Source organism: Streptomyces africanus (assembly GCF_002150735.1).
Lineage (GTDB): Bacteria > Actinomycetota > Actinomycetes > Streptomycetales > Streptomycetaceae > Streptomyces > Streptomyces africanus.
In genome coordinates, this window is record NZ_MUKA01000050.1 from 1 (window position 1) to 57,671 (window position 57,671).

A 57,671-nucleotide genomic window follows, 5' to 3' on the forward strand; every position below is an offset into this window, starting at 1 on the left:
GTCTCGTCGTACGACGAGACCGACTTCAGGGCCCATCTGCGCGGCGCGCTGATGTGGACGACCCGGCTGGAGCAGGCCGACTGCAAGGCGACCATCAACGCCAACTACGCGGCGGAGCGGCTGACCAAGCCCAACCAGCCGGGGCAGAACGACCAGATCGGCGAGCCGCACGGGCTGGTCACCGCGCCCGACGGCCGGGTGTTCTACATCGGCCGGGGCGGCGCCGACTCCTCGCAGCCCGTGGTCACCGACTGGAACGACCCCGACATCGGCAAGGGCAAGGGCGAGATCCACGTCTACGACCCGAAGACCAAGCAGGTCACCCTGGCCGGTGCGCTGACCGTCTTCGGCAACAAGGGCGGCGGCGACGAACTGGTCAAGGTCGAGGAGGGGCTGCTCGGGATCGAGCTGGACCCGGAGTTCGAGCAGAACGGCTGGGTGTACCTGCACTACACACCGCACGCACAGATCAACCGGGACACGCGGATGGCCGAGCGGCGGGTCTCCCGCTTCACCCTCGACCAGGCCACCAACAAGCTGGACCTGGGCAGCGAGAAGGTGCTGCTGAAGTGGCCGGTGCAGATCCACAGTTGCTGCCACTCGGGCGGCGGGATGGCCTGGGACTCCAAGGGCAACCTGTACATCGCCACGGGTGACAACAACTCCAGTGGCTTCAGCGACGGTTACTCGGGCAACAACCCGCAGCCCAACTACAAGGGCGTCTCCTTCGCCGACGCGCGCCGCACGGCCGGCAACACCAACAACCTCAACGGCAAGATCCTGCGCATCCACCCGGAGCCGGACGGGACGTACACGCTTCCCCAGGGCAACCTCTTCACCGGGAAGGAGACCGACGAGGGCGGCGGCAAGACACGCGGCGAGATCTATGTGATGGGGGTCAGGAACCCCGCCCGTATCTTCGTCGACAAGTCGACCGACGTGCTGTACGCGGGCTGGGTCGGCCCGGACGCGAGCGCGCCGTCGACGACCTGGGGTCCGGCCAAGTACGACACGTTCGCCGCGATCACCAAGGCGAGCAACCGGGGCTGGCCGTACTGCATGGGCAACAAGCAGCCCTACCGGGACCGCAACCTTCCGGATCCGTCCCAGCCGCTCGGCTGGTACGACTGCGACCACCCGAAGAACGAGTCGCCGAACAACGACGGTCTGGTCAACCTGCCGCCGGTCACCGGCAACAACATCTGGTACTCGCCGCAGGGCGGCGCGCCGGACTACCCGCGGGACGCGAACGGCGTCCCGTCGTACAAGCCGGAGGAGGCGACGTACCGGCTGCCCTGGCTGAAGGGCGGCGGGCAGGCCGCGATGAACGGGCCGGTCTACCGCTACGACTCCGGCAGCACGAGCACGACCAAGTGGCCCGCGTACTGGGACGGCAAGTGGTTCGTCGGTGACTTCTACGACGCCGACCAGCCGCGCAACGCGGTGCTCATGGACCCGAAGACGCAAGGCGACGGCGGTCTGCCGGTGCACTCGGAGTCGCTGAAGAAGATCGTGCCGGTCGGCAACGACGGCATCAAGAACCTCATGGACTGGAAGTTCGGTCCGGACGGCGCGCTGTACGTCCTCGACTACGGGCGCGGCTTCTTCACCTCGGACTCCAAGTCGGCCCTGTGGCGGGTCACCTACAAGGGCGGCGGGCCGACCCCGGCCGCCGGTCAGCTGGCGAGGGGGACCGAGTGATCCGGCGACGAAGAATCTGGGCCGCCCTGCTGGCCGCCCTGCTCGTGATGCTCGGTGTGCAGGCGATGCCCGCGGCCGGGCAGACACAGGCGTCGGCCGCCGAACAGGTCCTCACCTGGACGGCCGGCAACGACATCGACAAGTACCTCTCGGCGCCCAAGACGGCGGTCGCCGGCAGCGCGACGATCGTGTTCGAGAACAGTGCGGCCACCGGAAACACCACGGGCATGCCGCACACGCTGACGTTCGTGACCAGTGACCCCGAGTTCAACAACGATGTGCAGCTCAACATCCTGGCCAATCCGAACGACGCCCAGGGCGGCAAGCACACCGCCCAGGTCACGCTCACGCCCGGCCGGTACTTCTACCACTGCACGATCCCCGGCCACGGCCAGATGCAGGGCATCCTGGTGGTCACCGAGGGCACCGGCGAGGACACCACCGCGCCCGAGGCGTCGGCGCAGGTGAGCGGGACGCAGAACGCGCAGGGTGAGTACGTCGGTTCGGCGAGCGTGGCCATCCAGGCCACCGACGAGGGCGGCTCCGGCGTCGAGAGGATCGAGTACGCGCTCGGCGACACGGGCGCCTGGCAGCCGTACACGGCGCCGGTCGTCGTCGACCAGGTGGGCGCCCACAAGGTCCGCTACCGCGCCTTCGACAAGGCGGGGAACGTCTCCGCCGAGAAGAGCACCGCGTTCACGGTGGTGGCGCCGCAGTCGGACGACACGACCGCGCCGGAGACCTCGGCGACGGTGAGCGGCGAGCGCAATCCGGACGGGGCGTACATCGACATGGCGACGGTCACCGTCTCCGCGTCCGACACGGGTTCCGGGGTGAACACGATCGAGTACGCGGTCGGCTCCGGCGCCTGGCAGCCGTACACCGGGCCCGTGATGGTGCACCAGGTGGGCTCGCACACGGTCCGCTACCGCGCCACGGACAAGGCGGGCAACGTGGCGGCCGAGAAGAGCGTGCAGTTCACGGTCGTCGCGGCGCCGCCGCAGGACACCACCCCGCCGGTGACGGGCGTGACCGTGGAGGGCACGAAGAACTCGGCCGGGGCGTACGTGAACAACGCCCGGGTGACCGTCACGGCGACCGACGAGCACGGCTCGGGCGTCGAGAAGATCGAGTACTCGCTGGACGGCGGGCCGTACCTGGCGTACACGGCGCCGGTGGTGGTCGACCGGGCGGGCGCGCACACCGTGGCGTACCGGGCGACCGACAAGGCCGGCAACACCTCGGCGGCGCGTACGGTGACCTTCACGGTCGTCTCCGGGCAGGTCCCGGCGCCTGACTGCCCGGAGTACGACGAGCGGCTGACGGTGATCGTCGGTGACGTCGACTCCGGCGTGCGCAACCGGGTCACCGACAACCGCTGCCGGATCGGCGAGCTGATCGAGGACGAGAAGGAGTGGACGTCCCACGCGCTGTTCCTCAAGCATGTGACGTCCGTCCTCGACGCGCTGCTGAAGGAGGGCGTGATCGACCAGCGCGAGTACACCGCCATCCGCAAGGCCGCCCGCCAGTCCGGCATCGGCAAGCCGGGGCAGACCGAGGGCTACCGGGCGCTCTTCGACGGCAGTGCCGAGTCGCTGGCCAAGTGGCAGCAGGTGGGCGGTGGTTCGTTCGCGCTGAACCCCGACAGGACGATCACCTCCAGCACCACCACGCCCGGCATGGGCATGCTGTGGTTCCCGCAGCGCAAGTACGGCGACTTCTCGCTGAAGCTCCAGTGGCGTGACGACGCTCCCGGCACCGGCAACGCCAACTCGGGTGTCTTCGTGCGCTTCCCGTGGGTCCACGACCATCCGGAGGAGTCCCGCCCGGAGTGGGTCGCCATCAAGTACGGGCACGAGGTGCAGGTGCTCGACCGGCCCGACGGCGACATGTACAAGACGGGCTCGGTCTACGGGTTCGACCGGGTGGGCCTCGCCGGCGCCGGGGTGACGCAGAAGGGCACCTGGAACGACTACGAGATCCGCGTGGTCGGCCAGCACTACTCGGTGTTCCGCAACGGTGTGCTGATCAACGAGTTCGACAACACCGGCGGCCAGGAGTTCACCCCGCCCCGCTCGGACGACCCGGGCACGGACGGGCGGCGGTTCGCCTCCGGCTACATCGGGCTCCAGGTGCACAGCACGACGGATGTGGTGTCGTACCGGGACATCCGGATCAAGGAGTTGTAGGGGGCTGCTTCTCCTTGCGGGCCCTGCTCGGCTGTACCCGCCTCGGTTCCCCCGGCATCTTGGGATACTCGGGCGGGTACGGCAGGTCTCCCAGACCGTGGTCGTGTTCGTCGCGGCGGGCGAGGTCGAGCAGGGCCTCCAGGGAGTAGCGGTGGTCGTCCATGTCCGCGTGCACGTCGCCGAGTTCGGCGAAGCGCGCGGGCATCGTCGCGAGGTCGAAGTCCTGGGGGTGCGCGACCCCCACCTCGTCCCAGCGCAGGGGCGCGGAGACGGGGGCGTGCGGGCGGGGGCGTACGGAGTAGGCGGAGGCGATCGTGCGGTCGCGGGCCGTCTGGTTGTAGTCCACGAAGATGCGCTTGCCCCGCTCCTCCTTCCACCACTTGATGGTGACCTGCTCGGGCATCCGCCGCTCCATCTCCCGGCCGACGGCGATGGCGGCGCGCCGGACCTGGGTGAAGGTCCAGCGGGGTTCGATGGGCACGAAGACGTGCAGCCCCCGGCCGCCGGAGGTCTTGGGGAAGCCGCGCAGTCCGCCGAACTCGTCGAGGACGGCCCGCAGTTCGTGGGCGGCGCGAACGGCGTCCTCGTAGTCGGTGCCGGGCTGCGGGTCGAGGTCGATGCGGAGTTCGTCCGGGCGGTCGACGTCGCCGCGGCGGACCGGCCAGGGGTGGAAGGTGAGCGTGCCGAACTGGGCGGCCCACACCACGGCTCCGACCTCGGTGGGGCACATCTCGTCGGCGCTGCGTCCGCTGGGGAAGGTGATGTGCGCGGTCGGGATCCAGTCGGGCATGTTCTTCGGCGCCCGCTTCTGGAAGAAGTTCTCGCCGTTCACGCCCTCGGGGTAGCGCTCCAGGGTGGTGGGGCGGTCGCGCAGGGCGCGCAGGATGCCGGGGCCGACGGCCAGGTAGTAGCGGGCGAGATCCAGCTTGGTGAAGCCCCGCTCCGGAAAGAACACCTTGTCCGGGCTGGACAGCCGTACGGTCCGGCCGCCCGCCTCCAGCTCCACCGCGTCACCCATGCGAGCCACGGTAGGCGCACCCCGCATACCTCGCACATCGAGCGTGCTCCGGTATATGGGCGCAGAATCGGACCATGGATCTGCCGGTGATGCCCCCTGTCCTGCCGATGCTCGCCAAGTCCGTGGCGACGATCCCCTCGGGCATGCAGTACGAGGCGAAGTGGGACGGGTTCCGGGCGATCGTCTTCCGCGACGGGGACGAGGTCGAGCTCGGCAGCCGTACCGGCAAGCCTCTGACCAGGTATTTCCCCGAGCTGGTGACGGCCGTGCGGGAGCGGTTGCCGGAGCGCTCGGTGGTGGACGGGGAGATCGTGATCGCGCGGGAGGGGCATCTGGACTTCGACGCGCTGACGGAGCGGATCCACCCGGCGGACTCGCGGGTACGGATGCTGGCCGAGCGGACACCGGCCTCGTTCGTCGCCTTCGATCTGCTGGCGCTGGGGGACGAGTCGCTGATGGACACCCCGCTGACCGAGCGGCGGGAGCTGCTGGACCGGGAGCTGTCGGGGGTGACGGCGCCCGTGCATCTGGCTCCGGCGACCACCGACATCGAGGTGGCGCGCAGCTGGTTCGAGCAGTACGAGGGGGCGGGCCTGGACGGGGTCATCGCCAAGCCGCTGACCGTGCGCTACCGGCCGGACGAGCGCGCCATGTTCAAGATCAAGCACGAGCGGACGGCGGACGTGGTCGTCGCCGGGTACCGCCTGCACAAGAGCGGCCCCGTGGTGGGCTCGCTGCTGCTCGGCCTGTACGACGACCGGGGCACCCTCCAGCACGTGGGCGTGTCCGCCGCGTTCCCGATGAAGCGGCGCGCCGAGCTGGTGGAGGAGCTGGAGCCGCTGCGGATGGACGATGTCCGGGGGCATCCGTGGGCGGCCTGGTCCGAGGAGGCCGCGCACGAGAAGGCCCGGCTGCCGGGGGCGCCGAGCCGCTGGTCGGGCCGCAAGGACCTGTCGTGGGTGCCGCTGCGGCCGGAGCGGGTGGCCGAGGTGGCGTACGACCACATGGAGAACGGGCAGCGCTTCCGGCACACCGCCCGGTTCCGCCGCTGGCGCCCGGACCGGACCCCGGAGAGCTGCACGTACGCGCAGCTCCAGGAGCCGGTCCGCTACGACCTGGCGGAGATCCTGGGCGCGTAGAGCGCTCGCAGGCCCGTCAGGGCTGCATCAGCACCTTGACCGCGCCGTCCTGCTTGCGCTGGAACATCTCGTACGCGTGCGGGGCCTGAGACAGCGGCACCCGGTGGGTGGCGAAGTCCTCGACGCCGAGCGGGTCCTCGTCGGTCAGGTACGGGATGATGTCGTCGCTCCAGCGGCGGACGTTGGCCTGGCCCATCCGCATCTGGATCTGCTTGTCGAACAGGGTGAGCATCGGCATCGGGTCGGCCATGCCGCCGTACACGCCGGACAGGGAGATGGTGCCGCCGCGCCGGACCAGGTCGATGGCGGTGTAGAGGGCGGCGAGGCGGTCGATGCTGAAGCGTTCGGCGAACGGGCCGCTCAGCTTGCGGGGCATGACCGCCGTGGCCTGCTGGGCGAGCTTGGCCGCCGCGCTGCCGTGGGCCTCGGTGCCGACCGCGTCGATCACGGCGTCGGGGCCGCGGCCGTCGGTCTCGTCGCGGATCGCCTCGATGAGTTCCTTCTCGTCGTCGAAGGACCTGAGGTCGTACGTCTCCACCCCGCGCGAGCGGGCCCGGCGCAGCCGCTCCGGGACCAGGTCCACGCCGAACACCCGCCCCGCGCCCTTGACCTGGGCGACGCGGCAGGCCATGTCGCCGATGGGGCCGAGGCCGAGCACGGCGATGCTGCCGCCCTGCGGGACATCGGCGTAGGCGACCGCCTGCCAGGCGGTGGGCAGGACGTCGGAGAGGTAGACGAAACGATCGTCGGGCGGGCCTTCCGGCACCTTGATCGGGCCGTACTGCGCCTGCGGGACGCGCAGGTACTCGGCCTGGGCGCCCGGCACCGAGCCGTACAGGCGGGTGTAGCCGAACAGGGCGGCGCCCATGCCCTCGCCGTGCACCTGGGTGGTCTCGCACTGGGTGGGCAGGCCGGTCAGGCACATCCAGCAGTTGCCGCAGGCGATCTGGAACGGCACCACGACCCGGTCTCCGGCCTGGAGGTCCGGGACGCCGGCGCCGACCTCCTCGACGATGCCGATGGGTTCGTGGCCGAGGATGTCCCCGGGGGTCATGAACGGCGTGAGCACTTCGTACAAGTGCAGGTCGGAACCGCACAGTCCGGTGGAGGTGACGCGGATGACCGCGTCCGTCGGTTCCTGGATCTCCGGATCGGGCACGTTCTCCACCCGGACGTCCCGCTTGCCCTGCCAGGTCACAGCCCTCATCGCCTCGCGCTCCCTCCGTCAGCGTGCGCGTCGGTCGGCCGGTCGGTCAGTCGGCGAGGCCCGGGTACCCGGGCCGATCCGCGCTGAACCTTGAGCCGAACGACGGACGAAGCGGAGCCCCTCCCTCAAAATTGATCAGGTATGGCCATCGGTAGACATATAAGTGCACAATCTAGACACATCGAGGACATGGGGGCCGGTGGCGACGGTGGGCAGAGAACGAGGGGCGCGCGGACGGCGCGCCACGACGACAGCGGCGCTGCTGGCCGCCACGGTGACGGCCGCCCTGGCGGCGGGCTGCACCGGCGGGGGCACTCCCGGCGACGACGGACGGGGCACCTCCCGGCAGCCGGAGCAAGGCACATCACCGTCGTCTGCGGCGACCGGCTCCTCCGTGCTCGCCGTCAAGCTCGACAACGCCGCCGCGGCCCGGCCGCACACCGGCGTCGACGCGGCGGACGTGGTGTACGCGGAGCAGGTCGAGGGCGGACTGAGCCGGCTGATGGCGGTGTACGCGACGCGATTGCCGGAGGCGGTCGGCCCGGTGCGCAGCGCCCGCGAGTCGGATCTGGAGCTGCTGCGCCAGTTCGACCGGCCCGTCCTCGCCTTCTCCGGCGCGCAGAAGAAGCTCCTGCCGCTGATCGACAGGGCACCGCTGGAGGCGGAGACCCCGGGCAGCGCCCCCGGCGCCTACTTCCGCGGCTCCGGCAAGCCCGCCCCGCACAACCTCTATCTGCGGCCCGAGCGGATCGTGCCCGAGGTTCCCGGCCAGGCCGCCCTGACCACCGGTTTCCGCTACGGCTCCGCCCCGGCCGGCGGCACGCCGACGGCCTCGCAGACGGTGCGCTACCCGGCGGCCCGTTTCACCTTCACCTGGTCGGACTCCCGGGACCGCTGGCTGGTCGGCATGGACGGCACGCCCGCCACGACGGCCGACGGGAAACGGATGGCGGCCGCGACGGTCGTCGTGCAGTACGTGAAGGTGCGCGAGTCCGCCTTCCGCGACTTCCGCGGCAACAACACGCCGTACACGCAGACGGTGGGCTCGGGAAACGCCAGGGTGCTGCGCGACGGGCGGGCCTACGACGTGCACTGGAAGCGCGAGGACGCCTCGGACGGCACGGCGTTCACCACCGGCGACGGCACACCGGTGAACTTCGCGAAGGGCCAGGTGTGGGTGGTGTACGCCAAGGCGTCCTGACCCGGGGGCCGCGCCCGTCAGCGGGGCGCCACCAGGGACTCCCCCGGGTTGCGCAGCCCCTCGGCCGCGTCCGCGACACGCCGGATGAGGTCGAAGAACACCGTCCGCTCCTCGGCCGACAGCGGGGCGAGGAACACCTGGTTCATCCGGGCGGTGCGCACGGTCAGCTTGCGGTGGGTGCGCTCGCCCTCGTCCGTGAGACGCAGCAGGGAACGGCGGCCGTCCTCGGGGTCGCGGACCTTGTCGAGGAGGCCGCGCCGGCTGAGCCGGCTGATCACCTCGGCGACGGTCGACCGGTCCAGGCCCACCCGCTCCCCCACCGTGCGCTGGTCCAGCCCGGGCTCGTCGACGAGGGTGTTGAGGACCGCGTACTGGGGCGAGGTGATCTCCTCGGAGACCATCGTGTTCCACAGCAGGTAATGCGCCTGCTGGAGCCGCCGGGCCAGGTGCCCGGGGTGGGTGGTGAGGTCCGCCGCCGCCATGTGCACCCCTCGCTCGTGTTCGTCGGTGCACTGAACAATACCCGGCCGCTCAGGGACTGTCTGCCGTCCGCGCAAGGGACCAGGGCTGGATACGCCGAGGTCTTGACGCCCTTCCGTCCCGGTGGCAGCGTGAGAGCAGCTTCGGAGAAATACTCAGTGCCCTGACTAAATGGGGTCGGGTCGCTCGGAAGAGATGGGGCTTCTCGGATGGACAAGGTGGTCGCCACAGCCCTGGAGGCGGTGGCCGACGTCCCGGACGGCGCGTCGCTCGCGGTGGGCGGTTTCGGGCTGAGCGGTGTGCCGAACGTGCTGATCGGGGCGCTGTACGAGCGCGGGGTGGCCGGCCTGTCGGTGGTCTCCAACAACTGCGGGGCGATGGAGACGGGCCTGGCCGTCCTGCTGGCGGCCGGCCGGATCGCCCGGGTGACGGGGTCCTACATCGGCGCCAACAAGGAGTTCGCCCGGCAGTACCTGGCCGGTGAGCTGGAGGTCGAGCTGATCCCGCAGGGCACGCTGGCCGAGCGGCTGCGGGCGGGCGGCGCCGGGATCCCCGCCTTCTACACCCCGGCCGGGGTGGGCACCCAGGTCGCCGAGGGCGGACTGCCGTGGCGCTACGACGGACAGGGCGGGGTCGCGATCGCCTCCCCGGCGAAGGAGGTCCGGGAGTTCGACGGCGCGGAGTACGTGCTGGAGCGGGGCATCCGCACCGACTTCGCCCTGGTCCGGGCCGCGAAGGGCGACCGGCACGGCAACCTCGTCTTCAGCAAGTCCGCCCGGAACTTCAACCCGCTGGCCGCGATGGCAGGACGGGTCACGATCGCCGAGGTGGAGGAGCTGGTGGAGCCCGGCGAGATCGACCCGGACGCGGTGCATCTGCCCGGCATCTTCGTGCGGCGGGTGCTCGCGCTCACTCCCGAGCAGGCGGCGGACAGGAAGATCGAGCAGCGGACGGTGAGGTCCTGATGGCCTGGAGTCGCGAGGAGATGGCCGCGCGGGCGGCACGGGAGCTGAGGGACGGCCAGTACGTCAATCTCGGCATCGGGCTGCCCACCCTCATCCCCAACTACCTCCCCGAGGGCGTCGAGGTCGTCCTCGAATCCGAGAACGGCATCCTGGGCACGGGTCCGTATCCCACGCAGGAACAGGTCGACCCGGACCTGATCAACGCGGGGAAGGAGACGGTGACGGTCCTGCCGGGCGCGTCGTTCTTCGACTCGGCGCTGTCGTTCTCGATGATCCGGGGCGGGCACATCGACGTGGCGGTACTCGGTGCCATGCAGGTGTCCGAGCGGGGCGACCTGGCCAACTGGGCGATCCCCGGCAAGCTGATCACCGGGATCGGCGGGGCGATGGACCTGGTGCACGGCGCCCGTACGGTCGTCGTCGTCATGACGCACACCGCCAAGGACGGCTCACCGAAGATCCTCACCGAGTGCGCCCTGCCGCTGACCGGCAAGGCGTGTGTGAACCGCATCATCACCGACCTCGGCGTCCTGGACGTCACCGACGACGGACTCGTCCTGGTCGAGACCGCGCCGGGCGTGACCGCCGACGAGATCGCCGGCAAGACCGACGCCGAACTGACCGTGCCGGAGGGCGTGAAGTGAAGGACGTCTACATCGTCGACGCGGTCCGCACGCCGATCGGCCGCTACAACGGCGCACTGGCCGGCGTGCGCCCGGACGACCTGGCCGCGCACGCCGTCCGCGAACTCCTGGCTCGCATGCCCCGGTTGGACCCGGCGCGGATCGAGGACGTGTACTTCGGCAACGCCAACGGCGCCGGTGAGGAGAACCGCAACGTCGGCCGGATGGCCGCCCTGCTCGCGGGCCTGCCCACCTCCGTGCCGGGCGTGACCGTCAACCGGCTGTGCGCCTCCGGCCTGGAGGCCGTGATCCAGGCGGCCCGTGCGATCGCCGTCGGCGACGCCTCGATCGCGCTGGCCGGCGGGGTCGAGTCCATGACCCGGGCGCCGTACGTCCTGCCGAAGAGCGACAGGCCCTTCCCGGCCGGGCACACCGAGCTCTACTCGACGACCCTCGGCTGGCGCATGGTCAACCCGCGGATGGAGCCGCAGTGGACGATTCCGCTGGGCGAGTCGGCCGAACTCATCGCCGACAAGCACAAGATCGGCCGGGAGCAGCAGGACGAGTTCGCGCTGGCCTCCCATGTGAAGGCCGCGGATGCCCAGCGGGCCGGGGCGTTCGATGCCGAGCTGGCGCCCGTGGCGATTCCGCAGCGCAAGGGCGACCCGGTGGTCTTCGCCGCCGACGAGTGTGTCCGGCCGGATGCGTCCCTGGCGGCGATGGCCAGGCTGAAGCCGTCGTTCCGTACGGAGGGCGGCACGGTGACGGCGGGCAACGCGTCGCCGCTCAACGACGGTGCGGCGGCGCTGCTGCTGGTCGACGAGGAGGGGTTGAGGGCGACTGGGCGTGAGCCGCTGGCCCGGGTGTCCGCCACCGGTGTCTCCGCGATCGACCCGCACTACTTCGGGCTGGCGCCCGTGGAGGCGGTGAACCGGGCGTTGACCAAGGCGGGCAGGGGGTTCGGCGACCTGTCCGTGCTGGAGCTGAACGAGGCGTTCGCCGCGCAGGTGCTGGGGTGTGTGGCCGAGTGGCCCGAGTTCGATCCCGCGATCCTCAATCCGCAGGGTGGGGCGATCGCGCTGGGGCATCCGCTCGGTGCGTCCGGGGCTCGGCTGGCCGGCACGGTTGCCCATCAGCTGGCCCGGCTTGGCAGTGGCGTTGGTGTCGCCACGCTTTGTATCGGAGTGGGCCAGGGGCTTGCGCTCGTTCTGGAACGGTAGACGCTCGGCTGCGGGCCGGATGTGGCTGGTCGGGCCCGCGCGGCGGAGCCGCATATTGACAACAGCCCCGCGCCCCTTTTGGGGCGAGACCTTAAGGACCTCTAGGACCCCATGACTCTCACTCAGCACGACATCGACCAGGAGATCGCGGCCGAGCGGGCCGCGTACGAGAAGCGGCTCGCCGACGGCGGGCCCGTCGAGCATCAGCCGCGGCGTGACTACGCCCCGTACCGGTCCTCGGTGCTCCGGCATCCCAAGCAGCCGCCGGTCACGATCGACGTCAGCAAGGATCCGGAGCTGGTGGAGCTGGCCTCCCCGGCGTTCGGGGAGCGGGACATCACCGAGATCGACAACGACCTCACCCGGCAGCACGACGGTGAGCCGATCGGTGAGCGCATCACCGTCTCCGGGCGTCTGCTGGACCGTGACGGCCGCCCGGTGCGCGGCCAGCTCGTGGAGATCTGGCAGGCCAACTCGGCGGGCCGGTACGCCCATCAGCGCGAGCAGCACGACGCCCCGCTGGACCCGAACTTCACCGGCGTGGGCCGCACCCTCACCGACAGCGAGGGCCGCTACCACTTCACCACCATCCAGCCGGGCCCCTATCCGTGGCGCCAGCACCTCAACGCCTGGCGGCCGGCGCACATCCACTTCTCGCTCTTCGGCACGGCGTTCACCCAGCGGCTCGTGACGCAGATGTACTTCCCGAGCGACCCGCTGTTCCCCTACGACCCGATCATCCAGTCCGTGACGGACGACGCGGCCCGGCAGCGGCTGGTCGCGACGTACGACCACAGCCTGTCGGTGCCGGAGTTCTCGATGGGCTACCACTGGGACATCGTGCTGGACGGCCCGCACGCCACCTGGATCGAAGAAGGGCGCTGACCTGCCATGACGAAGATCGACACCAGCAGGCCGGAGAGCGTGCTGCCCACCCCGTCGCACACCGTCGGCCCGTTCTACGGCCACGCCCTGCCCTTCCGCGGCGGCGAGGAGATCGCGCCCCTCGGGCATCCGGACACCGTCACCCTGCACGGGTACGTGACCGACGGCGCGGGCGATCCGCTGCCGGACGCCCTGATCGAGCTGTGGGGTGCGGACCCGGACGGCCAAGTGCCGACGGCGGACGGGTCGATGCGCCGCGACCCGGCGTCGGGCGGCTTCCTGGGGCGCAACGGCGTGGAGTTCACGGGCTGGGGACGTATCCAGACCGACGCCAACGGCCACTGGTACGCGCGCACGCTGCGGCCCGGCGCGCGCGGGCGGAGCGCCCCGTACATCAGTGTGTGCGTCTTCGCGCGGGGGCTTCTCGTGCACCTGTACACCCGTATCTACCTGCCCGACGACGAGGCGGTGCTCGCCGCCGATCCGCTGCTGTCCGGGCTGGAGGACGGGCGCCGCGACACGCTGATCGCCGTGGCGGAGGCGGCCGGCACGTACCGTTTCGACATCCGCCTTCAGGGCGAAGGCGAGACGGTCTTCCTGGAGTTCCAGTGACAGCTGCCCACGGTGACACCGGCCTGCTCGCCCCGGGGTGGGCCGACTCGGCGGCGGCGTCCGCCACGAGCGACCACGCCTATCTGCGGGCGCTGCTCGACGCGGAGGCCGCGCTGACCCGGGCCCAGGCGGCGCTGGGGCTGGCCCCCGCCGAGGCGGCGACGGCGGTGACCGAGGCGGCCGACGCCGGCGCCTTCGACGTACGGTCCCTCGCCGAGCGGGCCCGCGCGGGCGGCAACCCCGTCATTCCCCTGGTCGCGGAGCTGACGAAGGCCGTCGGCGAGGAGTACGGCCCCTACGTCCACCGGGGCGCGACCAGCCAGGACATCATGGACACCGCGACGATGCTGGTCGCCGTGCGCACGCTGGACCCGGTGCTCGCCGATCTCGGCCGTACGGAACGGGCGCTGGCGCGGCTGGCCGCCGAGCACCGTGACACCGCGATGCCGGGGCGGACGCTCACCCAGCACGCCGTACCGACGACGTTCGGGCTGAAGGCGGCCGGATGGCGCGCGCTCGTCCTCGACGCGCGGGACCGCATCGCCCGGGTGCGCGAGGGCCTCCCCGCCCAGCTCGGCGGCGCGGCGGGCACCCTGGCGGCCTTCGGGGCGTACGGCGCGAGCGATCCGGCCGCGCTGCCGGCGGCCTACGCACGTGAACTCGGCCTTCGGGCCCCCGATCTGCCCTGGCACACCCTGCGGACACCCGTCGCCGATCTGGCCGGCTGCCTGGCCTTCACGGCGGGCGCGCTCGGCAAGCTCGCCGTGGACGTGCTGACCCTCTCGCGCACCGAGATCGCCGAGGTCGCCGAGGGCAGCGGCGGGGGTTCGTCGGCCATGCCGCACAAGTCCAATCCCGTACGGTCCACCCTCATCGCCTCGGCCGCGCGGCGGGCACCGCAGCTCGCGGCCACGCTGTACGGATCGCTGGCGGCGGAGGACGAGCGGCCGGCCGGGGCCTGGCACGCGGAGTGGGAGCCCCTGCGGGACCTGCTGCGGCTGGCCGGCGGGGCCGCCCGGGACGCCGCCGAACTGGCGGAGGGACTGCGGGTCAGGCCCGAGGCCATGCGCGAACACCTGGATCTCACCGGCGGGTTGATCGTCTCCGAGCGGCTGTCCGCCGAGCTGGCCCCGGTGCTGGGCCGCGCCCGCGCCAAGGAACTCCTCACCCGGCTCGCCGCCGAGGGACGCCCGCCGGCCCAGGCGCCGGAGCTGGCGGACGTCGACCTCGATCCCACCCACTACACCGGCTCCGCCGGAGCCCTCACCGACCGTGCTCTGGAGCGACGTTGACACTTCTCGCCCACCGTGCCGAAGGGTCCCCTTCCGCACCCCCGCTGCTGCTCGGCCCCTCCCTCGGCACGTCGAACGCCCTGTGGGACAAGGTGGCGCCCGAGCTGTCGATCACCCACCGGGTGGTCCGCTGGGACCTGCCGGGACACGGCGGCTCGGCGGCCGGTCTCATCGAGGCGGGCGCGACGGTCGGTGACCTCGCCGACCTGGTGCTGGCGCTCGCCGACTCGCTCGGCATCGAACGGTTCGCGTACGGGGGCGTGTCGCTGGGCGGGGCCGTGGGGCTGCACCTCGCGGTGCACCGTCCGCAGCGGCTGACGTCCCTCGCCGTGATCTGTTCCTCCGCCCACTTCAACGGGGCGAAGCCCTGGCAGGAGCGGGCCGCGCTGGTGCGGCGGGAAGGGCTGGCCGGGCTGGCGGACAGTGCGGACGCGCGGTGGTTCACGGCCGGGTTCACCGTGCCGGAGCTGGTGGAGGACCACCGTCGCGCCGACCCCGAGGCGTACGCCGCCTGCTGTGACGCTCTCGCCGCGTTCGATCTGCGGGACCGGCTGCCCGAGATCGCCCTACCGACGCTGCTGGTCGCCGGACGGAACGACCCGGCGACGCCGCCCGCGCACCTGCGGGAGATCGCGGACGCGGTGCCGGGCGCGACGCTCGTGGAGCTCCCGGGCGCCTCGCACCTGGCGCCCGCGCAGTGCCCGGAGGCGGTGCTGACCGCGCTGCGGGCACACCTCGGCGGGCCCGCCGGCCGCGGGATGGAGGTGCGGCGCGAGGTGCTCGGCGACGCGCACGTCGACCGGGCGCAGGCCCGGCAGACCCCCTTCACGGCGCGCTTCCAGGACTTCATCTCACGCTACGCCTGGGGTGAGATCTGGACCGATCCGACGCTGTCCCGCCGCGAGCGCAGCATGATCACCCTCACCGCGCTGGTCGCGCACGGCCACTACGACGAGCTGGCCATGCATGTCCGGGCGGCCCGCCGCAACGGACTCACACCGGAGGAGATCGGCGCGGTGCTGCTCCAGAGCGCGGTGTACTGCGGGGTGCCGGCGGCGAACTCGGCGTTCGCGACGGCCCAGCGGGTGCTGGCGGAGGAGGACGGCACGGCAGGGTGATCCTGCTGGTCGTACGCCCCACGGCAGCTCGCTCCGGCCCGCCCGGCGTGCCTACGGTGGGGGCATGTCCACCATCCTGATCACCGGCGCCACCTCGGGGCTCGGCCGGTACGTCGCCTTCGAACTCGTCCGCTCCGGGCATGTCGTCCTCGTCCACGGCCGGGACGCGGGCCGCACCGAGCGGCTGGCCGGGGAGCTGCGCGCCGAGGGGGACGCCGAGGCGTTCGTCGCCGACCTGGGCTCGCTGGCGCAGGTGCGCGAGCTGGCCGGGCACGTCGCCGACGCGCATCCCGAGCTCGACGTGCTGGTCAACAACGCGGGCGTGGGGTCCGGGACGCCCCGCGCGGGCCGTGAGCTGAGCGCCGACGGGCACGAGCTGCGGCTGGCGGTGAACTATCTCGCGCCGGTGGTGCTGACCCGGGCCCTGCTGCCGGTGCTGCGGGCGAACGCGCCGGCGCGGATCGTCAACGTCGGTTCGGCCGGTCAGGAACCCCTCGTCGCCGAGGACCCCGAGTTCACCCGCGGCTACGACGGCGCATCGGCGTACTGCCGCAGCAAGTTCGCGCTCGCCGCGCACACCTTCACGCTCGCCGACGAACTGGACGGCACTGGCGTCTCGGTGAACGTGCTGCACCCGGCGACGTACATGGACACGGCGATGGTCCGCGAGGCGGGCATCACGCCCTGGAACACGGTCGCCGACGGGGCGGCCGCTGTGCTGGCCCTGGCCACGCGCGACCTGGGCAGCGGCCGGTACTACGACGGGACGCGCCCGGCGCGGGCCCACGAGGCGGCGTACGACCCCGGGGTGCGCCGGCGCATCGCCGCGGTGACGGAGCAGTTGCTCGGCGCCTGAGCTACCCGGCGCCGGCCGTCAGCGCCGCCCGTGCCCGTGCCGCCAGCCCGTCCGCGCCGCAGGACACCGCCAGGCCGAGGCCTCGCTCCAGCTCGGTCGCCGAGCGGGCGGCGATGCCGTACTCGATCCGGGCCGCCGCGTGCTCGTACTGGCAGGGCGAGGACTCCAGGAAGGTGACGGCCTGGGCGGCGAGGCGGACCGCGCGCTGCCCGGTCTCCAGGGCGGCGGCGCAGCGCAGGGCCTCCCCTATGGCGGTGTCCGTGCCGAAGCGCTCGGCGTGGCGGCGGACGTCGACGGCGAGCCGGGCGGCACGGGCCGGGTCCTCGGTGGCCAGGGCCCGGGCGAGGTCGGCCGCCCAGGGGACGAGCACGGGGTTGTGGTGCCCGCGCGCTGCCGCCGCCTTCTCGGCGGCCTCCAGTTCGTTGACGCCGTCCTTGGTGCGGCCGACGGCCAGCAGCAGCCGGCCGCGCACCGAGCGCGGGTCGGGCAGCACGATCGTGGACGGGTAGGGCGGGGCGAAGCCGTACCGCTCGGCGACCTCCCAGGCCTCCTCGACATGGCCGCGGGCGAGCAGCGTGTCGACGAGGTTGCAGGTCGCGGACCAGTACAGGGGCAGGCGGCGGCCGACGCGCTCGGCGAGGCGCAGCGACTCGCGCAGGGACTCCTCCGCGTCCTTCAGCCGGCCCCGCCTGCGGTGGCCGAGCCCGACGTAGGCGTGGGCCAGGGCGAGGTGGCCGCCGCTCCAGCCGGCGGTCTCGTAGGCGCGCAGGGCCTCGTTGTAGAGGGTCTCGGCGCGGTCGAGGCGGTCGGTGAAGGCGTACGCGTTGGCCAGCATCAGCAGCAGTTCGATGCCCCACTCGGTGTCGGTCCAGCCGAGCCCGGGGGCCAGGCGGCCGTTGACGAGGGCGCGGTCGCACAGTTCGACGACCTCCTCGGCGTTCTCGCCGTGCATCAGGGCGTCGAAGCCGCGCAGGATGAGCAGGGCGCGTTCGGAGTTGTCCCGACCGGTGCAGGTGCGGGCGAGGTCGGCGAGCCGCCGGGAGCGGTCGGGTGAGGTGGCCTCGCCGGCGTGGATGCCCTCCCACATGAAGTGCACGGCCTGGAGCCGCATCCGGGCGGGGCCGGGCTGGAGCCGGGCGGCCTCCGCCTCGACCGTGCGGACCGCCTCCTCCAGCTGGTCGTTGTGGAGCAGCGCCTGGGAGAGCCGGAAGACGGCGTCCACCCGCTTGTCGCCGTCGAGGCCGGGCATGCCGAGCGCGGCCCGCAGCTGGCTGATGGTGCGGGCGGGCGCGGTCAGGAAGGTGGCCCCGGCCAGTTCGTACAGCACGTGCGGGTGTGTCTCGGGCCGGGGCGGCTCCTTCAGGGCGCGCTCCAGGCAGCGGCGGGCGGCGTCGGGTGCGCCGACGGCGAGGTGCTCGCGGGCGGCCTCGCGCAGTTGCCCGACGAGTTCCTCGTCGTCGTCCGGGTGGACTTCGAGGAGGTGGCGGGCGGCGGCAGCGGCGCCGTGTCCCTCGTCGGTGACGATGCGGGCGGCGATGCCGTGCATGGCGGTGCGCAGGGCGTCCGGGATCGAGTTGTAGACGGCGGTGGCGATCAGCGGGTGGACGAACTCCAGGTCGCCTTCGGCGGTGCGGCCGGTCGCGGGGTCGGGGGCGGTGAGGATGCGGGCGGTGCGCAGCAGTTCGGCGCAGCGGCGGGCCTCGTCGGGTTTCAGGGTGGCGAGCTTGGCGACCAGGTCGACGGAGATGCCGGTGCCGAGGATGGCGGCGGCCCAGGCGAACCTGGTGGCGTCGATGCCGAGTTCCTCCAGGCGGGCGACGATGCCGCCGCCGCGGGCCGAGCGGTTCAGCTCGCGCAGTTCCCCGGCCCGGGCCTCGACCGGTTCGAGTTCGCTGTCCCGCACCTTGGCGAGGAGTTCGACGGTGTCGTAAGGGTTGCCGGCGGTGACGGCCCAGACCTCGCGGCAGAACGCGGCGTCGGCGTGCTCGCCCAGGGCGGCGCGGGTGAGTCCGGCCGTGGCGTCCGGGGTGAGGGCGCTCAGGGTGGTGCCGGGCCCGTCCGCGGCGGCGGCGACGGTGTCGAGGAGCCGGGCGCTGGTGCCGGAGACCTCGTCCGGGCGGCGGGTGACCACGACCAGGACGGACATCTCGTCGCGGCGTTCGGCGAGCGCGGCGAGCCAGTGCAGGGTCTCCTGGTCGGCCCAGTGGGCGTCGTCGATGAGCAGCACCAGCGGCCAGTCCCGGCGGGAGAGCCGGCGCACGGCGGCGACCAGGCCGTCACACACGCCCTGCGGGTCGGCCTGCCGGTCGCCCGGATCCGCAATGCCGAGGGCGGGCCCGGCGATGTCGTACCAGTCGCCGAGGTACTCGCGGGCCTCCTCCGGCAGCATCGACATCAGCGCGGGTTGCAGTAACTGCCGTATGACGTTGAAGGGGACCGACCTGAGGGTCTCGCCGCCGCGGGCCGACCAGACCTGGCAGCCGCGTGCCTCGGCGATGCGGCGGGTTTCGGCCAGCAGCGCGGTCTTGCCGAGTCCGGCCTCGCCGCGGAAGACCAGCAGCCCGCCGGACGAGGAGCGGTCCGCGCACAGGCTGTCGACCGCCCGCGCGACGGCGGCGACTTCCTCGTCGCGCTCCCACAGGGAAGCCGAGGCGGCGGCCGTGGGCCGTACCTCCGTCATCCCGCTACCTCCCCAAGTCGCCCGAATGACGTACAGACGTCGAGCGTAGTCCTCCGATTGCCTGAGTGGAGGATGGTCGGGGCACCTGTTGCCGTGACGGGTGACACCGGGTGCGGTCAGGCGACGCACCCGGGCCGTCACCAGCCGTCTTCGCGTCAACGGCGTGCAATTGCAAGGGAGGTGACGTTCATTCACCACACCGGGGAGAGACGGCGGGGCCGACGGGCGCTGGTCGCCGGGTCGGTGGGCAATCTCATCGAGTGGTACGAATTCGGCGTCTACGGCTACTTCGCGACGATCATCGCGGCGCGGTTCTTCACGCCGGAGGGCGGCAGTGAGATCGAGGGGCTGGTGAAGACGTACGCCTCGTTCGCGCTGGCGTTCTTCTTCCGGCCCGTCGGCGCGGCACTTTTCGGCCGGCTGGGTGACCGGATCGGCCGCCGTCCGGTGCTGGTCCTGGTGATCACGCTGATGACGGTCGCGACGACGCTGATCGGCGCGCTGCCGACGTACGCGCAGGCGGGTGCCCTGGCGCCCTGGCTGCTGACGTTCCTGCGGGTGCTCCAAGGGGTGTCGGCGGGCGGGGAGTTCGGCGGGGCCGTGTCGGTGATGACGGAGTTCGCGCCGCCGGGCCGGCGGGGGCTGTACGGGTCGTGGCAGTCGTTCACGGTGGCGCTCGGGCTGCTGGCCGGCGCGGGCGCGGCGGCGGTGCTCGCCACGGTGCTGACGGAGGAGCAGCTGGGGTCGTGGGGGTGGCGGCTGCCGTTCCTGCTGACGCTGCCGCTCGGGCTGGGGGCGTTGTGGCTGCGTCTGCGGCTGGACGAGACGCCGGCGTTCGTGGCGGAGCGGTCCGAGGAGACCCCTCCCGCGCGCGAGGTCGTCCGGGCGGTCGTGCTGGGCGCGGGGCGGATCATGGGCTGGGCCGCGGCCGGTTACACGTTCCTCGTCGTGCTGCCGTCGTATCTCCAGAGTGCGCTGGGCGCGAGCTTCCAGCAGGCGCTGGTCGCCACCGTGCTGGCCAACCTGGGCTTCGCGGTGACGATCGTGCCGGCGGGGCTGCTCAGCGACCTGCTCGGGCGGCGGGCGGTGATGCTGACGGGGGCGGTGCTGGTGGTGGTCCTCGCGGTGCCGCTGCTCAACCTTCTTCAGGAGCCCGGGGTTTCGAACACCGTGAAGGGTGTGGCGGTGTTCGGCGCGGGTGCGGTGGTGGGGCTGATGGCGGGGCCGGGTCCGGCGATGTTGTCGGAGATGTTCCCGACGCGGGTGCGCTATACCGGCCTCGGACTCGCCTACGCGCTGTCCAACGCGGTGTTCTCGGGGTGCGCCGGGCTCATCATCACGGAGACGATCGAACGGACGGGGAGCGTCGACATCCCGGCGTACTACGCGGCGGCGGCGTGCGCGGTGAGCGTGCCGGCGCTGGTCACGCTGTCCGGGCGGCGGGCGGGGGTGGCCAAGGTGGCGGAAGAGAAGGCTGGTTGAACGGATGCGGGTGATCGGATGCGGGTGATCGGATGCGGGTGATCGGGCTCATGTCCGGGACGTCGTACGACGCCATCGACGCGGCGGCTGCCGACCTGGACCTCGTCGGCGACAGTCTGGTCCTGAAGCCGCTCGGCATGGTGAGCGAGCCGTACGACGGTGAGCTGCGCGAGACCCTGGCCGCCGCCCTGCCGCCGGGCACCACCACGCTCGGCGAGGTGTGCCGGCTGGACACCCTCATCGGGCAGGCCTTCGCGGCCGCCGCGGTCCGGGCCGACCGGGAACTGTGCGACGGGCGGGCCGAGTTGGTGGCCTCGCACGGGCAGACCGTCTACCACTGGGTCACCGGGAAGGAGGTGCACGGCACGCTCCAGCTCGGGCAGCCGGCGTGGATCGCCGAGGCGACCGGGCTGCCGGTGGTCGCCGACTTCCGGCCGCGGGACATCGCCGCCGGCGGGCAGGGCGCCCCGCTGGTCAGCCTGGTCGACCTGCTGTGGCTGCGAGGCCGGCCGGGCAGGCCCGTCGCGCTGAACATCGGCGGTATCGCCAACCTCACCGCGCCCGACGGGACCGCGTTCGACACCGGGCCGGGCTGCGCGCTGATCGACGCGGCGGCCCGGGGGTTCAGCGGTGGCGCCCTGGCCTACGACACGGACGGGGCCCTGGCCGGGCGCGGGCGGGTGCACGGGCCGCTGCTGGACCGGCTGCTGGAGGAGCCGTACTACGCGCTGCCCGCCCCCAAGACGACGGGCAAGGAGCTGTTCCACCTCGGTCATCTGCGGGACGCGCTGGCCGGGTTCGGGACGCTGCCGGCCGAGGACGTCGTCGCCACGCTGACGATGCTCACGGCCCGGACGGTGGCGGACGCCGTGCGGACGACGGGCGCGACGGAGGTCGTCGCCTCGGGCGGCGGGACCCGCAACCCGGTGCTGATGGGGATGCTCGGGGAGCTGCTGCCGGGGGTGGCGGTGCGTATCTCGGACGAACTGGGGCTGCCGTCCGGCGCGAAGGAGGCGTACGCCTTCGCGGTCCTGGGGTTCCTGACCCTGCACGGCCTGCCCGGGACCGAGCCCGCGAGCACGGGTGCGCGGCATCCGAGCGTGCTCGGTTCGGTGACCCCGGGCCGGGACGAGCTGCGGCTGCCCCCGCCGGCCGGCCGGCGGCCGACGCGTCTGCTGCTGGGCTGACGCGATCCGTTCGGCTCCTCTCATCCCGCTTTCACCGACGCCTCATACGGTGGGGGCATGACGCAGGAGACTCCTCCCGGGTGGTACCCCGACCCCGGACAGAAAAGTGACGGGCCCGCCACCGTGCGCTGGTGGGACGGCAAGACCTGGACGGACCGCATCCGCCCGGCGCAGCCGACCGCGACCTGGGCACCCCCTACCCAGTCGGGAGATCCGGCCTCTTCAGGTGATATGTCGCCCGCGGGGCAGCAGGGTCCCGCCGGGCAGGCGGAAGGGGGGCAGCCGACCGATGCCGGGGCACCGGGAGCGCCGGGGGATCCGGGCGGTGCCGGGCAGCCGGCCGGCGCCGGACAGCCGGAAGCGGGGCAGCCCGCCGATGCCGGGGCATCAGGAGCCGCCGGGAGTCCGGCCGACGCCGGCGAGCCGGCCGGGGCGGCCGAGCCGACCGGCGCGCGCGAGCCGGCCGGGGCGGGCGAGCCGGCCGGGGCGGGAACCACGGGAGCCTCCGAGCACCCGGGTGGCGCCGGGAGTCCGGTCGGCCCCGGAACCCCGGACGTTTCCCAACTCCCGGCGAGTGCCGGAGCCCCCGGGAACCCGGCGGACGCCGGAGCCCCAGAAGCCCCTGGATATCCGATTGGTGCCGGAGAGCCGACCGGCACCGGAACCCCGGGAACCTCCCAGCTCCCGGCGAGTGCCGGAGCGCCAGGCCCCCCTGCCTATCCGGGTGGTGCCGGACAACCGACCGCCGCGGCCTATCCGGGCGGCCCCGGGTATCCGCCCGGGGCCGGGTATCCGACAGCCCCCGGATATCCCGCCTATCCCGCCGCGCCTCCGGCCGCGGGCCGAGGGCGAGGGCTGCGGATCGGGATAGCCGTGGCGGCAGCCGTCGCCGTCCTCGCCAGCATCGGTGTCGGCGTGTACGCGCTGACCGACAACGGCGGCTCGGGCGGCGGTTCCGCCACCTCGCAGGGACCGGGCGGCCCGGGCGGACCCGGGGGCCAGGGCGGGCCGTTCGGCGGACCGGGCGGATCCGGAGGCGACGGTGGATCCGGAGGCTCCGGCGGGGACGGCGGCGGCTCCGGCGGGCAGAGCCCCTCGCCCGAGCAGTCCGAGCCTCCGAAGATCAGGAGCGGGTCGGTGACCGACGCGGTCAGCGGGATCAGCCTGCCGATCCCCAAGGGCTGGTACGGCCAGGAGGTCAGGGCCGGCGCGCAGGTGACGTCCGACGACTCCTACAAGTGCCCGGGCGACACCTCCTCGACCTGCACGAAGGGCGGAGCCTACTCGGCCCCGGCCCTGGCCCTCGGCACCAAGGGCAGCACCGCCGAGGAGATCGCCAAGGCGGACATCGCGGCGAACGCCGAGGAGTCCTACGGGGGCAAGTCCTACGGCGGGATCACCTCCCACGACGTGCTGGACTCCAAGGCCGTGACCGTGGCCGGGCAGAAGGGCTACCTGGTCCGCTGGAAGGCCGTCACGAGCAAGGGCGCCGACGGCATCGTGGAGTCGCTCGCGTTCCCCTCCCCCGCGAACGCCAAGCAGCTGGTCGTCGTGCGCTTCGGCGTCGACGCCGACCAGAAGGAGGCCGTCCTGGACGAGATCACCAAGGGCATCGAGGTCGCGACGGGCGGCGGCAACGGCCAGAACGTCTGACCGGCCGGGCCGCAAGGGGACCCGGACACCGTCGGCCGGGTGGGGCGCCCCGCCGCTCACAGGGGCACCCCGCCCGGCCGGGGGGGTGCGCGCCGCCCCCGTCCCCACGGGTCGGCGCGGTCGGGCCGCCGTCCGGTCATCCCGTGGACGGCGACCCGGGTCTCAGGTGAGGCCCAGTGCCGGCAGCACGGCCGCCTCCACGAACCGGACCAGATAGTCCGGGTCCGCGTCCTCGCCCTCCAGGAGGGGCCGGATGCGCAGCACGCCGAACATCTGCGCCGGGATGTACTCCAGCGCCGGATGATCGGCGGGCACCTCGCCCCGTTCGACCCCGCGCCGGATGATCTCCTTGAGCGCGGCGATCTCCGGTTCCACCAGCGCCTCGCGCAGCGCGCGCTTCAGCTCGGGGTCCTGGGGCGCGGCATGCGCGAGCGCCTGGAGGAGCTTGGTGTCCCGGCCCGACAGCTCGCCCGCCGCCCGGGCGGCCTCGCGCAGATCGTCCGCGAGCGAACCGGTGTCGATGCAGCGCGTCCGCCGGTGCGAGCGCAGCGCCGCCGCCACGAACTGGGGCTTGGTCTTCCACTGCCGGTAGAGCGTGGACTTGCTGCACCGGGTGCTGGCCGCGATCCCCTCCATGGTGACGGAGTCGTACCCGCACTCGCGGAGCTGCTCCAGCACGGCGTCGTAGAACTCCTGCTCACGCTCGGGCGTGATCTTGGAGCGGCGCGTGACACCGACCGGCTCGGGCCGGTCCGCAGCCTGCGACGTCATGGGCGGTGCTCCCTGGCTTTCGTCGGGCGGCCGGAAAATTCCCGGCCGGCGGTGTGTCGTTCATCTACCGATACGCCAGTGTACCGGTACGCAGCCGTATCGGTACACTGGCGTATCGGTACGCACTCGTACCGATAACAGCACCACCGTCATCGAAGGGGCCGGGGGATGAATGCCCGCACCGAGCCTGCGCCGGCGGGGTCCGACGCGATAGCGCGACCGCCGCTCGTCCGGGAGCTCCTGCTCGTCGCAGGGCTCTTCCTCGTCTACAAGCTCGGCCGGCAGCTGGCCACGGGCCACACCGGCGAGGCCTTCCACAACGCGCACCGCGTGTGGGACCTCGAACGAGCGGTCCACCTGCCCGGCGAGGGGGCGGTGCAGTCCCTGCTGCTGCACGGCGACGGCCTGGTGCACATCGCGAACACCTACTACGCGACCGTCCACTTCCCGGCCACCGCCGCCTTCCTGGTCTGGCTCTACCTGCGCCGCCCGGCCCACTACGTGTGGGCCCGCCGGGTGCTGGCCGCCGTCACCGCCGCCGCCCTGGTCCTGCATCTGCTGTTCCCGCTCGCCCCGCCCCGCATGCTGGCCGCGGCCGGCCTGGTGGACACGGCGCGGGTGTACGGCCCGTCGGTGTACGGCACTCCCGCGACGGACTCCCTGTCGAACCAGTTCGCGGCGATGCCGTCGCTGCACTTCGGCTGGGCGCTGATGGTGGCGGTAGGCCTGATCGTGGCGACCCGCTCGCGGTGGCGATGGCTGTGGCTGCTGCATCCCCTGCTGACGCTGCTGGTGATCGTCGGCACCGCGAACCACTACTGGCTCGACGCGATCGTGGCGACGGCGTTGCTGGGTCCGGCCCTGGCGGCAATCCATCTGCCTTACCGCACAGTGACGACGGCGGGCCGCGCGCAGGAAAGGCTCGTACCGGCTCAGGCCCGGGCCGAGGAGCAGGTCCTGGCGGGGGCGGGCCGATGAGCGCCGTCCTCGTCGCCGTGGTCCTGTCCCTCGTCTCCGCCGTCGCCTACGCGGCCGCGGCGGTCGCCCAGGAGCGGCTCGCCTCCCGCTCGCCCGGCTCGGGCACGCTCCGGCTGCTCGCCCGTGGCGCCTGGTGGTGGTCGGTCGGGCTGAACGCGGGTGCCGCGCTGCTGCACGTCGTGGCGCTGAAGTACGGTCCGCTGACCGTGGTCCAGCCGCTCGGCGCGCTCACCCTGGTCGCGGCGGTGCCGATGGGGGCGCGGCTGGCGGGGCGGCGGGTGAGCGCCGTCGAGTGGCGGGGCACCGCGCTGACGCTGCTCGGCCTGGCCGCGATCCTGGTCACGGCGTCCGGGCCGGCGCCCGACGACGTGCTGAGCGTGCCCGAGGCACTGACGGTCGCGGGCTCGACCGCGGCCCTCATCGGGGTGCTGTCCCGGCCGGGTGCCCGCCCCGGGCTGCGGCACGCGAGCGCGTCCGGCGTGGCCTCCGGGGTCGCCTCGGCCCTCACGCAGACCGTGACGGTGGCCGCGACGGACCGGTCCGGTCCGCTGCTGAGCGTCCAGGTGGTCGGGGTGGCGCTGCTCGTGGCGGCGTTCGCGGCCGGCGGGCTGCTGCTGTCGCAGACGGCCTACCGGGGCGGTCTCGGCGGCCCGCTCGCGATGGTGACCCTGGCCAATCCGCTGGCCGCCGCGGTGATCGGCCTGGTGCTGCTGGGAGAACGCCTCCAGGGCGGCCCGGCGGGCGTGCTGCTCGCACTCGCCGGGGCCGGCCTGGCGTCGTGGGGTGTGGTGCTGCTCAGCCGGACGACGCCCGCGGCCGTCCCGGCGGACGACGACCACCCGGTGGCCGCCGTCCTGGCCCTGGAACCCGGTTCGGCGGCAGCCGAACCGGCGCTGGTTCCCCGGCCGCACGATCCGGGGCACCTCACCGCGGCTACGCGGTGATGATCGCCGGGTCGCTCACGCCCGGCTGCCCGTTCTCGACGTGTCCCGCGAACCGCCGCAGGAACGCCTTGTCGCCCTCGGCGGTGACGGTCAGGTCGTACCAGCGGCGGCCCACGGCGAGGTCCACGGTCCGGCACACCGTCGCGCCCGGGCGGACGGAGACGGTCGAGGGCCGGCCGCCGTAGCCGTCGGAGAGCTTCAGCCGGGCCGTGCCGGAGCCCTTGTTGGTGAAGGTCAGCTCGATGTCGTCACCGGCGTGGCGTGCGGTGACCTCGCAGCCGGCCGTGGTGTTCGACCCCTTGAAGACCCGCACGAAGCCGTTCGGGCCGTGCACGGTCAGGTCGTAGGAGCCCGCCGACCAGGCCGAGTTCCAGGTGTCGGAGACCGTCTTGCCGGCCTCGGTGGTGTACATCCAGGGACCGTCGGTGCGGTTGCCCGAGGTGACGTGGAAGGCGGCGCCGGCCTTCGGTCCGGAGGCGAAGGCGAGGGTGAGCTTCCCGGCGGCCGCGTCGACCGAGGCGTCCACATGCGGGGCGTACTTCAGCGGCCGGGAGCGGCGCAGACCGCGTTCCTGGCGGGGCATGCGCGGGTCGGCGGGCGGGGTGGGCTTGTAGTCGGGGTGGCGTTCGCGGTCCTGCGGCTCGTACGCGTCCGTGCCGGGCAGCGGGACGGGGCGCGCGTCCTTGCGGGAGAAGTCGAACGCGGAGGTCAGGTCACCGCAGATCGCCCGGCGCCAGGGCGAGATGTTGGTCTCGCGCACGCCGAAGCGGCGCTCCATGAACCGCAGGACGGAGGTGTGGTCGAACGTCTCCGAGCAGACGTATCCGCCCTTGCTCCACGGCGAGACGACCAGCATCGGCACCCGCGGGCCGAGGCCGTAGGGGCCGGCCGTGTTCTTGCCGTCGCCCGGGAAGAGGTCGAGGGAGACGTCGACGGTGGACTTGCCGCGGGAGGCGTCCTTCGGCGGCAGCGGCGGTACGACGTGGTCGAAGAAGCCGTCGTTCTCGTCGTAGGTGATGAACAGGGCCGTCTTCGACCAGACCTCCGGGTCGGCGGTGAGGGCGTCCAGGACCTGGGCGATGTACCAGGCGCCGTAGTTCGACGGCCAGTTGGAGTGCTCGGAGAAGGCCTCGGGGGCGGCGATCCAGGAGATCTGCGGCAGCCTGCCGGCCTTGACGTCGGCCTTCAGCAGGTCGAAGTAGCCGTCGCCGGCCTTGGCGTTCGTGCCGGTGCGGGCCTTGTCGTACCAGGGGTCGCCGGGCTCGGCGTCGCGGTACTTGTTGAAGTACAGCAGGGAGTTGTCGCCGTAGTTGCCGCGGTAGGCGTCCTCGATCCAGCCCCAGGAGCCCTTCGCGTCGAGGCCGTCGCCGATGTCCTGGTAGATCTTCCAGGAGATACCGGCCTGCTCCAGGCGCTCGGGGTAGGTGGTCCAGCCGTAGCCGAGTTCGTCGTTGCCGAGGACCGGGCCGCCGCCGGTGCCGTCGTTGCCCGTGAACCCGGACCACATGTAGTAGCGGTTGGGGTCGGTGGAGCCGATGAACGAGCAGTGGTAGGCGTCGCAGACGGTGAAGGCGTCGGCGAGGGCGTAGTGGAAGGGGATGTCCTCGCGCGTCAGGTACGCCATGGTCGTGGTGCCCTTGGCGGGCACCCACCGGTCGTACGTGCCGCCGTTGTAGGCCTGGTGGCCGTCGGGCCAGGAGTGCGGAAGGCCTTCCAGGAACTGCATGCCGAGGTCGTCGGCGTCCGGGTGGAACGGCAGGATCTCCTTGCCGTCCTTCTCCTGGTGCCAGACCGGTGTGCCGTTGCCGAGAGTGACCGGACGCGGGTCGCCGAAGCCGCGCACGCCTCTCAGGGTGCCGAAGTAGTGGTCGAAGGAACGGTTCTCCTGCATCAGGACGACGATGTGCTCGACGTCCTGGATCGAACCGGTGCGGTGGTTGGCCGGGAGCGCGGCGGCACGCTGGATGCTGGCGGACAGCGCACTGAAGGCCGTGGTGGCACCCGCGAGTTGGAGAAAGCGGCGCCGGTTGACTTCGGACATGAAGGACAGACCTCTCATCCAGAGGTACGGGATGGCCGGAACGTGACGGAATCTGCGCGGAAGGAGTGTTTCAGGGACACCAAACGTCAAGGAAGGGGCCGGTGACAGTGGTGTGAAAGTCGCCGGTACGTGAGGTGTGCCGGGGCGTTGTCAGGGGAGGGTCATGGACGTGACAGAGACGCAGACGGTTTCCCCGCCGACGAAACGGCCCGTTCGCCAGCTCCTCGCCGCCTCCGTGGGCAACGCGGTGGAGTGGTACGACTGGTACGCCTACACGTTTCTGGCCACCTACATCGCCGCTCAGGTCTTCCCCAAGAGCGCGGACAACTCCCTGGTGCCGCTGCTGTCCACGTTCGCGGTGTTCGCGGTGGGCTTCTTCATGCGGCCGGTCGGCGGGCTGCTGATGGGCGCGGTCGCGGACCGGCACGGGCGGCGGGCCGCGCTGACGGTCACCATCCTGCTGATGGGCGGCAGCAGCCTGCTGGTCGGGCTGACCCCGACGTACGCGGCGGTGGGTGTGCTGGCGCCGGTGGTCCTCGTCCTCGCGCGGCTGCTGCAAGGCCTGTCCGTGGGCGGCGAGTTCGCTGCCTCGACGACCTTCCTGGTCGAGTCGGCGGCCCCCGGCCGGCGCGGGCTGTTCTCCAGCTTCCAGTACGTGTCGACGACCGTGGGACAGCTCGTCGCCTCCGGCATCGCCACGCTGCTCGTGGACACGCTGAACGACGGGCAGATGAACGGCTGGGGCTGGCGGGTGCCGTTCGTGCTGGGGGCCGTGCTGAGCCTGGTCGGCTTCTGGATCCGGCAGGGCGCTCAGGAGACCCGCAGCGCCGAGCAGCAGCAGGCCCCGCGTCCCGGCCTGTTCGAGGCGCTGCGCCGGCACCCGCGCGAGTCGCTCCTCATCGGCGGCATCACGGCGGGCGGCACCATCGCCTACTACACATGGACGTCGTACCTGCCGACGTACGCCGAACTCAACACGGGGCTGGACAAGTCGGACGCGCTGCTCGCGGGCACGATCTCACTGGCCTTCTTCGCCCTGCTGCAACCGCTCGGCGGCCTCCTGTCGGACCGCTTCGGCCGCCGCCCCCTGCTCCTCTTCTTCGGCCTGGGCTTCGCCCTGCTCACGGTGCCCCTGCTGCACGCCCTGCGGGACTCGTTCGCCGTGCTGCTGCTCGTGCAGTGCGCCGGCATGGTGCTGCTGACCGGGTTCACCTCGATCAGCGCGGCCGTGAACGCGGAGATCTTCCCGCCCCGGGTCCGCGCGGCCGGCATCGGCTTCCCGTACTCGCTGACGGTCGCCCTCTTCGGCGGCACGGCTCCGTACGTGGGCACGCTGTTCAAGGAGGTGGGCCACGCCGGGCTGTTCCCCTGGTACGTCGCTGCGCTGTGCCTGCTGTCGTCGCTGGTGTACCTGCGGCTGCCGGAGACGGCTCACACACCTCTGCGGCGATGAAGGGGGGCCCGTCGGTCAGGGCCCGGCTCGCGGGCGAGCCCCTTCCGCTCCCTCGCCCGCGGGCGCTCCCTCGCGTGTCCTCTCCTGTGCCCCCTCACGCGGTCCAGCGCCGTCCTGGAAGGCGGCCTGCGGTCCGGGCGCCCCGGTCTCTCCCGGCACGTCGCTGTCCTTGACGGCGGCTCTCTCTGAGTCGACCACGGCGTCGGTCGTCCTGCCCACCTCCGCCAGCGTCATCTGGGCGCGGTCGTCGACCAGCCGGGTCACCAGGTGCTGGGCGGCGCCGAAGGCCGCGGCCCAGCCGAGGACCTGCGCCCTGCTGTCGAGATCGCTGAGCCCGGGGACGAAGGCGCCCCGGATCAGCAGCAGTCCGAGGAAGGCGGACAGGGCGCCGGTGGGGAACTTCAGCACCGCCGACGCCAGGGGCAGCATGTAGGGCGCGTCGGTGCCCCGGATGCGGCGCAGTGAGGCGATGACGGTGAGTGCCGCGCCGGCGAGCCCGGCGATCTCGACGGTGAGGATGTCCCTCGGCTCGGCCAGGTCGCTGGCGGGGGTTCCCGCCGGCACATTGCGATGCTCCGCGGTGGGGCACACGACATCGATCCCGCCCGCGTTCCCGGGGTCGACCTTGGGCGTGAAGCACATGCTCAGCGACTGGGGGAAGAACCAGCCGTAGACGGCGAGGCCCGCGACGCCGAGCAGGACGAGGAACGTCGCGGTCCACAGGATGTTGCGCAGGCTGCGCACCCGGGCCAGTTCGTCGTCCAGCGCGTTGTACGCGGCGTCGAGCGCCCGGACCATGAGGTCACGGTCGCTCGGTGAGATCTCGCCGGAGAGGATGGAACGGAGCCGCCGGGCCAGACGGACACGTCGCGGGTCGTCCGCTTCCAGATGTTCCTTGACCAGCGCCATGACCTCGCCGGCACGGCCGGCGGCTTCCTCGTCGGAGACCAGTTGCAGGAGCATCACCTCCGCGCTGCGTATGTTCGACCAGACGCCCTCACGCGCGGCCGACCCGGACCAGGCACGCCGCCATCCGAAATCCTCGTCGGCAGCCGAGCCGGCCTTTTTCAAATGACCCCGCATTCCCTCGACGAGCGTCTTTCGGTCTTCGGAGCAGGGCTTGACACGCTCGCGCTCCAGCTGTGCTTCGAGATAGGCGATCCGGGTTTTCGCCCGTGCGCGCCAAGCGGTCCGCGGTGGCCGGCCCGGAGCAGTTCCGGTCACTCGAAGACGGCGGGCACGTGCAGCCTCTCCCACGAGATCCGGCCGGGTATGCCGTCAGCGTCCTGGCCACTGAATCCGAGTTTGCGCTGCCACTTCGCGAACGACTTCCGGTCCGCCTCGCTCCACTGCGAGTCGGGCCCGTCGGCGTACGCCGAGCAGCCCTCCTCGATGAGGCGGAAGCCCATGGCCTCGATGATCGGGCTGGTCACAGAGGACTGGAAGAAGTCGGGCCCAGGAAAGGGCTCGAACTCACCCTGCGTTTCCGGGGGAGCCACGCGGATCCGCTGTCCGGGGCGGATGATGTCCGGATTCGTGATCTGGGGGTTCCACTCCAGAATCTGGTCCAGCGTCACGCGGTGCATAACCGCGATCTTACTGAGTGTGTCGCCACGTTTCACTACGTAGAACTCTGCTGTCTTTTCCATGTGTCCACACTAAGCGTATTACCTGCCATGGAAAAGTCGAGAATTCCGTTTCAATTTCACTTTTTGATATGGAAACGGCTTTTGTTGAAACCGCCTCACAGGCGAACGACGACCAGGGCGATGTCGTCGTCCTGGCCACCGCCGGGGACTCCCATCCGGTCCAGCAGCCCGTCGGCGATGTCCTCCGCCGGGACCGTGCCGCATGGGGCCAGAGCGTCGATCAGCCGGGCCAGGCCGACGTCGATGTCCTCGTCGCGGCGTTCGATGAGGCCGTCGGTGTAGAGCACGAGGGTGTCCCCGCGGGAGTAGGACAGACCCGCCTGGGGGCGGGGCACGTGTTCCGGCCGGGCGCCCAGCGGCGGATCGGTGGCCTGGTCGAGCAGTTGGCAGCTGCCGTCCGGGCTGAGGAGTATCGGCGGTGGGTGGCCGGCGTTGCTGTAGATGATCAGCAGGCTGCGCGGGTCGATGAGCACCTTGGCCACGGTGGTGGCCAGCGCGCCGTCGACCGCCCTGGCGTACAGGCCCAGCACCTCCAGGGCCTGGGCGGGGCTGGGCACGGCCCGGATGGCGGCGCTCAGGGCGCTGCGCAGCATGCCCATCACGGCGGCGGCCTCCAGGCCATGGCCGACGACGTCCCCGATGGCGATGGAGTAGCGGTCGGGCGGCAGATCGACCACGTCGTACCAGTCACCGCACACGTTGAGCGATCCGCTGGCCGGCAGGTAGCGCACGGCGATCTCCCGGTGCCTGTCCAGGTCGGGCGAGCGGAGCATGACCTCCTGGAGGGTGACGGCGATCTCGCGTTCGCGGGCGTGCGCCTGGCGCAGCCGCTCGTTCAGCTGTTCAAGATCCTGGGAACGGGCGTACACCTGGGCCGCGATCCCCGTCACCTGGTTGCTCAGCGGCGGGGTGAGCTCCCGGATGAGGGGGGAACGCATCAACTCGGTGACGTCGTCGGCCCGCGCGATGATCCATTTCACGGCGCCGTCCGTCCCCAGGACGGGGCTGGACATCCCGCACCACCAGCGCTCCTCCACCTCGCCCGGCTTGCCGTCGACGGGAATGTCGAATCGCCGCGGTGCCACCACGTCGGTCGTGTGGGAGTCCAGCACGCGCTGGAGCGAGGCGCCGAAGTCACGCGCCGCCTCCGGCGCGCCGGGGCTGTCCGGAAACGCCTCCAGGATGTACCGCCCGGCCAGCTCTTCGCGGCTCCTGCCGGTGACCTGGAGGTAGGCCCGGTTCGCATGGCAGACCACCAGGTCGGCGTCCAGCACCAGGTACGGATTCGGTGCGGCGTCGAACAGCTCCTCGAAATCGATCTCCGCTGACGTCACGCGTGACCTGCCGATCTTTACAGGCGCGACCGCTGCAACTCCAACCTACGAGCAGCTCGCCGGGCACGCCCGCCGGACGACCCTCAAGGACAGGAGAATACGCCCGCCCGCACGGGTGCCCCGGCCCGCCGCTCGGGCCGGGGTGAGCCGACGGGCCGGCTCACCCGGAGTGACGGATCAGCGGTCGGCGGCGGCCCCCCGCACGGTGACCGTGTCCCAGATCAGCGGTGTGTCGTCGAAGACCACCGCGACCTTGATCCTCCTCCCGCCGGCGATCGTCGCGGGAAGCGTCACGCTGCCCTTCTGGTCCTCGTCGAAGGAGACCGGGCCGAGACCGGTGACCTTGCCGTCGGCCGCGACCACGTAGACGTGACCCGTCGTGTTCGCGTGCAGGGCACGACCCGAGGGGTCCGACGCCGCCGCGTCGAGCGGCACGGTCGCCTTCACCCCGACCTCGTTCGTCGCGATCAGTTCCTTCGACCGCTGGTCCCTCGTCAGGTCCGAGGAGGTCGGGGCCTGCTGGACGAGCTGCCACTCCTGCGAGCCGTCCTCGACCGCGTTCTGCAGGGTCAGCGCGGCACCTTGGGACGCGCCGGTCAGGTAGACGTTCGCGTTCTTGGCGGCCTGGAACTTGTAGTACCCGTCGGCGGTCTTGATCAGGTTCCAGACGCCCGTAGGGCTGTTGTCGACCCACTGGCCGATCCTCTGGCCGACCGTCGCGTTCCCGGTCCAGATGCCCGCCATCCGGCCGCCCGACTTGTTCAGCAGCGTCGTACCGCCCTTCGGCGCGGCCACCACGTGCCAGTACCGGGTGTCCTTGTCAGCCGCCGAGCCGGCCTCCTCCAGACGCACGTCGGGCACGTCTCCGTTGCCGATGTTCGCGTCGTTGGTCTTGCCTCCGGTGCCGATCACCTGACCGGTCTTGCGGTTCACCAACTGGTAGTAGGCGCCCGCCGAGTGGCCGAGGTCGACCTCGGCGTAGGCGAGCGTCGACGTGCCCTGGTTGTTGAGGATCGAGACGCGGCCGGTGCCCTCGACGTACTGCAGGTTGCGGGTGTAGCCGGCCCGCGAGGTCGTCTGGTACTCCTTCCACACGCCGTCGCTGCGTCCGCTGTCGTTGACCCAGACGTTGCCGCTGCCGGCGGCGTTGTAGACCAGCCGCCCGTCGGGGAGCCGGATGACGACCGGGCTGCCGCCGGTGGCGAGGGGACGGGAGCCGGCGTCGACCGGCAGGGAGGTGACGGGGTTGTCCGCCGAGCCGCGGTAGAACGTCAACGGGTCGTCGGCCAGGACGTACCGGACGTTGGTTCCGCCACCCCAGTACTCGTAGGTGAGCAGCCACTTGCCGTCCGTCGTCGGAACGACGTTCGTCATACCCGGGCGGCCACCGCCGATCTCCCTCTTGCCGCCGCCCATGTCCTGGGTCAGCCCCGCGACGTCGACGACGGGCTCGCTCCACCGGGCGGCGCGTCCGTCCCAGGTCTTGTGCACGAGGATCTGGCCGTGCGAGTCCGGGGCGGTGTCGTTCGCGGGGTCCGGCGTCGGCACGCCCGTGACGGGATCAAAGCCGAGGTAGTCGTTCTCGTCGGAGTAGTAACAGACGAGCCGGCCCTTGTGGACCATCAGGTACGGCTCCCAGAGGGGGTCCACCTGCCGGTGCGTGTTCGCGCTCGCGACGTTCCTGCCGATCGCGCCCGCGCTGCCGCCCTGCCAGCCACCGGTCGCGATGACGTTGACGACCTTCCACGTCACGCCGTCGTCGGTGCTGGAGTACAGGGCGATCGCCATGTCACTGCGGTCTCCGTCGTTGGACGGCGTCCAGTCGGGGTCGGCCGCCTTGTGCTCCGTGTAGTAGTGGTCGTCGCCCGTCACGACGCTGGCGAGGAGCAACGTGCCCTTCTTCAGGTTCCCGACGTCCTGCGGAAGCGCGTAGAGATAGGGGGCTCCCCAGTTGCTCTTGTACTTCGCGTACCGGGGGTCGCCGGAGAGGTACGCCGGAGCCTTGACCTCCGACAGCGGCTGCCACGACGTGCCGTGGTCGTCGCTCTTGTAGACCGGCAGCGTCTCCCCGTCCGCACTGCCCGTCGTCGGTACGACGGTGGCCTTCTCGAACGACGCGACGAGCCGTCCGCCCGGCAACTGCGCCGACTTCACGTAGATCGCGCAGTTGCCCCGCCCTTTCAGGCACGGTTCGTTGCCGAGCTGGTACAGGATCCCACCCGTGGGGTTGTATGCCTGCGCGCCTGTCATGGGGACCGCCACCATCGCTGATGCCGCGATGAAGGTTCCCAGCGCCTTTCCCAGCCGTCTTGTGTGCATGTGCCTCTCCTTCGGGGGATGACCAGGGGGATGTTCGTGCGTCACTGCTTGACGCTTCCGGTCGCCAGACCGCTCTGCCAGTAGCGCTGGAGCAGGAGGAAGGCGACGACGAGCGGGACGATGGAGATCAGGGAGCCGGTGACGACGAGCGGGAGCATGTCGCTGCCGGCTCCGGCCCCGCCGTTCTGCGCCTGGGCGGCCCAGGAGGAGAGGCCGACCGTGATGGGGTACAGACTCGGGTCGTTGAGCATGATCAGCGGCAGGAAGTAGTTGTTCCAGGTCGCCACGAGCGTGAAGAGCAGGACGGTCACCAGACCGGGGGCCAGCAGTCTCAGGGCGATCCGCAGGAAGATCCGCGCCTCCCCCGCCCCGTCGATGCGGGCGGCCTCGAGGAGGCTGTCCGGGACGGCGTCGGCCGCGTAGACGCGCATGAGGTACAGGCCGAAGGGGTTGACGAGGGAGGGCAGGATGATCGCCCACGGCGTGTTGACCAGGCCGACCTTGGCGAAGAGCAGATAGGTGGGGATCGCCAGCGCGGTGGCGGGGACCATGATGGCGCCGAGTACGAGGTTGAAGGCGGCCCGGTCGCCGCGGAAGCGGAACTTGGCGAAGCCGTACCCGGCGGCGGCTGCGAGCAGGGCCGCGCCGACCGCGCTGGCGACGGCGTACACGGCGGTGTTGAGCAGCCAGTGCACGAAGACACCGTCGTCCTGCGTGAAGGTCGCCCTGATGTTCGCGAACAGCCGCGGGGCACGGGAGAACCACAGGCCGAAGCTGTTGAACAGGTCCTGCGTGTTCTTGGTCGAGGCGACCAGCAGCCAGAACAGAGGGAGCAGGAAGTAGGCCAGGGCGGCCAGCATGGCGATCGTCAGCGGGGTGCTGCGGCGGCGGGAAGCGGTACGGCGCCGCGGGGTCGTGGGGCGGGCCGGTACGGTCGTGGGCTTCTCCAGGGTGGTCGTCACGCGGGCCTCCTGCGGTTCGCGGTGAGCAGTACGGCGTAGGAGGCGATGACGATGACGAGGCCGAGGAGGAAGGACACCGTGGCCGCGTAGTTGACCTGCTGGCCGGTGAAGGCGAGGGAGTAGGCGTAGAGGTTGGCCGTGTAGGAGCTGCTGATGACGTCGGGGGCGATCTTCATCAGCAGGCTCGGTTCGTTGAACAGCTGGAAGCTGCCGATGACCGAGAACAGCAGGGTCAGCAGGAGCGCGGGGCGCAGCGCGGGGAGCTTGATCGAATAGGCGACCCGCCAGGCGCCCGCCCCGTCCATCGCCGCCGCCTCGTAGAGGTCCTGCGGGACGGTGCGCAGGGCCGCGTACAGGATGATCATGTTATAGCCGACGAACTCCCAGGTCACGATGTTCGCCAGGCTGACCGGCATCCAGCCCTCGCTGAGGAACCGCGGGGCCGGCAGGTCCAGTTGCCGGGTCAGCTGGACGAACGGGCCGAAGTCCGGGCCGTACAGATAGCCCCACATGAGAGCGGCGACCACGCTCGGAACCGCGTACGGCACGAAGATGCCCAGCCGGATCACGCGCGCCAGCCGCAGCAGGCCGCTGTCCAGGGCGAGCGCGAACAGCAGGGCCAGCAGCAGCATCAGCGGCACCTGGATCACGAAGAACAGCGCCACGCGTCCCACGCCGTGCAGGAGGAGCGGGTCCTTCAGGGCGGTGACGTAGTTGTCCAGGCCGACGAAGACCGTGCCGCCGATGAGCCGTTGCTGGAAGAGGCTGAGGTAGCCGGCGTAGCCGAGCGGGGCCAGGAACAGCAGGACGAAGAGGATCAGGAACGGGGCGACGAACCAGGGCCCCGATCGGGAAGCCATGTCACGCCCCCTTGACGGTGAAGCCCTGGTTCTCGGCATACGCCGTGAGCCGCGACTGCCACGCGCCGAGCGCGTCGACGGTCCCGGACCCGCCGGCGAGGGACTTGCCGACGGTCTCCGTCCAGTCGGTCGCCGCCTGGTCCAGGAACGGCGGCCACTGGAACGACGTGGAGACCGTGTCGCTGATGTCGGCGAAGACCTGGTTGACCTTCTGGCCGCCGTAGAAGACGGGCGCATCGTCGGTGAAAGCCGAGTCCGTGAGCAGGGCCTTGGTCGCCGGGAAGGAGAACTGCTTGGTGACGAACATCCTGGCGCTCGCCGGGTCGCTGTTGAGGAACTGGGCGAACCGGGCTGCCGCGATCGGGTTCTTGGTGGAGCGGATGGCCGCGGTCGTGGAACCGCCCCAGTTGCCCGAGGCCGGCTTGGACGCGTCCCACTGCGGCAGCGGCGCCGCCCGCCACTTGCCGGCGGTGGGCTTGGCCGACCCGGACAGGAAGCCCGGGCCCCAGGCGGCGGTGAGCCAGGTGGCGTACCTGCCCTTGTTGAACCCGGCGTACCAGGCGTCGGTGAAGTCCGGGTCGGTGCTGATGACGCCTTCCTTCGCCAGCCCGCCCCAGTACCGGGCGAGCTTTTTCGAGACGGCGTCGTCGACGCTGATGGACAGGGAGCTCTTGCCCGAGACCGCATACGGCTCGGCGCCCGCCTGCCACATCAGGCCGTGCCAGGCGGCGGGCTCGTTCGCCGCGAGGTTGGTCAGGTAGACGCCGGGGTCGGCCTTGTGGAGCCCCCGTGCGGCGGCCGCGAACTCGTCCCAGGTCTTGGGCACTTGGATGCCGTGCCGGTCGAAGATGTCCTTGCGGTACAGCATGCCCATCGGTCCGGTGTCCTGGGGGATCGCCCAGACCTCACCGCCGGGGCCGCTGACCTGTCCCCACGTCCAGTCGACGAACCGGTCCTTCAGCGCCGAGGCGCCGTACGGGCTCAGGTTCAGCAGGTTGTTCGTGATCGTGAAGGTGGGGATCGCCTGGTACTCGATCTGCGCCAGGTCCGGTGCGCCGGTGCCGGCCTTGAGGGCGGTGCGCAGCTTGGTGTAGTGGGCGACGCCCTGGCCGGCGTTGACGACCTTGACCTTGATCGCGGGGTACTTCTTCTCGAAGAGCGCGACCTCCTGCTGGATGTTCGGAACCCAGGTCCAGAAGGTCAGCTCGGTCGGCGTCTTCATCGCCTTGTCGATGTCGGCCTGGCTCACCGGCTCGGCGGATCCGGAGGAGCCGGCCTCGCCGTCGCCGCCGCACGCGGCGAGTGCGGCGCCGAGGGACACCGCGCCGGTCGCGGCGAGGAACCGCCGACGGCTCAGGGAAGACGGGGGAAAGAAGGATCTGGGCATGGTGAACTCCCGCCGGTGGGCGAAGGGGCGCAGCGCCTGGCGAGGGCGCGTCGCAAGGGTGGGAAGAAAGGGTGTGTCGAGCGTGCGGGGCGCGTACGTCGCTACCGGGGCATCGGGGTCGCCATGTTCGGTCTGCGTCGCGCGGGCCGCACGCCGGCAGGCGCATCGCGTGCCGTACAGCGGAAGTCCACGGTGGTGGAGGGTTGTTGAGGGGCGGTGAGCGCGGGCGGCTCACCGCCCGGCCCTGAGCGGGTGCCGCTCCGGGCCGATGGGTCTGTGCGAGGGGTGCGACCGGCGGCTCACTCGTCGGCGGCCGCGCAGGGTGGTCAGGGGCCGGCCGCGCCGTCCGGAGGCCACCGCCCGTGCCGCGCACGGGCCACGTCCTCGCTGCGCGGCACGGGCGGACCCGCGCTGCGCCTCACTGCTCGTGCCATGGAGTCTCCCGACGGCGTTTGCCTGCATCAGGCGAGGTCGGCTGTATGACCGCGCGGTCACTGACCGCGCGGTCATATCTACGCAGCCGGAGGGGCACGCGTCAATAGACCGCACAGCACGACTCTCCTCCCGCGGTCCTTTCCTCCGGGGGGAAAGAAACCGGGCGCACACCCTTGACGCGCGATGGCGCGCTGCGTAGACAATGACCGCGCGGTCATACAGGTGACCTCGAAAGATCCCCGGGTTCGGCCAGAGGAGACACCATGACACGAGTGGCGGGACGGGGCGGAAGTCCCTCCGCGCCCCGCAGTGCCGATGTCGCCCAGCTGGTCGGCGTCTCGCGCAAGACGGTGTCGAGGGTGCTCAACAACGAGCCCTACGTCTCCGACGACGTACGGCGACGCGTCCTCGAAGCCGCCGAGGAACTCGGCTACCGGCTGAACAACGCGGCCCGGGCGCTGGCCTCGGGACGGAACCGTTCCATCGGTGTGGTGGCCCTGGGGACGGCCGGATACGGAACCGCCTCACTGCTCGTCGCCATCGAGAAGGCCGTGCGCGACTCCGGTTACGGACTCCGCGTGGTCAACACACTGGGCGGCGAGCCGGACGACATCGCCCGTGCCGTGGACTCGCTCCTGGAGCAGGGCGTGGACGGCATCATCGTCTCCGAGCCCGTCATCGAAGGAGAGGTGTCCGTCCGCGTCGACGTGCCGGTCCTCTTCCTCGGCGCACCGCCGGCCTTCGGCGGCCCTCGCGTGGTGACCGCAGGGGTCGGCGCCGATCTGCTGGCGCGGGCCGCCACGGACCACCTGCTCGATCTGGGGCACCAGACCGTCCACCACCTCGCCGGACCGCTGCGCTGGTACGCCGCCAGAGACCGTGTCGAGGGATGGCGCGCGGCACTGGCGGCACGCGGCAGGCACCAGCCGCCCCTCGTCGAAGGCGACTGGTCGGCCGACTCCGGTTACCGAGCGGGCCGCGCACTGGCCGCCGACCCCGAGGTGACCGCGGTCTTCGTCTCCGGCGACGACATGGCGGTCGGCCTGATCCACGCCCTGCGGGAAGCCGGGCGCCGTGTGCCGGAGGACGTCAGCGTCGTGGGCTTCGACGGCAACCCCGTCTTCGCCCACGTCACCCCGCCCCTGACCACCGTGCGCCAGCCGTTCGACGCCGCGGCCGGAGACGGACTCAGGCTGCTCGTCCACGCCATCGAAAAGCCCGACTCCGAGATTCCGCCGGCGAACGACCTACCGGTCGAACTGGTCGTCCGAGCCTCGACCGCACCACCGCCGTCGGCCCGCGGCTAGACGGCGCACCTCTTCGTCACGTTCTCACCCGTCGCAACGGTCAGACGTCTGATCGCTCCTGCCCCGAGAGGCTGACCTCCCTTGCCTGGATCCCGCCGCACCTTCATCGCCGCCTCCGGCGCGGCCGCCACCGCAACCGTGCTCGGCGCGGCGTCTCCGTCATCGGCGTCTCCGTCGTCGGCGTCGGCTGACGCCGATCTCATGCGGCTTCCCGACATGCCCCTGCACGACCCGTTCATCGTCGCCGACGACACGACGCGGACCTACTACCTCTACACGTCCAACGTCGCATCGGTATCGGGCGTGGACGGCACCGGCACGATGGTCTACCGCAGCCGCGACCTGCGCGACTGGACGCGCCCGGTCGTGGTCTTCCGCGCCGCCGACCAGAAGGGACTGTGGACGACCGACGGCGGATGGGCGCCGGAGGTGCACGCGTGGGGCGGCAAGTACTACCTGTTCACCACGCTGCACAACCAGAACAGGCCGCTCCCGGTACCACCGCCCAACCAATGGGGCACACCGTTCCCGGTCGGGAACTACATGCGCGGCACGGTCATCGCCGTTTCCGACTCGCTGCTGGGGCCCTTCACCGTCCTCGACCCCTCACGCCCCACCACTCCCGAGAAGCTCATGGCCCTCGACGGCACGTTCTACGTCGACCCGTCCGGGCAGCCCCACATGGTGTACGCGCACGAGTGGCTGCAGACCATCGACGGAACCATGGAAGCGATCAAGCTCGCTCAGGACCTGTCGAAGACCGTCGGCGATCCGACCTACCTGTTCAAGGCATCGGACGCATTCTGGATCAGCGAGCAGATCCCCAGCGGCGTACCCAACCAGCTCCCGCCTTATGTCACCGACGGCCCGCAGCTGTACCGCAGCCCTGACGGATCGCTGATCATGCTGTGGTCGACGTACGAGAAGAACTCGGCCAATCCGGACGGCACCGTCGGCGGCACCTACGTGCAGACCTATGCCGTCTCGAAGTCCGGTGACATCAAAGGGCCCTGGAGCCAGCGCCGGCCGCTGGTCCGCGACGACAGCGGTCACGGCATGCTGTTCCACACCTTCGACGGCCGGCTGATGATGGTCCTCCACCGCCCCTTCAACAACGCGCGGGGAAAGCTGTACGAGATGCAGCTTCTCGGCCACGAGCTTCGGGTGCTCCGGCAGCGTACCGATCTCGATGGCGGCGGGTGACACCCCTGTGGCAAGCCCGGACCGCGCAGGTCGCGCTGTCCCCGTACCGAGGAGCAGGATTGAGCACGATCGACTTCGGCGGACTCCCCTACTACGAGGACGTCTCGCCGGGCAGCGGGGCCCTGCCGCCCCGTGCCTGGGCGGGCGCCTCGGACGCGCGGCGGCTGAGCCTCGACGGGACCTGGCGCTTCCGGCTGTCCCCGACGGCGACGGCGCAGGACGAGTCCTTCGCCCGCCCGGAGTTCGACGACCGCGGCTGGGACGAGCTGCCGGTCCCCGGCCACTGGGTGCTGCACGGGCACGGAGCGCCCGCGTACACCAACACCGGCTACCCCTTCCCGGTCGATCCGCCGCGGGTGCCGACGGAGAACCCGACCGGTGACCACAGGTTCGCCTTCGATCTGCCCGGAGACTGGCCGGCAGCGGCCCCGGGCGGTGACGCGCTGCTGCGCTTCGAGGGCGTGGAGTCCTGCGCCCGGGTCTGGCTCAACGGGCAGGAGCTGGGCGTCTTCCAGGGCAGCCGGCTGCCGCACGAGTTCTCCGTCGGAGGGCTGCTGCGGCCTCAGGGCAATGTGCTGGCGGTACGGGTGCACCAGTGGTCCGCGGGCTCGTATCTGGAGGACCAGGACCAGTGGTGGCTGCCCGGCATCTTCCGGGACGTGACGCTGCTGCACCGGCCCGAGGGCGCGGTGCGTGACTTCTTCGTGCACGCCTCCTACGACCACCGCGACGGCTCCGGCACCCTGCGGGTGGACAGCGAGCCGGGCGGGCGCGTCACCCTGCCCGGGCTTGGCGTCGACATCGCGACGGGCGAGACCGTGACACTGCCCGTCGAGCCGTGGTCGGCGGAGCTGCCGCGGCTGTACGAGGGCGAGTTGGCCACGGCGGGCGAGCGGATCCCGCTGCGGATCGGCTTCCGCACGGTCGTCGTCGAGGACGGGGTGCTCAAGGTCAACGGCAGGCGGATCCTCTTCCGGGGCGTCAACCGGCACGAGTTCCACCCGGAGACCGGCCGGACCGTCTCGCTCGCGACGATGCGCCAGGACGTGCTGCTGATGAAGCAGCACAACATCAACGCCGTACGGACCTCGCACTATCCCCCGCACCCGGCCTTCCTCGACCTCTGCGACGAGCTGGGCCTCTGGGTGATCGACGAGTGCGACCTGGAGACCCACGGCTTCGTCGACCTCGGGTGGCGCGGCAACCCGGTGGACGACGACCGCTGGATCCCGGCCCTGCTGGACCGGGCCGAGCGGATGGTCGAGCGCGACAAGAACCACCCCTCGATCGTCCTGTGGTCGCTGGGCAACGAGTGCGGCACCGGCCGGGGCCTGACCGCCATGGCCCGCCGGATCCGGGAACGGGACACCTCCCGGCCCCTGCACTACGAGGGCGACCCCTCCTGCCCGGACACCGACGTCTACTCGCGGATGTACGCGGACCACGCCGAGGTCGACCTCATCGGCCGCCGCGCGGAAGCGCCGCTGGACGACCCGGAGTCGGACGCCCGCCGGCGCGCCCTGCCCTTCATCCTCTGCGAGTACGCCCACGCCATGGGCAACGGCCCCGGCGGACTCGACGAGTACCAGCGGCTGTTCGAGACGCACGAGCGCTGCCAGGGCGGCTTCGTCTGGGAGTGGATCGACCACGGCATCGCCCACCCGGAGCACGGCTACGGCTACGGCGGCGACTTCGGCGAGGAGCTCCACGACGGCAACTTCGTCTGCGACGGACTGCTCTTCCCCGACCGCACCCCCTCCCCGGGCCTGACCGAGTACAAGAAGGTCATCGAGCCGGTCCGCATCGACGGTGACGGCGCCGCCGGTACCCTCCGGATCACCAACACCCATGACTTCGCCGACCTGTCGCATCTCGCCTTCGTCTGGTCGTACGAGGTCGAGGGCGTGACCGTCGCCGACGGCCCGCTGTCCGTGCCGCCGGTCGCACCCGGCGAGTCGACGGAGCTCAAGCTCCCCGAGCCGCCCGCCGGCGACCGCGCCGGCGAGGCGCTGTGGACCGTGCGCGCCGTCCTCGACCAGGAAACCGCGTGGGCGAAGGCCGGGCACGAGATCGCCTGGGCACAGCTGCCGGCCGGCATCCAGGAACGGGCGAGCCGCCCGCGGACCGCCCCGGCGGCCCGTTGCCGGCGGGGCCCGGCCGGCAGCGGCACCCTCGCTCTCGGCCCCGGCACCTTCGACGCCGCGAGCGGAGCGCTCACGCACCTCGGCGGCATCCCGGTCACCGGCCCGCGCCTCGATGTGTGGCGGGCGCCGACCGACAACGACAACGGCGCGCCCTGGCAGCCGGATTCCCGCCACGGCCTGGTCTGGCGCGAGCTGGGACTGCACCGGATGCGCCACCGCCTCGACGCGGTGGAGCCGGCCGACGAGGCGCTGACCGTACGGACCCGCCTCGCCCCCGCCGCCACCGACCTCGGCCTGCGCGCCGAGTATCGCTGGACGGCGGACAGCGACCGGCTGCGCCTCGCGGTCTCGGTCACCCCGGAGGGCGAGTGGAGCTGCCCGCTGCCCCGGCTGGGCGTACGCCTCGGGCTGCCGGCGGCGTACGGCCGGGCCGAGTGGTACGGCGGCGGGCCGGGCGAGGCGTACCCCGACACCCGGGCCGCCTCCCGCACCGGGCTCTGGTCGTCCACGGTGGACGCCCTGCAGACCCCGTACGTACGGCCGCAGGAGAACGGCGCGCGGGCCGACGTCCGCTGGGCCCGGCTGATCGACGAGCACGGCTGCGGCCTGCGGATCGACGGCGAGCCCGTCTTCTGGTTCACCGCGCGCCGCTGGACCACCGAGCAGCTCGACGCCGCCGGGCACCTGACGGACCTGCGGCCCGGGGACACGGTGTGGGTCAACCTCGACCACGCCCAGCACGGCATCGGCAGCCAGTCCTGCGGGCCGGACGTCCTGCCGCAGCACCACCTCCGCGCAACCCCGGCCGAGTTCACCTTCACGTTCACCCTGACCTGAGACGGCCAGCGTGATCAGTGCTGGTGCCCCACGCAGTCCGGCATGACCGGCGCCTCAGCCGGCGGCCAGCTCTCCGAGCAGCTTCCAGGTGCGGCGCCGGTCGGCCTCACCACCCAGGTCCGTCGTGGTGATCACCACCTCCGTCGCCCCGGCCTCCCGGTACCGCTTCACCTCGGCGGCGACGGCCTCCTCGTCCCCGATCACGGCCAGGTCGGCGGCCCGGGTGCCCCCGGAGAGCCCGATGACCCGCTGGTAGGAGGGGAACCGCTCGTAGAACGCGAGCGCCTCGGTCGCGGTCTCCCGTGCGGCCTCGACGTCAGCGGTGACCACGCCGGGCACGAATGCCACGATGCGCGGCGCCGGCCTGCCCGCCGCCTCGGCCGCGGCGGTGACGGCCGGGACGATGTGCTCGGCGAGCGCGCGCGGGCCGGCCAGGTACGGAAGGATGCCGTCCGCGAGTTCGCCGGCGACGCGAAGCGCCTGTGGCGCCATGGCGGCGACCAGGATGGGCACCGGCGGTTCGGCGCCCGGCACCGTCGCCGGCAAGGGTGTGGTGGCGGTCAGCAACTCTCCGTGGAAGTCGGCACTGCCCGTTTCGACGAGTTGGCGCAGGGCGGTGAGGAACTCGCGGAGCAGACGGATGGGGCGCTCGTACGGGATGCCGAAACCGGCCTCCGTCAGCTGCTTGGTGCCGAGCGCGAGCCCGAGATGGTAGCGGCCGCCGGTGGCCGCTTGGGCTGTTTGGGCCTGGCTGGAGAGGAGAAGCGGATGGCGGCCGAAGATGGGGATCGCAGCTGTTCCGACGTGAAGTCCGGGCACTTCGCGGCCGATGATCGCGGCCAGCGAGGGGGAGTCGTACGAGAAGGTCTGCCCGAACCACGCAGAACGCAGTCCGGCCTCGTGGGCCTCCCGGGCGAGCTGCACCGTGGTGTCGATCCGGTTCTGATGAGGGAGCACCAATCCGATGGTCATATCCCTGGCAACCGGCTTGCCCACGACCGGCATTCCTGCGCGCGTATGACAAGTTCGTTTCCTGTCTTGACGCACTCGGCGGACGGGGGCCCGCGCAGGCCCTCCGCTCACCTCCGGCTCCACTCCTGCGCGAGCAGTTCGTACGACCTCACCCTGTCGGCGTGGTCATGGGTGATGGTCGTGATGAGCAACTCGTCCGCGCCAGTGGCCGCCGTTGCCCTTGCCGATGATCAACTCCAGGCGTCCGCCGGAGAGATGGTCGAGGGTGGCGTAGTCCTCGTAGGCGCGCACCGGGTCCAGAAGGCTGAGCGTGGTCACGGCGGTGAACAGGCGGATGCGCCGGGTCAGTGCCGCGATGTGGCTGAGGACGACGGTCGGCGAGGAGGAGATGAAGGGCCGCTCGTGCCGCTCCCCCACGCCGAAGCCGTCGAAGCCCAGTTCCTCGGCGAGCAGGGCGTTGTCGAGGACCTCGCGAAAGCGGTCCTGAGTCGTCTTCCGCACACCCGTGATCGGATCCGGGCGGTGCGCGATCAGGGTGATGGCGAGGAACTTCACGACGCCACCCGCTCGTCGCGGACGTCGTCCGGGTGAGCGAGGCCCAGCTGGTCGCGCAGGGTCGGGCCCTCGTACTCGGTGCGGAACACGCCCTGTTCCTGGAGCAGCGGGACGACCTTGTCGGCGAACTCGTCGAGGCCGCCCGGGGTGATGTGCGGGACGAGGATGAAGCCGTCGCTCGCGTCGGCCTGCACGAACTCGTTGATGGTGCGGGCGATCGTCTCCGCCGAACCGATGAAGTTCTGCCGGTTGCCGGTCTCGATCACCAGGTCGCGGATCGACCAGTTGTTGGCGGCGGCCAGCTCACGCCACTCGCGGGCGGTGGCCAGCGGGTCGCGGTACATACGGACCTGGGCGCGACCCTGGGAGACGTGGTTGTCGCTGACGTCCGGGTCGATGTCGGGGAGCGGCCCGTCCGGGTCGTAGGCGGACAGGTCCCGGTTCCAGACGAACTCCAGGTGCTTGAGGGCGGTGGCGCCGCTGACCTGCTGGCGGCGCACGACCTTGGCCAGCTCCTCCGCCTCCGCGTCGGTGTCGGCGAGGGTGAAGGTGGCGGCGGGCAGGATCAGCAGCTGGTCGTGGCGGCGGCCGTACTTGGCGAGGCGGTTTTTGACGTCCGTGTAGAAGGCCTGGCCCGCCTCCAGGGTGGCGTACCTGCTGAAGATCGCGTCGGCACTGGAGGCGGCGAACTCGCGGCCCTCGTCGGAGTCGCCGGCCTGGAAGACGACCGGGCGGCCCTGGGGCGAGCGCGGGACGTTGAACCGCCCGTGGATGTCGAAGTGCTCTCCGGTGTGGACGAAGGCGCCGGCCTGGGCGTCCCGCAGGAAGGTGCCGGTCTCCTGGTCGGCGAGGATCTCGTCGCCGTGCCAGGAGTCGAAGAGCTCGTTCGCCGTGGCCAGGAACTCCTTGGCGCGGGAGTAACGCTCCTCCTGCGGCAGGAAGCCGCCGCGACGGAAGTTCTCGCCGGTGAAGGCGTCCCAGGAGGTGACGACGTTCCAGGCGGAGCGGCCGCCGGAGAGGTGGTCGAGGGTGGCGAACTGGCGGGCCACCTCGTAGGGCTCGTTGAACGTGGAGTTGATGGTGCCGGTCAGGCCGAGGTGCTCGGTGACGGCGGCGAGCGCGGCGAGCACGGTGAAGGTGTCGGGCCGGCCGACGACGTCCAGGTCGTAGATCTTTCCGCCCTGTTCGCGCAGCCTGAGCCCCTCGGCGAGGAACAGGAAGTCGAACTTGGCCCGTTCGGCGGTCCGCGCGAAGTGCGCGAAGGAGCTGAACTCGATGTGGCTGCCGGCCCGCGGGTCGCTCCACACGGTGGTGTTGTTGACGCCGGGGAAGTGGGCGGCCAGGTGAATCTGCTTCAGCGGCTTGCTCATGGTCGTGGTCGTCCCTCCGGCTCAGGCGGTGGCAGCGGCGGCGTAGCGGTTGGCGGGGCGGGCCAGGCCCAGCAGGCCGCGCAGGGTGTCGGCCTCGTAGGCGTGGCGGAAGGCGCCCCGGCGCTGGAGTTCGGGGACCAGACCGCGGGTGATCGCCGGAAGGTCGTGGCCGGCGACGGCGGGCCGCAGCCGGAAACCGGTCAGCCCGGCGCTCTGCAACTCCTGCAGCAGATCGGCGAGTTCGGAGGGAGTGCCGGTGAAGATCAGGGCGTCACTCGTGTACGGCTGTCCCGCGAGCGCGTCGAGCCGGTCCCGGCGGGCGGTCGCGGCGGCCGGGTCGTCGTCGAGGAAGACCACCAGGTCGCCGAAGACATGCAGGGATTCGCCGGCTCGCCCGGCCGCGTTCTGCTCGGCGCGGATCCGGGCGACGATCGTGCGGGCCTCATCGGCGTCGAACGGGGTGACGTAGCCGATGTCGGCGGCGCGGGCCACGAGCCGGTAGGGGACGGTGTCATGGGCGAGGGCGCTGACGAGCGGCTGGCCCTGCGGCGGGCGGGGCGTGATCGAGGGGCCCTTGACGCTGAAGTGCCGGCCCTCGAAGTCGATGTAGTGCAGCTTGTCGCGGTCGATGAAGCGGCCCGTGGCGGCGTCCCGGATCTCGGCGTCGTCCTCCCAGCTGTCCCACAGGCGGCGCACCACCTCCACGTAGTCGGCGGCCTCGTCGAACAGGTCGGTCACCACCTCATGGGCGGCCGGGCTGTCGTAGGCCTGGATGCGCGCGATGGTGCGGCGGCCGAAGTGCGCGGACTCGTTCGGGCGGGCGGTGATCTGCACCCGCAGGCCGGCGCGGCCGGTGCTGACGTAGTCGAGGGTGGCGATCGCCTTGGAGATGTGGAAGGGCTCCGTGTGGGTGACCACCGCGGTCGGGACCAGGCCTATGTGCCGGGTCAGCGGGGCGATGCGGGCCGCGATCAGGACGGCGTCCAGACGGCCGCGCACCTGGTCGGTGCGCTCGTCCGGGTCCAGGAAGTGGGAGGACTGCGGGCCGAGGCCGTCCTCGATGGTCACGAAGTCGAGCAGGCCGCGCTCGGCCGCGGCGACCAGATCGGCCCAGTAGGCGGCAGTGAACAGGTCCCGGGGGCGGGACACCGGCTCACGCCAGGACGCGGGATGCCAGCCGGTGCCGTCCAGGGCGACGGCAAGATGCAGGGGAGAAGGGGGTGTCGAGGACACGAGTGGGTGCCTTCCTGGAAGTCCGTGACGAGAACGCCGACCCGCATCCTGCGGTGCGCGGCGGTGGAGGAACGGGTCAGGAACAACAGAGCGCGCCGGCCACGCGCTGGAGGTCTATGTGGGGCCGGGAGTGGAGGTGGACGGCGTGGAACAGGTGCGTCACGTCCTCCACCTCCCTCCTTCGGGGCGCGCGCTGCGGCGCCTCGCGCATCTCGTCGTGAGTCACAACGCCCCGGCTCCGCGGTGTGTTCCTGGCGTGCGCACCTGGAGGATCCTCGTCCGGCGGCGCAGGGTGAAGCCGATCGACTCGTACAGCCGGATGGCCTGTGTGTTGGTCGCGGAGGCGTGCAGCAGCGGGGTGTCCCCGCGTTCCCGGATGCCCGCGGCGACCGCGCGCACCAGCCGGGTGGCCAGTCCTCGGCCGCGGTACGCCGGGTCGGTGCAGACGGCGCTGATCTCCGTCCATCCGGGCAGCCTCAGCCGCTCACCGGCCATGGCTACGAGCCGCCCTTGGTGCCGGATGCCGAGATAGGTACCGAGTTCGACGGTCCGCTTCAGGAAGGGTCCCGGTCTGGTGCGGGCGACCAGGTCCAGGATCTCCGGTACGTCGTCGGGCCCCAGCCGCACCGCCTCCGGGGCGGGCTCGGCCCGCAACGCGGTGTCGACCAGCTGGGCGCCCCGTCCGTCGCCGACGACCTCCCAGCCACGCGGGACACTCTCGACTCCCTTGACGCGTACGACGGTTTCCGGTCCCACGAGCGTGTGCAGGTCCGCCCAGGCGGCGGGATCCGCCGGATCGGCGACTGCGGCGAACGCGTAGACGTCCGCCGGATACCGGGCGGCTCGGCCCACCCGTTCCGCGAAGCGGGCGTGCGGGCCGGCCAGTGCGGCCCAGACCGCGTTGTCCAGCAGGTGTGTGCTCGGGTTGGCCGGCGCTGAGGGGATCACGCGACGTCGGCGAGAAGGCTGCCTGGTGCCGGTGCCGGTGCCGCTCACAGCGTGCCGAACAGGCGTGAGGCGTTGCGCAGGGCGTGCGTCGCGACCCGCTCGCCGAGGACGAGACCGGCCTCGTCGGCCGAGCGGGTGTGGATGCCGGAGTACACCCGGGCATCCACGTTCTCCTGGGACAGCCGGCTCCAGGACGTGTAGGTGCGGGTCACTCCGGGGGCGGTGGGGCTGGTCAGCCGGAAGGGCGCCGTGCGCGGCCCGACGAGCGCCGAGAGGACCGCTTCGGCGGCGCCCGCGTACGTGTTGTGGCCGCTGGGGTAGTCGGGATGGGCCGGCGTGGTGTGCAGCGGCGTCCAGGCGGGGTCGGGGTCGATCGAACCGGTACGGATGGCCGTGACCGGACGCCACCGCGGGTAGGCGTACTTGGTGTCGGAGGTGGCGATCTGCGTGTCCACCAGGGCGACGTGGAACAGGGCCACCAGCCTGGCCCGTCCGGCGTCGGCATGCGGTGACCGGGCGAGGGCCACCCGCAGTGGCTCGGTGTACAGCGTCAGTGAGGAACCGAGCCAGAACGTGGCGGTCTCTGTCTGCTTCTCCGTGCGTACGGTGCTGTTCACCACCCCGTACGCACGGACTTCGGCCAGGTCGGCGCGGTAACGCGAGGAGTCCAGGGCGGGCGGTGCGGGCAGCCGGTACTGGTCGGGGCTGTCCAGCAGGAAGGGCCGGGCGAGCCGGTTGCCGTACTGCGCGGCCGGGGCATAGGCGGGAGGGGTCGGCTGCCACACCCCAGGGGCCGCCGGCGGCACGGTGAACGGCGCGTCGACCGAGGCCGGGTCGAGGCCGTCACCCTCGCGGGCGGCGAGCACCAGCCGCGCCTGGCGGGCACCGGCCGCCACGCCCTTCGACTCGGCCGGTCCGTCGGGAACGCCCTGAAGCGTCGTGCGCAGAGCGGCGTCCAGTTCCTGAGTACGGGAGGGGACCAGCGCCACCATGGCGTCGTGTACGGCGGATGCCAGGGCCGCGTCCTGGAAGTCGCCCCGGTCGACGCCGGACGGCACCTGACGGGTGGCCCGGGCCGCCGCCAGCCAACTGACGGCCCAGGTACGGCTGTTCGTGATCTGCGTCGGGGCGCCGCCCGCCGCGATGGTGGCCGCTGTCGTGTCGTACCAGTCGAGCGCCACGGACGAGCGCGGCTGCTCCTCCACCACGGCAGCCGCGGTGGACGGGACGGTGACGGAGGCGGCCAGCAGGACGGCCGAGCCCAGCGCCACCAGGACGGGACGGACGGGATGGCGGGTTCTGGACGGTTTCACGCGTACTCCTTCGCGGACATGCGGATGACCGGTGGTGTTGTTGACGTCGGGGAGTGAGCGGCGAGGTGGTGGCGGGTCCGGATCGGCTACTTGTCGGTCTTCGGCAGGCCGGGCGGGTTGATCTCCGACTTGGTCACGGCCTCGCCGGACAGGCCCCAGCGCTTGAGCACCTTCGCGTAGGTGCCGTTGCCGATGACGTGGTTCAGCGCGTCGGCGAGCGGCTTGGCCAGTCCGCTGTCCTTCTTCGTGGTGGCCGCGATGAGGCCCTGGAGCCGGGCGCCGGCGCCCGAGTACGTGCCGACGACCTCCGTCCTGCCGGTGGTGGCCGCGTGGTAGGCGGCGGTCGGGTTGGGGCCGAGGTAGAGGTCGATCCGGCCGGACTGGAGAGCGAGGTAGGTGTCGCTGTCGTTCTGGTAGTACTTGATGTCCACCGGCTTGCGGCCGGCCTTCTTGTTCTCGGCCGACCACTCGACCAGCAGTTTCTCCTGGTTGGTGCCGCTGCCCACCGCGACGGTCTTTCCGGCGACGTCCTTCGGCCCGGTGACCTTCAGGCCGCTGCCCTTCCTCGCCTCGAAGGCCAGGTTGTCCTCGCGGTAGGTGGCGAAGTCGTACTTCTCCTTGCGTTCCTCGGTGACGGTGATGTTGCTGAGGCCTGCGTCGTACTTGCCGCTGTCGAGGCCGACGAAGATGTTCTCCCACGACACGGTGTTGAGGTGCGCCTTGAGACCGAGGACGTCGGCGACCAGGTGGGCGATGTCGGGCTCGACGCCGATGACGGTCTTGTTGTCGGTGGCGTAGAAGGTCAGGGGCGCGGCGGAGCCGGACGAGGCGACGAGTTCCAGGGTGCCCTTCCTGCGGATGCGCTCCGGGACTTCGGCGGCGATGGAGTCGACCTTGCCGGTGGTGACGCGGTTCTGGTCGGGGCTGGTATTGATCTTCGTCTTGCCGCCCGACGTGGCCGCGACCTCGGTCGTGCCGCCGTCTTCGGGGTTGCTGCACGCGGCGAGGACGAGGGCTGCGGTGAGTCCCAGCGCGGCTGCGGCGGTGCGGCGGGTGGTCGAGGTGGACATGGTCGTGCTCCCTGCTTGCGGAAAAGGGTGAGGGGTGGTCAGAGGACCTTGGAGAGGAAGGCGCGGGTGCGCTCGTGCTGCGGGGAGTCGAGTACGGCCGAGGGCGGACCCTGCTCCACGACGACGCCGTCGTCCATGAACACCACGGTGTCGGCGACCTCGCGGGCGAAACCGATCTCGTGGGTCACGACGATCATGGTGGTTCCCGTACGGGCCAGGTCCTTGATGACGTCGAGGACCTCGCCGACCAGCTCCGGGTCGAGTGCCGAGGTGGGTTCGTCGAAGAGCAGCACCTTGGGTTCGAGGGCGAGCGCGCGGGCGATGGCGACGCGCTGCTGCTGGCCGCCGGACAACTGCCGTGGGTAGGCGTTGGTCTTGTCGGCGAGCCCGACGCGCTCGAGGAGCCGGCGGGCGGTCTCCTCCGCTTCCTTGCGTGGGCGGCGCAGCGCGGAGACCGGTGCCTCGATCAGGTTGTCCAGCACGGTCAGATGGGGGAAGAGGTTGAAGTTCTGGAAGACGAACCCGATGTGGGTGCGCTGCCTGAGAACGTCCTTCTCCTTGAGTTCGTGCAGCTTGCTCCCGGAGCGGCGGTAGCCGATGAGTTCGCCGTCGATGCTGATCCAGCCGCGGTCGACCTTCTCCAGATGGTTGATGGTGCGCAGCAGGGTGGACTTCCCGGAGCCGGACGGGCCGAGGACCACGGTGACCTCGCCGGCGCGGACCGTGAGGTCGACGCCGCGCAGCACCTGGAGGGGGCCGAAGTTCTTGTGGACGCCGTGGACGTCCACCATCACGCCGTCGGCCGTCGGCTTCGCGTCCTTGACGGCCACCGTCACGTCACTCATCGGCTGTCTCCCAAGGGCTTCAGGGGTATGACGGGCTGGTTGCGCTGTGCGGCGGCCGCGCGCAGGGTGCGGATGAAGCGCCGGGCGCGCTGGAGCGGGGTGGGCGGCGGGGTGCGGTCGGCGCCCCGGGCGTAGCGGCGCTCCACGTAGTACTGGGCGACCGAGAGCAGGGAGGTCAGTACGACGTACCAGGCGGTGGCGACCAGCAGCAGCGGGATCACCCGGCCGTTGCGTCCGTAGATCACCTGCACCTGGTAGAAGAGCTCGCCGATGGACATCACGTAGACCACCGAGGTGCCCTTGAGCAGGCCGATGATCTCGTTGCCCGCCGTGGGCAGGATGGCGCGCATGGCCTGCGGGAGCACGATCCGGCGGATCTGCCGCAGCCGGGGAATGCCCAGCGCGGCGGCGGCCTCCAGTTGCCCGTGCTCGACGGCGATGACACCGCCGCGGACGATCTCGGCGGCGTAGGCGGCCTGGTGCAGCGTCAGCCCGATGACCGCCGCTCCCATGGTGCCGATGATGCTGTTGCTGTCCACGGACCAGAACACCGGCCCGAAGGGGATGCCGAAGCCCAACTCCTTGTAGAGAGCGCTGAGGTTGAACCAGAACACCAGCTGGACGATCATCGGGATGGACCGGAAGATCCAGATGTAGGTCCAGGCGACGGTCGAGAGCACCGGGCTGCGCGACAGCCGCAGGAAGGCGAGCACAGTGCCCAGGAGGAAGCCGAGGACGGTGGCGTAGGCGGTGAGCTGGAGGGTCACCCACACGGCCTGGACGATCGTCTCGGAGAAGACGTAGTCGCGGAAGACCTGCCACTCCCAGACAGGGTTGGTGGCCAGGCCGTGGACGAACTGGGCGATCAGCACGACCACGGCGGCGCCGGCGGCCCAGCGGGCGTAGTGGCGGGTGGGTACGACCTTGAGCGAGGCCGGATCGCCCGCGGCGGGCGGGGCTTCGGGGCCGGTGCCCGGGGTGGCCGCGCCGGGCGGTGCGGTATCGGTGGTGGATGCCATCGTGATGTTCCTGCTCAACTCTTATGCGTGTTCGGGCGGGTTGATCCGCGACGTGTCGATCGCGGAGGCGGAGGTGCCCCACTTCTTGAGGATCCGGGCGTAGGTGCCGTCCTTGATCAGCTCGTTGACGGCCGCCTGGAACGCCTTGGTCAGCGGGGAGCCCTTCTTGAAGGCGAAGCCGACGTCGAGGCGGTGGAACTCCCCGAGGAAGGCGGTCTGCGAGGCGGGCTGTGCCGCCTGGTAGCGCAGGCCGTTGATGGTCGACATGATCACGTCGATGCGGCCCTGCTGGAGCGCGGTGAGCGTCGCCGCGTTCTCCGAGTAGACCTTCACGTCGTACGGCTTCTTGCCGGCCTTGGCGCACACCCCCTTCTGCGCGGTGAGGGTCGCCTCGAAGGTGGTGCCGGCGCCGGTGCCGATGGTCAGCCCGCACAGCTGGGTGAGGTCGGTGACCTTCTTGCCGAGCGCGGTGTTGCCCTTCTTCACCGCGAAGCCCTGGCCGTCGTTGATGTAGGTGACGAAGTCGACGGTCTTCAGGCGCTCGCTGGTGACACCGAAGTTGCCGGTGCCGACGTCGTACTTGCCGCTGCCGAGGGCGGGCAGGATCGTCTCGAAGGAGGCGTCCTGCCGCTCCAGCTTCACGCCGAGCACCTTGGCGACCGCGTCGGCGAGGTCGATGTCCTGGCCCGCGGGCGCCTTGTCCGTGCCGTTGGGGTAGTACGCCCCGGGCGGGAACCCGATCGAGCTGCCGACGCGCAGCGTGCCCGCCTTGCGTACGTCGGCGGGCAGCAGGGCGGCGACCGAGTCCACCGTGCGTACGGCGGCGACCGGGTCGTCGGAGGGCGCGGGAGAGGCCTGAGCACCCGCCGGTGCTGTGCCGTCGCTGCCGCCGGAGCCACAGGCGGTCAGCGCCAGGAGCGGCGGCAGCGCGAGGGCGGCGGCGAGACGCAGGCGGGCTCTGATGCCGGGAGGGTTCACAGGTCGGAGGCCTTTCGGGTGCGCGATGTGGCGTTGAGGTGCTTCTCGAACGGCAGCGGGCCGATGGATTCCGGGTCGGCTTCCGTGTCGAACAGCGGGGTGTAGCCGGTGGCCAGGTACAGGCCGCGGGCCTCGGGCTGTCGCGGGCCGGTGGTCAGGTAGATCCGCCGGTAGCCGCGTGCGCCCGCCTCGCGCTCCAGCTCGGCGACGACGCGGCGGGCGAGGCCGCGCCGCCGGTGGGCGGAGTGGGTCCAGATCCTCCCCCAGACTCCGTCCGGGGGGACCCCCATCAGCTCGGCCGTGCCCGCGTCGTACCGGCGGAAGGCGCCGCCCGCGACCGGCTCGCCTCGCTCCAGGAGCAGGAGCAGGACGCCACCGTGCGGCGCGGTGAACTCCTCGTCGGGGTAGCGGGCCATCTCGGCGTGGGCGTCGCCGCCGTAGCGCGCGGAGTACTCGTCGCCGAGTTCCTGCAGGAGCGGCTCCACCCGAGGGTCGGACACCGGCACTTCGATGACGGTCAACTCGGCTGCTGAAGACGGCGGTTGGGCAACCGAGGTCATCCGCTCACCGCCGCCGGGGTCTGCGTCCCGCGTGCCGCCCGCTCGGCGTCGCGCTTGGCGACCTCCTCGCGGACGAGGGGGATCACATACCGGCCGAAGTCGATGGCGTCGCCCAGCAGGTCGTAGCCGCGCGCGGAGAGGATGTCGACGCCGAGGTCGTAGTAGTCGAGCAGCGCCTCGGCGACCGTCTCCGGCGTGCCGACCAGCGCGTTGGAGTTGCCCGCACCGCCGGTCGCGGCAGCGGTGGGTGTCCACAGGGCGCGGTCGTAGCGCTCCCCCTCCTCGGCGATGGCGAGCAGGCGCTGCGAGCCGGCGTTTTGAGGTGTCGCGGCCTGCGGCCGGGCGTGTCCGTGGTGGCGCTTGGTGATCGCCTCGCCCCGCTCCTTGCGGGCCTTGATCGCGCCGACCGTGCGGTGGGCCTTCTCCCAGGCCAGTTCCTCGGTCGGGGCGATGATCGGGCGGAAGGCGACCTGGATGCGCGGCACGTCGGTGCGGCCGGCGGCCCTCGCGGCGGCCTTCACGTGTCCGATCTGCTCGGCGGTCTTCGCGAGGGGCTCGCCCCACAGGCAGTAGATGTCGGCTTCGGCGCCTCCTGCGGCGTACGCGGCGGGCGACGAACCGCCGAACGAGACGTTCGGGCGGGGCTGTTGGACCGGGAAGACGTCGCTGACGAAGTCGTGGAAGCGGTAGTGCTCGCCCTCGTGGTCGAAGGGCTCGTGCGTCGTCCAGATCTTCTTGACGATGCGGATGTACTCGCGGGTGCGGGCGTAGCGCTCGTCCTTGCTGAGGGTGTCGCCCTCGCGGCCCTGTTCCTGGTCGTTGCCGCCCGTGATGAAGTGCACGGTCAGGCGGCCCTCGCTGATCTGGTCGAGGGTGGCGAAGGTCTTGGCGGCGAAGGTGGGGTAGGAGACGTTGGGCCGGTGGGCGAGCAGGATCTGGAGGCGGTCCAGCCGGCTCGCGATGTACGCGGCGGCCGGAGCGGGGTCAGGGGACCCGGAGCCGTAGGCGAACAGCACCCGGTCCCAGCCGTGCTCCTCGTGCGCCCGGGCGAGCCGGAGCGTGTACTCCTTGTCGAACGCGGCGCCGGAGCGCGGCGTGGTCTCGGAGCCGTCATGGGTGGCGGCGATGCCGAGGAACTCCACGGGCATGGGCATGGCCTTTCAGGGATGGCGGCGGCACGCAGGCATGGCGGAATCGCCTTGTGTGCGGGCATGAGTGACAGACCGTCAGGAAGACGGGTCGGTGCAGTCGTGACGACGTCGAGCGTCGGGAGAAGCAGAGCTGCGGCAGCGCGCGTGAAGAGAGAACTCGGCCCGCGACGGGGTCACCGAGGGAGGGAAGGGCCGGTCAGACGGCCCGCTGCCGAGTCAGGCGCAACACGCTGCGGACCACACCCGACCGAAGTCGATGTGATCGCGCGTGACCAAGCGCTGCTGGGCATTCATGCGACTACTTGAGCAGTACATTGTGGCGCTCGTCAAGCAGCGCCCGGATACCGGACCGCCCTGACCAGCGCCTCCCCGCGCGCTGTTGACACATGGATGCCATGGGCACATACGATCGACGGCGGACCGGCTCCGCGATGCGCGGCAGCCCCTCCGGCCGCGTTGAGGGACGCGGCGCATGTGACGACGCCGAGCCCCGGCCGCACCGGAACGCACGCAGCGCCAGTGCCGTTGCGCTCCCGACGAGTGCCACCGGGCGGTCACCCACGCCTGCGATTCCCTCCCACGGAGAGCCCTTCGATGGTCACGTCTTCCGAAGTCACGCCTGCCCCTGTCACGAAGCCACCGAAGCGCACGGGCGCTCTCGGTTCCGACGTGCCGCGGATCGTGCCACGCCGCCACCTCGGCCGGTGGCTGACCGCCGCGGTCGCCCTGCTGCTCTTCGCGATGGTGCTCAACTCCGTCGTCCGCAACCAGGCTTTCCAGTGGGACGTGGTGGCCCGGTACTTCACCACCGCCGCCGTCCTTGACGGGCTGCTGCTCTCCCTGTGGCTGACCGCCGTGGTGATGGTGCTCGGATTCCTGCTCGGCACCGTACTCGCGGTCATGCGGCTCTCCGCCAACCCGGTGCTTCGTACGCTGAGTTGGGGTTACGTGTGGATCTTCCGGTCCACCCCGCTGCTGGTCCAGCTGCTGTTCTGGTTCAACGTCGGCGCCCTGTACCCGACGCTGGGCCTCGGCATCCCGTTCGGCCCGCAGTTCCTCACCGTCAAGACGGTCAACCTGCTCGGCCCCACCCTCACCGCCGTCATCGGCCTGACCCTGCACGAGACCGCCTACGCCGCCGAGGTGGTACGCGGCGGCATCCTCTCCGTGGACGCCGGGCAGACCGAGGCCGCCCAGGCCCTCGGTCTGAGCAGACGCCGCACCCTGCGCCGGATCGTCGTCCCGCAGGCGATGCGCTCCATCGTGCCGACCGCCGGGAACATGCTGATCGGCACCCTCAAGGGCACCAGCATCGTGAGCGTGCTGGCCGTGCACGACCTGCTGTACTCCGTGCAGCTGATCTACAACCAGACCTACCAGGTCATCCCGCTGCTGATGGTCGCCACCCTGTGGTACATCGCGGTCACCACGGTGCTGAGCGCGGGACAGTTCTACGTCGAGCGGTACTACACCCGCGGCAACTCCCGCGCCCTGCCGCCCACTCCACTGCAACGGCTGCGCGGGC

46 protein-coding genes and 3 pseudogenes (1 of these 49 running past the window's edge) are annotated in these 57,671 nt (G+C 71.5%); 23 read left to right on the forward strand and 26 right to left on the reverse strand.

Going from position 1 to position 57,671, the window contains the following annotated elements; translation table 11 throughout:
* On the forward strand, positions 1-1,701 hold a 1,701-nt coding region (locus CCL05_RS07335; protein ID WP_086559666.1), incomplete at its 5' end, for a PQQ-dependent sugar dehydrogenase.
* Positions 1,702-1,748: 47 nt separating this feature from the next.
* On the forward strand, positions 1,749-3,890 hold the full coding sequence (locus CCL05_RS07340; protein WP_208641407.1) for an OmpL47-type beta-barrel domain-containing protein: 2,142 nt from the start codon (positions 1,749-1,751) through the stop codon (positions 3,888-3,890).
* Here the strand turns inward: CCL05_RS07340 and ligD are convergent.
* Positions 3,877-4,908, reverse strand: a complete 1,032-nt coding sequence (gene ligD / locus CCL05_RS07345; protein WP_086559667.1) for a non-homologous end-joining DNA ligase — start codon at positions 4,906-4,908, stop codon at positions 3,877-3,879. The genes CCL05_RS07340 and ligD overlap by 14 nt on opposite strands.
* A gap of 74 nt (positions 4,909-4,982) precedes the next feature.
* Here ligD and CCL05_RS07350 point away from each other — a divergent pair, with 74 nt between their 5' ends.
* Positions 4,983-6,047 (forward strand): ATP-dependent DNA ligase, encoded by a 1,065-nt coding sequence (locus CCL05_RS07350; RefSeq protein ID WP_086559668.1) that lies wholly within the window; start codon positions 4,983-4,985, stop codon positions 6,045-6,047.
* Between the two features lie 16 nt (positions 6,048-6,063).
* Here CCL05_RS07350 and CCL05_RS07355 read toward each other — a convergent pair whose 3' ends face one another.
* A complete protein-coding gene (locus tag CCL05_RS07355; RefSeq protein WP_086559669.1) occupies positions 6,064-7,254 on the reverse strand; it encodes a zinc-dependent alcohol dehydrogenase in 1,191 nt (396 codons plus the stop codon).
* Positions 7,255-7,462: 208 nt separating this feature from the next.
* Between CCL05_RS07355 and CCL05_RS07360 the strand changes: the two genes are divergently transcribed.
* Positions 7,463-8,455, forward strand: coding sequence for a DUF3048 domain-containing protein (locus CCL05_RS07360; protein ID WP_167409523.1), 993 nt, complete (start codon positions 7,463-7,465; stop codon positions 8,453-8,455).
* 17 nt (positions 8,456-8,472) lie between these two features.
* Here the strand turns inward: CCL05_RS07360 and CCL05_RS07365 are convergent, their stop codons facing one another.
* On the reverse strand, positions 8,473-8,937 hold the full coding sequence (locus tag CCL05_RS07365; RefSeq protein WP_086559671.1) for a MarR family winged helix-turn-helix transcriptional regulator: 465 nt from the start codon (positions 8,935-8,937) through the stop codon (positions 8,473-8,475).
* Positions 8,938-9,144: 207 nt separating this feature from the next.
* On the opposite strand from CCL05_RS07365, the gene CCL05_RS07370 reads away from it, so the two are divergent.
* From CCL05_RS07370 to CCL05_RS07405, 8 genes are all read left to right on the forward strand, one after another.
* Positions 9,145-9,900, forward strand: a complete 756-nt coding sequence (locus CCL05_RS07370) for a CoA transferase subunit A (RefSeq protein WP_086559672.1) — start codon at positions 9,145-9,147, stop codon at positions 9,898-9,900.
* Positions 9,900-10,544 carry a CoA transferase subunit B gene (locus CCL05_RS07375; protein WP_086559673.1) on the forward strand — a complete coding sequence of 215 codons (645 nt, stop codon included), beginning with the start codon at positions 9,900-9,902 and terminating at the stop codon, positions 10,542-10,544. Before CCL05_RS07370 ends, CCL05_RS07375 begins: the two co-directional genes overlap by 1 nt.
* Positions 10,541-11,743, forward strand: coding sequence for a thiolase family protein (locus tag CCL05_RS07380; RefSeq protein ID WP_086559674.1), 1,203 nt, complete (start codon positions 10,541-10,543; stop codon positions 11,741-11,743). The genes CCL05_RS07375 and CCL05_RS07380 overlap by 4 nt, the downstream gene beginning before the upstream one ends.
* 111 nt (positions 11,744-11,854) lie before the next feature.
* Positions 11,855-12,628: a protocatechuate 3,4-dioxygenase subunit beta gene (gene pcaH / locus CCL05_RS07385; RefSeq protein WP_086559675.1), complete on the forward strand. Its 774-nt coding sequence runs from the start codon at positions 11,855-11,857 to the stop codon at positions 12,626-12,628.
* Positions 12,629-12,634: 6 nt separating this feature from the next.
* Entirely contained in the window at positions 12,635-13,240 is a 606-nt protein-coding gene (gene pcaG, locus CCL05_RS07390) for a protocatechuate 3,4-dioxygenase subunit alpha (protein WP_086559676.1), read from the forward strand.
* Complete coding sequence (pcaB, locus tag CCL05_RS07395; protein ID WP_086559677.1) at positions 13,237-14,532, forward strand: 3-carboxy-cis,cis-muconate cycloisomerase; 1,296 nt, start codon at positions 13,237-13,239, stop codon at positions 14,530-14,532. The genes pcaG and pcaB overlap by 4 nt, the downstream gene beginning before the upstream one ends.
* On the forward strand, positions 14,529-15,650 hold the full coding sequence (gene pcaDC / locus CCL05_RS07400) for a bifunctional 3-oxoadipate enol-lactonase/4-carboxymuconolactone decarboxylase PcaDC (protein ID WP_086559678.1): 1,122 nt from the start codon (positions 14,529-14,531) through the stop codon (positions 15,648-15,650). The genes pcaB and pcaDC overlap by 4 nt, the downstream gene beginning before the upstream one ends.
* Before the next feature lie 64 nt (positions 15,651-15,714).
* Complete coding sequence (locus tag CCL05_RS07405) at positions 15,715-16,506, forward strand: SDR family NAD(P)-dependent oxidoreductase (RefSeq protein ID WP_086559679.1); 792 nt, start codon at positions 15,715-15,717, stop codon at positions 16,504-16,506.
* Position 16,507: 1 nt separating this feature from the next.
* On the opposite strand, the gene CCL05_RS07410 is transcribed toward CCL05_RS07405, so the two are convergent.
* Positions 16,508-19,186, reverse strand: a complete 2,679-nt coding sequence (locus tag CCL05_RS07410; RefSeq protein ID WP_086559680.1) for an ATP-binding protein — start codon at positions 19,184-19,186, stop codon at positions 16,508-16,510.
* Between the two features lie 180 nt (positions 19,187-19,366).
* Between CCL05_RS07410 and CCL05_RS07415 the strand changes: the two genes are divergently transcribed.
* The 4 genes and pseudogenes from CCL05_RS07415 to CCL05_RS07430 all read left to right on the forward strand — a co-directional run bounded on the left by CCL05_RS07415 (position 19,367) and on the right by CCL05_RS07430 (position 23,508).
* Positions 19,367-20,668, forward strand: coding sequence for an MFS transporter (locus CCL05_RS07415; RefSeq protein WP_086559681.1), 1,302 nt, complete (start codon positions 19,367-19,369; stop codon positions 20,666-20,668).
* 32 nt (positions 20,669-20,700) lie between these two features.
* Entirely contained in the window at positions 20,701-21,855 is a 1,155-nt protein-coding gene (locus CCL05_RS07420; protein ID WP_086559682.1) for an anhydro-N-acetylmuramic acid kinase, read from the forward strand.
* Positions 21,856-21,912: 57 nt separating this feature from the next.
* A pseudogene (locus CCL05_RS46000) lies at positions 21,913-22,026 on the forward strand (DUF2510 domain-containing protein); the annotation flags it as partial.
* A 462-nt stretch (positions 22,027-22,488) separates the two neighbouring features.
* Positions 22,489-23,508, forward strand: coding sequence for a hypothetical protein (locus CCL05_RS07430; protein WP_244204206.1), 1,020 nt, complete (start codon positions 22,489-22,491; stop codon positions 23,506-23,508).
* Between the two features lie 162 nt (positions 23,509-23,670).
* On the opposite strand, the gene CCL05_RS07435 is transcribed toward CCL05_RS07430, so the two are convergent.
* Complete coding sequence (locus CCL05_RS07435; protein ID WP_086559683.1) at positions 23,671-24,279, reverse strand: TetR/AcrR family transcriptional regulator; 609 nt, start codon at positions 24,277-24,279, stop codon at positions 23,671-23,673.
* 168 nt (positions 24,280-24,447) lie between these two features.
* On the opposite strand from CCL05_RS07435, the gene CCL05_RS07440 reads away from it, so the two are divergent.
* Both CCL05_RS07440 and CCL05_RS07445 read left to right on the forward strand, forming a co-directional pair.
* Positions 24,448-25,257: a phosphatase PAP2 family protein gene (locus tag CCL05_RS07440; RefSeq protein ID WP_086559684.1), complete on the forward strand. Its 810-nt coding sequence runs from the start codon at positions 24,448-24,450 to the stop codon at positions 25,255-25,257.
* Positions 25,254-26,201, forward strand: coding sequence for a DMT family protein (locus tag CCL05_RS07445; protein ID WP_086559685.1), 948 nt, complete (start codon positions 25,254-25,256; stop codon positions 26,199-26,201). Before CCL05_RS07440 ends, CCL05_RS07445 begins: the two co-directional genes overlap by 4 nt.
* Here the strand turns inward: CCL05_RS07445 and CCL05_RS07450 are convergent.
* A complete protein-coding gene (locus tag CCL05_RS07450; RefSeq protein ID WP_086559686.1) occupies positions 26,191-28,242 on the reverse strand; it encodes a phosphocholine-specific phospholipase C in 2,052 nt (683 codons plus the stop codon). The genes CCL05_RS07445 and CCL05_RS07450 overlap by 11 nt on opposite strands.
* Before the next feature lie 163 nt (positions 28,243-28,405).
* Here CCL05_RS07450 and CCL05_RS07455 point away from each other — a divergent pair, with 163 nt between their 5' ends.
* On the forward strand, positions 28,406-29,695 hold the full coding sequence (locus CCL05_RS07455; protein ID WP_086559687.1) for an MFS transporter: 1,290 nt from the start codon (positions 28,406-28,408) through the stop codon (positions 29,693-29,695).
* Positions 29,696-29,710: 15 nt separating this feature from the next.
* Here CCL05_RS07455 and CCL05_RS07460 read toward each other — a convergent pair whose 3' ends face one another.
* The 7 genes and pseudogenes from CCL05_RS07460 to CCL05_RS07490 all read right to left on the reverse strand — a co-directional run bounded on the left by CCL05_RS07460 (position 29,711) and on the right by CCL05_RS07490 (position 38,206).
* Entirely contained in the window at positions 29,711-30,766 is a 1,056-nt protein-coding gene (locus tag CCL05_RS07460) for a hypothetical protein (protein WP_244204203.1), read from the reverse strand.
* A gap of 149 nt (positions 30,767-30,915) precedes the next feature.
* Positions 30,916-31,344: a peptidoglycan-binding protein gene (locus tag CCL05_RS47240; protein ID WP_086559689.1), complete on the reverse strand. Its 429-nt coding sequence runs from the start codon at positions 31,342-31,344 to the stop codon at positions 30,916-30,918.
* Between the two features lie 95 nt (positions 31,345-31,439).
* The gene (locus CCL05_RS07470) at positions 31,440-32,678 is read right to left on the reverse strand and encodes a PP2C family protein-serine/threonine phosphatase (protein ID WP_086559690.1); all 1,239 of its coding nucleotides are present in this window, start codon (positions 32,676-32,678) and stop codon (positions 31,440-31,442) included.
* Between the two features lie 519 nt (positions 32,679-33,197).
* A pseudogene (locus CCL05_RS07475) lies at positions 33,198-34,997 on the reverse strand (RICIN domain-containing protein); the annotation flags it as partial.
* Between the two features lie 41 nt (positions 34,998-35,038).
* The gene (locus CCL05_RS07480; RefSeq protein WP_167409524.1) at positions 35,039-35,959 is read right to left on the reverse strand and encodes a carbohydrate ABC transporter permease; all 921 of its coding nucleotides are present in this window, start codon (positions 35,957-35,959) and stop codon (positions 35,039-35,041) included.
* Positions 35,956-36,819, reverse strand: a complete 864-nt coding sequence (locus CCL05_RS07485) for a carbohydrate ABC transporter permease (protein WP_086559691.1) — start codon at positions 36,817-36,819, stop codon at positions 35,956-35,958. The genes CCL05_RS07480 and CCL05_RS07485 overlap by 4 nt, the downstream gene beginning before the upstream one ends.
* Before the next feature lies 1 nt (position 36,820).
* The gene (locus CCL05_RS07490; protein WP_086559692.1) at positions 36,821-38,206 is read right to left on the reverse strand and encodes an ABC transporter substrate-binding protein; all 1,386 of its coding nucleotides are present in this window, start codon (positions 38,204-38,206) and stop codon (positions 36,821-36,823) included.
* A 698-nt stretch (positions 38,207-38,904) separates the two neighbouring features.
* On the opposite strand from CCL05_RS07490, the gene CCL05_RS07495 reads away from it, so the two are divergent.
* The 3 genes from CCL05_RS07495 to CCL05_RS07505 all read left to right on the forward strand — a co-directional run bounded on the left by CCL05_RS07495 (position 38,905) and on the right by CCL05_RS07505 (position 44,132).
* On the forward strand, positions 38,905-39,948 hold the full coding sequence (locus tag CCL05_RS07495) for a LacI family DNA-binding transcriptional regulator (RefSeq protein ID WP_086559693.1): 1,044 nt from the start codon (positions 38,905-38,907) through the stop codon (positions 39,946-39,948).
* A gap of 201 nt (positions 39,949-40,149) precedes the next feature.
* Positions 40,150-41,151 carry a glycoside hydrolase family 43 protein gene (locus tag CCL05_RS07500; protein ID WP_086559694.1) on the forward strand — a complete coding sequence of 334 codons (1,002 nt, stop codon included), beginning with the start codon at positions 40,150-40,152 and terminating at the stop codon, positions 41,149-41,151.
* Positions 41,152-41,210: 59 nt separating this feature from the next.
* Complete coding sequence (locus CCL05_RS07505; RefSeq protein WP_244204204.1) at positions 41,211-44,132, forward strand: glycoside hydrolase family 2 TIM barrel-domain containing protein; 2,922 nt, start codon at positions 41,211-41,213, stop codon at positions 44,130-44,132.
* 54 nt (positions 44,133-44,186) lie between these two features.
* Here the strand turns inward: CCL05_RS07505 and CCL05_RS07510 are convergent, their stop codons facing one another.
* The 13 genes and pseudogenes from CCL05_RS07510 to CCL05_RS07565 all read right to left on the reverse strand — a co-directional run bounded on the left by CCL05_RS07510 (position 44,187) and on the right by CCL05_RS07565 (position 56,143).
* On the reverse strand, positions 44,187-45,104 hold the full coding sequence (locus CCL05_RS07510; RefSeq protein ID WP_086559695.1) for an LLM class F420-dependent oxidoreductase: 918 nt from the start codon (positions 45,102-45,104) through the stop codon (positions 44,187-44,189).
* A 210-nt stretch (positions 45,105-45,314) separates the two neighbouring features.
* Positions 45,315-45,659: pseudogene (locus CCL05_RS07515) on the reverse strand (LLM class flavin-dependent oxidoreductase); the annotation flags it as partial.
* On the reverse strand, positions 45,656-47,029 hold the full coding sequence (locus CCL05_RS07520; RefSeq protein ID WP_086559696.1) for an NtaA/DmoA family FMN-dependent monooxygenase: 1,374 nt from the start codon (positions 47,027-47,029) through the stop codon (positions 45,656-45,658). The gene CCL05_RS07520 and the pseudogene CCL05_RS07515, both read right to left, overlap by 4 nt.
* 21 nt (positions 47,030-47,050) lie before the next feature.
* Complete coding sequence (locus CCL05_RS07525) at positions 47,051-48,262, reverse strand: LLM class flavin-dependent oxidoreductase (protein WP_086559697.1); 1,212 nt, start codon at positions 48,260-48,262, stop codon at positions 47,051-47,053.
* Between the two features lie 76 nt (positions 48,263-48,338).
* Entirely contained in the window at positions 48,339-48,473 is a 135-nt protein-coding gene (locus tag CCL05_RS47410) for a putative leader peptide (RefSeq protein WP_425275899.1), read from the reverse strand.
* An 11-nt stretch (positions 48,474-48,484) separates the two neighbouring features.
* Positions 48,485-49,210 (reverse strand): GNAT family N-acetyltransferase, encoded by a 726-nt coding sequence (locus CCL05_RS07530; RefSeq protein ID WP_086559698.1) that lies wholly within the window; start codon positions 49,208-49,210, stop codon positions 48,485-48,487.
* 44 nt (positions 49,211-49,254) lie between these two features.
* The gene (locus tag CCL05_RS07535) at positions 49,255-50,523 is read right to left on the reverse strand and encodes a vanadium-dependent haloperoxidase (RefSeq protein WP_244204205.1); all 1,269 of its coding nucleotides are present in this window, start codon (positions 50,521-50,523) and stop codon (positions 49,255-49,257) included.
* Between the two features lie 86 nt (positions 50,524-50,609).
* Positions 50,610-51,593, reverse strand: a complete 984-nt coding sequence (locus tag CCL05_RS07540) for an ABC transporter substrate-binding protein (RefSeq protein ID WP_086559699.1) — start codon at positions 51,591-51,593, stop codon at positions 50,610-50,612.
* Between the two features lie 38 nt (positions 51,594-51,631).
* Positions 51,632-52,438, reverse strand: coding sequence for an amino acid ABC transporter ATP-binding protein (locus CCL05_RS07545; protein ID WP_086559700.1), 807 nt, complete (start codon positions 52,436-52,438; stop codon positions 51,632-51,634).
* Positions 52,435-53,457, reverse strand: a complete 1,023-nt coding sequence (locus tag CCL05_RS07550; protein ID WP_086559701.1) for an amino acid ABC transporter permease — start codon at positions 53,455-53,457, stop codon at positions 52,435-52,437. The genes CCL05_RS07545 and CCL05_RS07550 overlap by 4 nt, the downstream gene beginning before the upstream one ends.
* 21 nt (positions 53,458-53,478) lie before the next feature.
* Positions 53,479-54,435 carry an ABC transporter substrate-binding protein gene (locus tag CCL05_RS07555; protein ID WP_086559702.1) on the reverse strand — a complete coding sequence of 319 codons (957 nt, stop codon included), beginning with the start codon at positions 54,433-54,435 and terminating at the stop codon, positions 53,479-53,481.
* Positions 54,432-54,995 carry a GNAT family N-acetyltransferase gene (locus tag CCL05_RS07560; protein WP_086559703.1) on the reverse strand — a complete coding sequence of 188 codons (564 nt, stop codon included), beginning with the start codon at positions 54,993-54,995 and terminating at the stop codon, positions 54,432-54,434. The genes CCL05_RS07555 and CCL05_RS07560 overlap by 4 nt, the downstream gene beginning before the upstream one ends.
* Positions 54,992-56,143, reverse strand: coding sequence for an LLM class flavin-dependent oxidoreductase (locus tag CCL05_RS07565; protein ID WP_086559710.1), 1,152 nt, complete (start codon positions 56,141-56,143; stop codon positions 54,992-54,994). Before CCL05_RS07565 ends, CCL05_RS07560 begins: the two co-directional genes overlap by 4 nt.
* Before the next feature lie 597 nt (positions 56,144-56,740).
* On the opposite strand from CCL05_RS07565, the gene CCL05_RS07570 reads away from it, so the two are divergent.
* Positions 56,741-57,671, forward strand: the 5' portion of a protein-coding gene (locus CCL05_RS07570) for an amino acid ABC transporter permease (RefSeq protein WP_086559704.1). 77 nt of this gene lie beyond the right edge of the window; 931 of the gene's 1,008 nt are visible here — the first part of the coding sequence; the start codon lies at positions 56,741-56,743; the stop codon falls past the right edge of the window.

Coding starts and splice junctions, on each gene's coding strand:
- CCL05_RS07560 (WP_086559703.1), bottom strand. CDS start 54,995: ATGACCTCGGTTGCCCAACCGCCGTCTTCAGCAGCCGAGTTGACCGTC.
- CCL05_RS07440 (WP_086559684.1), top strand. CDS start 24,448: ATGAATGCCCGCACCGAGCCTGCGCCGGCGGGGTCCGACGCGATAGCG.
- CCL05_RS07340 (WP_208641407.1), top strand. CDS start 1,749: ATGCTCGGTGTGCAGGCGATGCCCGCGGCCGGGCAGACACAGGCGTCG.
- CCL05_RS07350 (WP_086559668.1), top strand. CDS start 4,983: ATGGATCTGCCGGTGATGCCCCCTGTCCTGCCGATGCTCGCCAAGTCC.
- ligD (WP_086559667.1), bottom strand. CDS start 4,908: ATGGGTGACGCGGTGGAGCTGGAGGCGGGCGGCCGGACCGTACGGCTG.
- pcaG (WP_086559676.1), top strand. CDS start 12,635: ATGACGAAGATCGACACCAGCAGGCCGGAGAGCGTGCTGCCCACCCCG.
- CCL05_RS07420 (WP_086559682.1), top strand. CDS start 20,701: ATGCGGGTGATCGGGCTCATGTCCGGGACGTCGTACGACGCCATCGAC.
- CCL05_RS07540 (WP_086559699.1), bottom strand. CDS start 51,593: ATGTCCACCTCGACCACCCGCCGCACCGCCGCAGCCGCGCTGGGACTC.
- CCL05_RS07520 (WP_086559696.1), bottom strand. CDS start 47,029: ATGAGCAAGCCGCTGAAGCAGATTCACCTGGCCGCCCACTTCCCCGGC.
- pcaH (WP_086559675.1), top strand. CDS start 11,855: ATGACTCTCACTCAGCACGACATCGACCAGGAGATCGCGGCCGAGCGG.
- CCL05_RS07410 (WP_086559680.1), bottom strand. CDS start 19,186: ATGACGGAGGTACGGCCCACGGCCGCCGCCTCGGCTTCCCTGTGGGAG.
- CCL05_RS07450 (WP_086559686.1), bottom strand. CDS start 28,242: ATGTCCGAAGTCAACCGGCGCCGCTTTCTCCAACTCGCGGGTGCCACC.
- CCL05_RS07435 (WP_086559683.1), bottom strand. CDS start 24,279: ATGACGTCGCAGGCTGCGGACCGGCCCGAGCCGGTCGGTGTCACGCGC.
- CCL05_RS07510 (WP_086559695.1), bottom strand. CDS start 45,104: ATGACCATCGGATTGGTGCTCCCTCATCAGAACCGGATCGACACCACG.
- CCL05_RS07455 (WP_086559687.1), top strand. CDS start 28,406: ATGGACGTGACAGAGACGCAGACGGTTTCCCCGCCGACGAAACGGCCC.
- CCL05_RS07500 (WP_086559694.1), top strand. CDS start 40,150: ATGCGGCTTCCCGACATGCCCCTGCACGACCCGTTCATCGTCGCCGAC.
- CCL05_RS07495 (WP_086559693.1), top strand. CDS start 38,905: ATGACACGAGTGGCGGGACGGGGCGGAAGTCCCTCCGCGCCCCGCAGT.
- CCL05_RS07355 (WP_086559669.1), bottom strand. CDS start 7,254: ATGAGGGCTGTGACCTGGCAGGGCAAGCGGGACGTCCGGGTGGAGAAC.
- CCL05_RS07365 (WP_086559671.1), bottom strand. CDS start 8,937: ATGGCGGCGGCGGACCTCACCACCCACCCCGGGCACCTGGCCCGGCGG.
- CCL05_RS47410 (WP_425275899.1), bottom strand. CDS start 48,473: ATGCGCGAGGCGCCGCAGCGCGCGCCCCGAAGGAGGGAGGTGGAGGAC.
- CCL05_RS07370 (WP_086559672.1), top strand. CDS start 9,145: ATGGACAAGGTGGTCGCCACAGCCCTGGAGGCGGTGGCCGACGTCCCG.
- CCL05_RS07550 (WP_086559701.1), bottom strand. CDS start 53,457: ATGGCATCCACCACCGATACCGCACCGCCCGGCGCGGCCACCCCGGGC.
- CCL05_RS07445 (WP_086559685.1), top strand. CDS start 25,254: ATGAGCGCCGTCCTCGTCGCCGTGGTCCTGTCCCTCGTCTCCGCCGTC.
- CCL05_RS07485 (WP_086559691.1), bottom strand. CDS start 36,819: ATGGCTTCCCGATCGGGGCCCTGGTTCGTCGCCCCGTTCCTGATCCTC.
- CCL05_RS07565 (WP_086559710.1), bottom strand. CDS start 56,143: ATGCCCGTGGAGTTCCTCGGCATCGCCGCCACCCATGACGGCTCCGAG.
- CCL05_RS07545 (WP_086559700.1), bottom strand. CDS start 52,438: ATGAGTGACGTGACGGTGGCCGTCAAGGACGCGAAGCCGACGGCCGAC.
- CCL05_RS07490 (WP_086559692.1), bottom strand. CDS start 38,206: ATGCCCAGATCCTTCTTTCCCCCGTCTTCCCTGAGCCGTCGGCGGTTC.
- CCL05_RS07375 (WP_086559673.1), top strand. CDS start 9,900: ATGGCCTGGAGTCGCGAGGAGATGGCCGCGCGGGCGGCACGGGAGCTG.
- CCL05_RS07405 (WP_086559679.1), top strand. CDS start 15,715: ATGTCCACCATCCTGATCACCGGCGCCACCTCGGGGCTCGGCCGGTAC.
- CCL05_RS47240 (WP_086559689.1), bottom strand. CDS start 31,344: ATGGAAAAGACAGCAGAGTTCTACGTAGTGAAACGTGGCGACACACTC.